The sequence below is a fragment of the Novosphingobium huizhouense genome, from assembly GCF_020179475.1.
GTDB lineage: Bacteria > Pseudomonadota > Alphaproteobacteria > Sphingomonadales > Sphingomonadaceae > Novosphingobium > Novosphingobium huizhouense.
In genome coordinates this window covers 1-55,479 of record NZ_JAILXZ010000005.1, presented here as the reverse complement: position 1 = coordinate 55,479, position 55,479 = coordinate 1, and the positions used below count along the sequence as shown (strand labels likewise).

61 protein-coding genes and 1 pseudogene (1 of these 62 only partly in view) are annotated in these 55,479 nt (G+C 62.7%); 37 read left to right on the top strand and 25 right to left on the bottom strand.

The window, feature by feature from the left end; genetic code table 11:
* From K3A85_RS16490 to K3A85_RS16480, 3 genes are all read left to right on the top strand, one after another.
* A protein-coding gene (locus K3A85_RS16490) for a copper-binding protein (RefSeq protein ID WP_017502290.1) crosses the window boundary here: on the top strand, window positions 1-362 show its 3' portion. It extends 31 nt beyond the left edge of the window; only the last 362 of its 393 coding nucleotides appear in the window; the start codon falls outside the window, past its left edge; the stop codon is at window positions 360-362.
* Between the two features lie 113 nt (window positions 363-475).
* Window positions 476-1,048 carry a YgjV family protein gene (locus K3A85_RS16485; RefSeq protein WP_225207620.1) on the top strand — a complete coding sequence of 191 codons (573 nt, stop codon included), beginning with the start codon at window positions 476-478 and terminating at the stop codon, window positions 1,046-1,048.
* 103 nt (window positions 1,049-1,151) lie between these two features.
* Window positions 1,152-2,225 (top strand): DMT family transporter, encoded by a 1,074-nt coding sequence (locus tag K3A85_RS16480; RefSeq protein WP_225207619.1) that lies wholly within the window; start codon window positions 1,152-1,154, stop codon window positions 2,223-2,225.
* A gap of 8 nt (window positions 2,226-2,233) precedes the next feature.
* Here K3A85_RS16480 and K3A85_RS16475 read toward each other — a convergent pair whose 3' ends face one another.
* Together K3A85_RS16475 and K3A85_RS16470 are read right to left on the bottom strand one after the other, a co-directional pair.
* Entirely contained in the window at window positions 2,234-2,566 is a 333-nt protein-coding gene (locus tag K3A85_RS16475) for a YnfA family protein (RefSeq protein WP_225207618.1), read from the bottom strand.
* Window positions 2,563-2,964, bottom strand: a complete 402-nt coding sequence (locus K3A85_RS16470; protein WP_225207617.1) for a MerR family transcriptional regulator — start codon at window positions 2,962-2,964, stop codon at window positions 2,563-2,565. The genes K3A85_RS16475 and K3A85_RS16470 overlap by 4 nt, the downstream gene beginning before the upstream one ends.
* Before the next feature lie 63 nt (window positions 2,965-3,027).
* Here K3A85_RS16470 and K3A85_RS16465 point away from each other — a divergent pair, with 63 nt between their 5' ends.
* The 6 genes from K3A85_RS16465 to K3A85_RS16440 all read left to right on the top strand — a co-directional run bounded on the left by K3A85_RS16465 (window position 3,028) and on the right by K3A85_RS16440 (window position 10,822).
* Window positions 3,028-3,690 carry a cation transporter gene (locus K3A85_RS16465; RefSeq protein ID WP_225207616.1) on the top strand — a complete coding sequence of 221 codons (663 nt, stop codon included), beginning with the start codon at window positions 3,028-3,030 and terminating at the stop codon, window positions 3,688-3,690.
* A 17-nt stretch (window positions 3,691-3,707) separates the two neighbouring features.
* The gene (locus K3A85_RS16460) at window positions 3,708-4,043 is read left to right on the top strand and encodes a hypothetical protein (RefSeq protein WP_225207615.1); all 336 of its coding nucleotides are present in this window, start codon (window positions 3,708-3,710) and stop codon (window positions 4,041-4,043) included.
* Window positions 4,044-4,109: 66 nt separating this feature from the next.
* Complete coding sequence (locus K3A85_RS16455) at window positions 4,110-5,372, top strand: TolC family protein (RefSeq protein WP_225207614.1); 1,263 nt, start codon at window positions 4,110-4,112, stop codon at window positions 5,370-5,372.
* A gap of 4 nt (window positions 5,373-5,376) precedes the next feature.
* Window positions 5,377-6,522 carry an efflux RND transporter periplasmic adaptor subunit gene (locus K3A85_RS16450; protein ID WP_225207613.1) on the top strand — a complete coding sequence of 382 codons (1,146 nt, stop codon included), beginning with the start codon at window positions 5,377-5,379 and terminating at the stop codon, window positions 6,520-6,522.
* 2 nt (window positions 6,523-6,524) lie between these two features.
* Window positions 6,525-9,758 (top strand): efflux RND transporter permease subunit, encoded by a 3,234-nt coding sequence (locus K3A85_RS16445; protein WP_225207612.1) that lies wholly within the window; start codon window positions 6,525-6,527, stop codon window positions 9,756-9,758.
* Between the two features lie 14 nt (window positions 9,759-9,772).
* Complete coding sequence (locus K3A85_RS16440; RefSeq protein ID WP_225207611.1) at window positions 9,773-10,822, top strand: cation diffusion facilitator family transporter; 1,050 nt, start codon at window positions 9,773-9,775, stop codon at window positions 10,820-10,822.
* 158 nt (window positions 10,823-10,980) lie between these two features.
* Here the strand turns inward: K3A85_RS16440 and K3A85_RS16435 are convergent, their stop codons facing one another.
* Window positions 10,981-11,364, bottom strand: a complete 384-nt coding sequence (locus K3A85_RS16435) for a VOC family protein (protein ID WP_225207610.1) — start codon at window positions 11,362-11,364, stop codon at window positions 10,981-10,983.
* A 149-nt stretch (window positions 11,365-11,513) separates the two neighbouring features.
* Window positions 11,514-12,080, bottom strand: coding sequence for a hypothetical protein (locus K3A85_RS16430; RefSeq protein WP_225207609.1), 567 nt, complete (start codon window positions 12,078-12,080; stop codon window positions 11,514-11,516).
* A 262-nt stretch (window positions 12,081-12,342) separates the two neighbouring features.
* Between K3A85_RS16430 and K3A85_RS16425 the strand changes: the two genes are divergently transcribed.
* The 23 genes from K3A85_RS16425 (at window position 12,343) to K3A85_RS16315 (ending at window position 33,592) form a co-directional block, all read left to right on the top strand.
* Window positions 12,343-13,101, top strand: coding sequence for a helix-turn-helix transcriptional regulator (locus tag K3A85_RS16425; protein ID WP_225207655.1), 759 nt, complete (start codon window positions 12,343-12,345; stop codon window positions 13,099-13,101).
* A gap of 20 nt (window positions 13,102-13,121) precedes the next feature.
* Complete coding sequence (locus K3A85_RS16420; protein WP_225207608.1) at window positions 13,122-13,871, top strand: LuxR family transcriptional regulator; 750 nt, start codon at window positions 13,122-13,124, stop codon at window positions 13,869-13,871.
* Window positions 13,872-13,944: 73 nt separating this feature from the next.
* A complete protein-coding gene (locus K3A85_RS16415) occupies window positions 13,945-14,559 on the top strand; it encodes an acyl-homoserine-lactone synthase (RefSeq protein ID WP_225207607.1) in 615 nt (204 codons plus the stop codon).
* A 105-nt stretch (window positions 14,560-14,664) separates the two neighbouring features.
* Window positions 14,665-15,489: a phytanoyl-CoA dioxygenase family protein gene (locus tag K3A85_RS16410; RefSeq protein WP_404822970.1), complete on the top strand. Its 825-nt coding sequence runs from the start codon at window positions 14,665-14,667 to the stop codon at window positions 15,487-15,489.
* Window positions 15,490-15,619: 130 nt separating this feature from the next.
* On the top strand, window positions 15,620-15,982 hold the full coding sequence (locus tag K3A85_RS16405) for a hypothetical protein (protein WP_225207605.1): 363 nt from the start codon (window positions 15,620-15,622) through the stop codon (window positions 15,980-15,982).
* Window positions 15,979-16,662, top strand: coding sequence for a lytic transglycosylase domain-containing protein (locus tag K3A85_RS16400; protein WP_225207604.1), 684 nt, complete (start codon window positions 15,979-15,981; stop codon window positions 16,660-16,662). The genes K3A85_RS16405 and K3A85_RS16400 overlap by 4 nt, the downstream gene beginning before the upstream one ends.
* On the top strand, window positions 16,659-17,000 hold the full coding sequence (locus tag K3A85_RS16395; protein ID WP_225207603.1) for a TrbC/VirB2 family protein: 342 nt from the start codon (window positions 16,659-16,661) through the stop codon (window positions 16,998-17,000). Before K3A85_RS16400 ends, K3A85_RS16395 begins: the two co-directional genes overlap by 4 nt.
* Before the next feature lie 10 nt (window positions 17,001-17,010).
* Window positions 17,011-17,346 (top strand): type IV secretion system protein VirB3, encoded by a 336-nt coding sequence (locus K3A85_RS16390; protein ID WP_149524010.1) that lies wholly within the window; start codon window positions 17,011-17,013, stop codon window positions 17,344-17,346.
* Window positions 17,339-19,756 (top strand): VirB4 family type IV secretion/conjugal transfer ATPase, encoded by a 2,418-nt coding sequence (locus K3A85_RS16385; protein ID WP_225207602.1) that lies wholly within the window; start codon window positions 17,339-17,341, stop codon window positions 19,754-19,756. Before K3A85_RS16390 ends, K3A85_RS16385 begins: the two co-directional genes overlap by 8 nt.
* Before the next feature lie 4 nt (window positions 19,757-19,760).
* Window positions 19,761-20,477, top strand: a complete 717-nt coding sequence (locus K3A85_RS16380; protein WP_225207601.1) for a type IV secretion system protein — start codon at window positions 19,761-19,763, stop codon at window positions 20,475-20,477.
* Window positions 20,474-20,692: an EexN family lipoprotein gene (locus tag K3A85_RS16375; protein WP_225207600.1), complete on the top strand. Its 219-nt coding sequence runs from the start codon at window positions 20,474-20,476 to the stop codon at window positions 20,690-20,692. Before K3A85_RS16380 ends, K3A85_RS16375 begins: the two co-directional genes overlap by 4 nt.
* 14 nt (window positions 20,693-20,706) lie before the next feature.
* Window positions 20,707-21,651, top strand: a complete 945-nt coding sequence (locus K3A85_RS16370) for a type IV secretion system protein (RefSeq protein WP_225207599.1) — start codon at window positions 20,707-20,709, stop codon at window positions 21,649-21,651.
* A gap of 328 nt (window positions 21,652-21,979) precedes the next feature.
* A complete protein-coding gene (locus K3A85_RS16365) occupies window positions 21,980-22,669 on the top strand; it encodes a virB8 family protein (protein ID WP_225207598.1) in 690 nt (229 codons plus the stop codon).
* On the top strand, window positions 22,666-23,523 hold the full coding sequence (gene virB9 / locus K3A85_RS16360) for a P-type conjugative transfer protein VirB9 (protein ID WP_225207597.1): 858 nt from the start codon (window positions 22,666-22,668) through the stop codon (window positions 23,521-23,523). The genes K3A85_RS16365 and virB9 overlap by 4 nt, the downstream gene beginning before the upstream one ends.
* A 5-nt stretch (window positions 23,524-23,528) precedes the next feature.
* Entirely contained in the window at window positions 23,529-24,746 is a 1,218-nt protein-coding gene (virB10, locus tag K3A85_RS16355; protein ID WP_225207596.1) for a type IV secretion system protein VirB10, read from the top strand.
* A 3-nt stretch (window positions 24,747-24,749) separates the two neighbouring features.
* Window positions 24,750-25,754: a P-type DNA transfer ATPase VirB11 gene (gene virB11 / locus K3A85_RS16350; protein ID WP_225207595.1), complete on the top strand. Its 1,005-nt coding sequence runs from the start codon at window positions 24,750-24,752 to the stop codon at window positions 25,752-25,754.
* A gap of 19 nt (window positions 25,755-25,773) precedes the next feature.
* Window positions 25,774-27,732: a type IV secretory system conjugative DNA transfer family protein gene (locus K3A85_RS16345; RefSeq protein ID WP_225207654.1), complete on the top strand. Its 1,959-nt coding sequence runs from the start codon at window positions 25,774-25,776 to the stop codon at window positions 27,730-27,732.
* Window positions 27,719-28,666 (top strand): LPD7 domain-containing protein, encoded by a 948-nt coding sequence (locus K3A85_RS16340; RefSeq protein WP_225207594.1) that lies wholly within the window; start codon window positions 27,719-27,721, stop codon window positions 28,664-28,666. Before K3A85_RS16345 ends, K3A85_RS16340 begins: the two co-directional genes overlap by 14 nt.
* A 150-nt stretch (window positions 28,667-28,816) precedes the next feature.
* Window positions 28,817-29,752 (top strand): type IV toxin-antitoxin system AbiEi family antitoxin domain-containing protein, encoded by a 936-nt coding sequence (locus K3A85_RS16335; protein ID WP_225207593.1) that lies wholly within the window; start codon window positions 28,817-28,819, stop codon window positions 29,750-29,752.
* The gene (locus tag K3A85_RS16330) at window positions 29,752-30,585 is read left to right on the top strand and encodes a nucleotidyl transferase AbiEii/AbiGii toxin family protein (protein WP_225207592.1); all 834 of its coding nucleotides are present in this window, start codon (window positions 29,752-29,754) and stop codon (window positions 30,583-30,585) included. Before K3A85_RS16335 ends, K3A85_RS16330 begins: the two co-directional genes overlap by 1 nt.
* A 93-nt stretch (window positions 30,586-30,678) precedes the next feature.
* Window positions 30,679-31,587: an ABC-three component system protein gene (locus K3A85_RS16325; protein ID WP_225207591.1), complete on the top strand. Its 909-nt coding sequence runs from the start codon at window positions 30,679-30,681 to the stop codon at window positions 31,585-31,587.
* The gene (locus K3A85_RS16320; RefSeq protein WP_225207590.1) at window positions 31,584-31,829 is read left to right on the top strand and encodes an ABC-three component system middle component 6; all 246 of its coding nucleotides are present in this window, start codon (window positions 31,584-31,586) and stop codon (window positions 31,827-31,829) included. The genes K3A85_RS16325 and K3A85_RS16320 overlap by 4 nt, the downstream gene beginning before the upstream one ends.
* Window positions 31,826-33,592 carry an ABC-three component system protein gene (locus tag K3A85_RS16315; RefSeq protein WP_225207589.1) on the top strand — a complete coding sequence of 589 codons (1,767 nt, stop codon included), beginning with the start codon at window positions 31,826-31,828 and terminating at the stop codon, window positions 33,590-33,592. Before K3A85_RS16320 ends, K3A85_RS16315 begins: the two co-directional genes overlap by 4 nt.
* 31 nt (window positions 33,593-33,623) lie before the next feature.
* On the opposite strand, the gene K3A85_RS16310 is transcribed toward K3A85_RS16315, so the two are convergent.
* The 6 genes from K3A85_RS16310 to K3A85_RS16285 form a co-directional block, all read right to left on the bottom strand.
* On the bottom strand, window positions 33,624-34,757 hold the full coding sequence (locus K3A85_RS16310) for a relaxase/mobilization nuclease domain-containing protein (protein ID WP_225207588.1): 1,134 nt from the start codon (window positions 34,755-34,757) through the stop codon (window positions 33,624-33,626).
* Complete coding sequence (locus K3A85_RS16305) at window positions 34,750-35,286, bottom strand: mobilization protein (protein ID WP_225207587.1); 537 nt, start codon at window positions 35,284-35,286, stop codon at window positions 34,750-34,752. Before K3A85_RS16305 ends, K3A85_RS16310 begins: the two co-directional genes overlap by 8 nt.
* Window positions 35,287-35,583: 297 nt before the next feature.
* Entirely contained in the window at window positions 35,584-36,519 is a 936-nt protein-coding gene (locus K3A85_RS16300) for a ParB/RepB/Spo0J family partition protein (RefSeq protein WP_225207586.1), read from the bottom strand.
* Entirely contained in the window at window positions 36,519-37,283 is a 765-nt protein-coding gene (locus K3A85_RS16295; protein ID WP_225207653.1) for a ParA family protein, read from the bottom strand. The genes K3A85_RS16300 and K3A85_RS16295 overlap by 1 nt, the downstream gene beginning before the upstream one ends.
* Window positions 37,284-37,763: 480 nt before the next feature.
* Window positions 37,764-38,057: a DUF7673 family protein gene (locus K3A85_RS16290; RefSeq protein ID WP_021243496.1), complete on the bottom strand. Its 294-nt coding sequence runs from the start codon at window positions 38,055-38,057 to the stop codon at window positions 37,764-37,766.
* 53 nt (window positions 38,058-38,110) lie between these two features.
* Window positions 38,111-38,506: a DUF3768 domain-containing protein gene (locus K3A85_RS16285; protein ID WP_225207585.1), complete on the bottom strand. Its 396-nt coding sequence runs from the start codon at window positions 38,504-38,506 to the stop codon at window positions 38,111-38,113.
* 109 nt (window positions 38,507-38,615) lie between these two features.
* On the opposite strand from K3A85_RS16285, the gene K3A85_RS16280 reads away from it, so the two are divergent.
* Complete coding sequence (locus K3A85_RS16280) at window positions 38,616-39,158, top strand: hypothetical protein (protein WP_225207584.1); 543 nt, start codon at window positions 38,616-38,618, stop codon at window positions 39,156-39,158.
* Window positions 39,159-39,803: 645 nt separating this feature from the next.
* Window positions 39,804-41,669: a reverse transcriptase/maturase family protein gene (locus tag K3A85_RS16275; protein ID WP_225207583.1), complete on the top strand. Its 1,866-nt coding sequence runs from the start codon at window positions 39,804-39,806 to the stop codon at window positions 41,667-41,669.
* Between the two features lie 141 nt (window positions 41,670-41,810).
* On the opposite strand, the gene K3A85_RS16270 is transcribed toward K3A85_RS16275, so the two are convergent.
* The 3 genes from K3A85_RS16270 to K3A85_RS16260 all read right to left on the bottom strand — a co-directional run bounded on the left by K3A85_RS16270 (window position 41,811) and on the right by K3A85_RS16260 (window position 44,552).
* Window positions 41,811-42,344, bottom strand: coding sequence for a hypothetical protein (locus tag K3A85_RS16270; RefSeq protein WP_225207582.1), 534 nt, complete (start codon window positions 42,342-42,344; stop codon window positions 41,811-41,813).
* 49 nt (window positions 42,345-42,393) lie between these two features.
* Window positions 42,394-42,558, bottom strand: a complete 165-nt coding sequence (locus K3A85_RS16265; protein ID WP_021243491.1) for a hypothetical protein — start codon at window positions 42,556-42,558, stop codon at window positions 42,394-42,396.
* A 227-nt stretch (window positions 42,559-42,785) separates the two neighbouring features.
* Complete coding sequence (locus K3A85_RS16260; RefSeq protein WP_225207581.1) at window positions 42,786-44,552, bottom strand: GAF domain-containing hybrid sensor histidine kinase/response regulator; 1,767 nt, start codon at window positions 44,550-44,552, stop codon at window positions 42,786-42,788.
* 226 nt (window positions 44,553-44,778) lie between these two features.
* Between K3A85_RS16260 and K3A85_RS16255 the strand changes: the two genes are divergently transcribed.
* Both K3A85_RS16255 and K3A85_RS16250 read left to right on the top strand, forming a co-directional pair.
* Window positions 44,779-45,039 carry a hypothetical protein gene (locus K3A85_RS16255; RefSeq protein WP_225207580.1) on the top strand — a complete coding sequence of 87 codons (261 nt, stop codon included), beginning with the start codon at window positions 44,779-44,781 and terminating at the stop codon, window positions 45,037-45,039.
* 28 nt (window positions 45,040-45,067) lie between these two features.
* The gene (locus K3A85_RS16250; protein ID WP_225207579.1) at window positions 45,068-45,496 is read left to right on the top strand and encodes a thermonuclease family protein; all 429 of its coding nucleotides are present in this window, start codon (window positions 45,068-45,070) and stop codon (window positions 45,494-45,496) included.
* Window positions 45,497-45,528: 32 nt separating this feature from the next.
* Here K3A85_RS16250 and arsH read toward each other — a convergent pair whose 3' ends face one another.
* From arsH to K3A85_RS16190, 12 genes are all read right to left on the bottom strand, one after another.
* On the bottom strand, window positions 45,529-46,308 hold the full coding sequence (gene arsH, locus K3A85_RS16245; RefSeq protein WP_318248096.1) for an arsenical resistance protein ArsH: 780 nt from the start codon (window positions 46,306-46,308) through the stop codon (window positions 45,529-45,531).
* Window positions 46,305-47,372, bottom strand: a complete 1,068-nt coding sequence (gene arsB / locus K3A85_RS16240; protein WP_225207578.1) for an ACR3 family arsenite efflux transporter — start codon at window positions 47,370-47,372, stop codon at window positions 46,305-46,307. The genes arsH and arsB overlap by 4 nt, the downstream gene beginning before the upstream one ends.
* Window positions 47,369-47,905, bottom strand: coding sequence for a GNAT family N-acetyltransferase (locus K3A85_RS16235; protein WP_225207577.1), 537 nt, complete (start codon window positions 47,903-47,905; stop codon window positions 47,369-47,371). Before K3A85_RS16235 ends, arsB begins: the two co-directional genes overlap by 4 nt.
* A 3-nt stretch (window positions 47,906-47,908) precedes the next feature.
* Window positions 47,909-48,343, bottom strand: a complete 435-nt coding sequence (gene arsC / locus K3A85_RS16230; protein ID WP_149523984.1) for an arsenate reductase (glutaredoxin) — start codon at window positions 48,341-48,343, stop codon at window positions 47,909-47,911.
* A complete protein-coding gene (locus tag K3A85_RS16225; RefSeq protein WP_150426743.1) occupies window positions 48,340-48,861 on the bottom strand; it encodes an arsenate reductase ArsC in 522 nt (173 codons plus the stop codon). Before K3A85_RS16225 ends, arsC begins: the two co-directional genes overlap by 4 nt.
* 11 nt (window positions 48,862-48,872) lie before the next feature.
* Window positions 48,873-49,205: an ArsR/SmtB family transcription factor gene (locus tag K3A85_RS16220; protein WP_021243482.1), complete on the bottom strand. Its 333-nt coding sequence runs from the start codon at window positions 49,203-49,205 to the stop codon at window positions 48,873-48,875.
* Window positions 49,206-49,306: 101 nt separating this feature from the next.
* Window positions 49,307-49,720: a single-stranded DNA-binding protein gene (locus K3A85_RS16215; protein WP_150426742.1), complete on the bottom strand. Its 414-nt coding sequence runs from the start codon at window positions 49,718-49,720 to the stop codon at window positions 49,307-49,309.
* 489 nt (window positions 49,721-50,209) lie between these two features.
* Window positions 50,210-50,839: a hypothetical protein gene (locus K3A85_RS16210; RefSeq protein WP_225207576.1), complete on the bottom strand. Its 630-nt coding sequence runs from the start codon at window positions 50,837-50,839 to the stop codon at window positions 50,210-50,212.
* A 227-nt stretch (window positions 50,840-51,066) separates the two neighbouring features.
* Complete coding sequence (locus tag K3A85_RS16205) at window positions 51,067-52,014, bottom strand: DUF2493 domain-containing protein (RefSeq protein WP_150426741.1); 948 nt, start codon at window positions 52,012-52,014, stop codon at window positions 51,067-51,069.
* Window positions 52,015-52,724: 710 nt separating this feature from the next.
* The gene (locus K3A85_RS16200; protein WP_225207575.1) at window positions 52,725-54,152 is read right to left on the bottom strand and encodes a YncE family protein; all 1,428 of its coding nucleotides are present in this window, start codon (window positions 54,150-54,152) and stop codon (window positions 52,725-52,727) included.
* Between the two features lie 2 nt (window positions 54,153-54,154).
* Entirely contained in the window at window positions 54,155-54,523 is a 369-nt protein-coding gene (gene copM, locus K3A85_RS16195) for a CopM family metallochaperone (protein WP_120694178.1), read from the bottom strand.
* Between the two features lie 8 nt (window positions 54,524-54,531).
* Entirely contained in the window at window positions 54,532-55,011 is a 480-nt protein-coding gene (locus K3A85_RS16190) for a hypothetical protein (RefSeq protein ID WP_150426740.1), read from the bottom strand.
* Between the two features lie 123 nt (window positions 55,012-55,134).
* Here K3A85_RS16190 and K3A85_RS16185 point away from each other — a divergent pair.
* Window positions 55,135-55,479: pseudogene (locus K3A85_RS16185) on the top strand (uracil-DNA glycosylase); the annotation flags it as partial.

Sequence of the window (55,479 nt, the reverse complement as noted above, 5' to 3'; positions counted from 1 at the left end):
GCCTCGCGGCACTGACCGTCGCTTGCGGGAAAAAAGCCGAACCGCCCGTTGCGGTCGAGACCAACAAGGCAGAACCCGCCGCCGCTATGAGCGGCAACATGGCAAATATGGCGATGGAGCCGTCGGCTGCCACTGCAATCAAGGTGAAGGGACACGGCACGGTCACCGCGATCGACAAGTCTGCGGGCACGATCACACTCGATCATGGCGCCATCCCCGAAGCCAAATGGCCGGCAATGACAATGGCGTTCAAGGCTGCCCCGGCGATCACAGATGCAGTGAAGGTTGGCGATAAGGTCGATTTTGACCTTATGTTGACGGGCAACGCCGGCGAGGTAACGGCGATCCAAAAGCAGCCGTAAATCCGCGCTACTACGGGCGTTCTTAAATCGTAATTAACCTTGTTCGTTCACGCTTGCACTATGAAGAAAGATAGAGCTGGGCGCGAAACGCAGGTCTTGAGCGAAACAACCGGGTGGCGGCAATCATGATTGCCACCGCGTTCGGCTGCGTCGCGCTTTTGTGCGTCATTAGCTGGCCGTTTTTCGACGACTATCGAACCGCGGTGAAAATCCAGAGCGCGGGTGCTGCCGCCTTCGCGCTCTATTTTTTGATGCTCGGCTCACCCACTGCGGCGATAGCGTGCCTCATTTCATGTTCGCAGCTCGTCATTTCCGCGTCAGTGCGTGATCGCTATGTGGTGACGAGACTCTACGGAGCGACCCTCATTTTGTTGGCCTTCCTCTCGATCGTGACGTGGCACGGCATCCCGTCGGCTTTGGCGTTTACCGGCAGTTCGTTGGGCACTCTCGCGCGCCTTCAGACCTCAACGACGCGGATGAAAGGCCTTTTTCTCGTAGGCGCACCGTTTTGGCTCGCACATAATTTGATGGTCGGGGCTTTGTTCGCATTGGGCACGGATCTGGTCTCGTTGGCCTCGAACTTGGCGAACTTGGTAAAATTCTTCGTGCGGCGGGGCGTTTCAGCGCGTGCCTCAACCTCATCGTCAACCGTGTCGATTACCGAACCAATCGCGATTCTAGTTTGAGTTAGATATTGAAAGGCAATCGCTGTCTGGCACAGCGATGTACCGTGTTCTCGGACGACGTATCCTGTAGGATGGGCCTCCTTGAAATAGATCGTTACTCAACATGAATTCATATCCGGTGAAACTAAGCTCCGGCGCGATGCTGGCGATCCTTTCGGCGATCTTGTTCGGCGCGAGCACGCCATTTGCCAAACTGGTGCTTGGCAACGGGGGTAGCCCTTGGCTGGTTGCTAGCCTGCTTTATCTTGGCTCAGGGATCGGCCTCGCGTTTGTTAACGCCTTTCGAAAAATGATCGGGCGTGGCCAAACAGAAGCCCCGCTCGTCCGTGCGGACGTGCCCTGGCTGGCGTTCGTTATCCTGTGCGGGGGCGTGATCGCGCCGGTCCTGCTGATGGCCGGACTAGCGACGACGCCCGCGTCCACGGCTTCGCTGCTGCTCAACCTGGAAGGTCTTGCGACACTTGCCATCGCCTGGCTGGTGTTCTGCGAGAATGTCGATCGCCGCCTCCTGATCGGTGCGGCGGCGATCCTGGGCGGTGCCGTGCTGTTGTCTTGGCGTGGTGGTCCCGTCGGCGGTGGCCTTGGTATGCTTGCGATTGCAGGCGCGTGCCTCGCCTGGGGCATCGACAATAACCTCACGCGCAAGCTGAGCGGCGCCGACCCGGTTCAGATCGCGATGCTGAAGGGACTTGCCGCTGGCGTCGTCAATCTCATCCTCGCTATGATGCTCGGCGCTTCGCTGCCGTCCCTTCCAACCATCGCCGGCGCGGCGCTGATCGGCTTTCTCGGCTATGGTGTCAGTCTGGTCATGTTCGTCCTCGCGCTGCGGCATCTCGGAACGGCGCGGTCGGGCGCCTATTTCTCGACGGCACCGTTCATCGGCGCGGCGCTGGCGGTCGCGATGTTCGGCGAACCCGTCACGCTGCCGCTTGTCATCGCGGCCGTCCTAATGGCGATCGGACTATGGCTGCATCTGACCGAATCGCACGGCCATGAGCATGTCCATGAGGCGCTGGAGCACGATCATCGCCATATTCACGACAGCCACCATCAGCATGAGCATCCGCCGGGTATCGCGCCCGGCGAACCACATAGCCATCCGCATCGGCACACGCCAATGGTCCACCGGCACGCTCATTATCCCGACCTGCACCACCGACACGGCCATTCGCATTGAGCGGGCGCTCACACAGCGACGCTGCGCGGCCCAAGCAATATGATCCCGGCGCCGACCAGGCAGACGGCTGCTCCCAAGGTGTCCCAACGGTCGGGGCGCGTGCCTTCGACCGCCCACAGCCAGCTCAGCGACGCGCAGATATAGACCGCACCATAAGCGGCATAGGCGCGGCCCGCGGCCTCGCTGTCGACCCGCGTCAGGAGCCACGCGAAGGCGGCCAGTGAGACCATGCCAGGTGCAATCCAGACTGGTGACTTTTCTAGCCGCAGCCACGCCCAGAAGCTGAAGCAACCGGCAATCTCGGCAATAGCGGCGAGGATATAGACGATCGCGGTCGTCACTGCGTCAGCCTTGCCGGCCCCAGCGTCTCGATGATCAGGCAGTCGGCAACCGTTCCCTGGCGACAATCGCCGATCATGCGGCTGAGTTCGCCCCGCATCGCCTGAAGGTCGGCGATCTTGCGGTCGATCTCAGCGAGATGCGTATTGGCAATCGCGTCGACCGCCGCGCAGGATCGGTCGCGGTGGTCCGACAGACCGAGCAGTTCGCGGACCTGATCGAGCGTGAAGCCGAGATCCCGCGCGCGGCGAATGAAGGACAGGCGCGCCAAATGATCGCTGCCATAGCTGCGATAATTGGCGCCCGTGCGCGCAGGCGCCGGCAACAGCCCGATCTTCTCATAATAGCGGACCGTTTCGATATTGGTTGCGGTCGCCGCTGCCATCTCGCTGATTTTCATCGCTTGACCCTGTAGTTGCTACAGGGTGCATATAGGCGGCCGGCTCAGGAAAGGCGAGACGACTTGGCAGGTTGCGGATCATGCTGCGCAGAGACGAAGCGCATCGAGGACCGCCGGTGGCGGCGCGTCCTTTGGATCGCGCTTGCGATCAACGCGGTCATGTTCGCGGGCGAGATCGTGGCCGGTCTGGCGGCGGGATCGCGCGCGCTCCAGGCCGATGCGCTCGATTTCCTCGGCGACGCGGCCAATTATGCGATCAGTCTGGGGGTGGCCGGCCTGGCGCTGCACTGGCGCTCGCGGGCGGCGTTGCTCAAGGGTGCGACGATCCTCGCCTTTGGCCTCTATGTCCTGGCAACCACAGTCGCCGCCGCGTTCGCGGGGCAAATACCGCACGCGGAGACCATGGGGTTCGTCGGGATCGTCGCGCTGGTCGCGAACGGCGCCGTCGCCCTGATGCTCTATCGGTTTCGAACAGGCGACGCGAACATGCGGTCGGTCTGGATCTGCTCGCGCAACGACGCGCTCGGCAACCTCGCCGTTCTCCTTGCTGCGCTTGGCGTCATAGGGACAGGCACTGCCTGGCCGGATCTCCTGGTCGCCCTGATCATGGCAGGCCTCGCCATCTGGGGCGGTCTCCAAATCATCGTACAGGCGCGGCGGGAACTTGTCCCAAGTCAGCCACAAGACGATCGGCCGCAACATTCACTGGCCCGAACGGGCCTGTAGTTGCTACAGGGGGCCAGATGCGTCGTTTGATCGTCCTTTTTGCCAGCCTGGCCGTGTTCCTGTCCCTGGGGACGGGTTCGATCGCGCATGCCATGGAGCCGATCGCCTGCATCGATGCGGTGACCGCCGCCGAAAGCGGCCATGCCGATGGTGACGGCGATCAGGTGCCGTCGGACAGCGACAAGGGCTATCCGCATCATCATGGCGGCTGCCATGGGCATCACGTCGCGACCGCGACGGCAAAGCCCGACCCTTTCCAACGCGATGATCGAGGCTCGCCGGCCCATCCGAGTGATGCGCTTGCCTTGGCCGCGAGTACTGCTGACCCTGCGCTGAGACCCCCCCAAGCCTGAAGGTCCGCTGGTTCGGGCGCGTGCGCGCGTCCCGCCGCTGTCTTGGTTTGACGGGAGTCTTATTTCATGCACCGTATCCTCGCGGCCTTGCTGGCCGTGTCTAGCTGCGCGTCGATCGCGCAGGCACAATCGACCGATCCGGCGCTCGCTGGTCCACCTTTTACTCTGAGTCAGGCCCTGGAGCTTGCTGGGGCGTCGTCCCCAACGCTCGAGGCAGCCTCGGCAGGCCGGCGCTCGGCCGCGGCGGCGCGCACGGTCGCCGGCCTGCGGCCCAATCCATCGATCGTCACCCAGACCGAGAATATCGCGGGGAGCGGCCAGTATCGCGGCGCCCGCAGCGCCGAGACGACCGCCGGGCTCGAACTGCCCATCGAACTTGGCGGCAAGCGCTCTGCCCGAATCGCGGTCGCGGATGCCCGCGGCCAGCGGGCCGCCATCATGGCGGCCATGGCGGCGGCCGATCTGCGGCTTGTCGTCACCCAAGCCTATGTCGAGGCGGTTGCGGCCGAGCGCCGGTTGCTGACCGCCCGCGAGCAGGCTGCCCTTGCCGGCGAGGCGCTCCGAGCGGCCCGCGTTCGCGTGCGGGCCGGACGGGTTTCCCCGATGGAGGAACAGCGCGCTGATGTCGTCAGGATCAACGCCGAGGCGGCGGTGGAGCGTGCAACGCGCACCCTCGAGGTCGCGCGCGGTAACCTTGCCCGGCGCATCGGGCAGCCGATAGCTGGAAGCCTTGATCTGGCTTGGTTCGATCAAGTGTCGCCGGCTTATGGACCGACCCAGTCCATCGATCCCGGAAGTACGCTCGCCATGGCGGCAGCGCAGGCGGACGTCATCACTGCCGACGCCCAGGTCCGCCTCGCGCGCTCGCAACGCGTGCCGGACATCAGGGTGAGCGCGAGCGCGCGGCGGCTCGCCGCCACCAATGACACCGCGGCCGTGTTCGGCGTGTCGATCCCGTTTCCGGTATTCAACAATGGAAGCGCGGCCATCGCCCAGGCCCGGGCCGATCGTGATCAAAGCGACGCCCAGAGCCGGATCGTCGCGCTCGAGACCGCCCAGGCGATCGCCGCGGCCGAGGCCGAGGTCGCCAACGCCGCCACGACCGCGCGGACCGCCAGTGGTCCGGCGCTGGCCGCAGCCCAGGAATCGGCGCGCATCGCCCGGATCGGCTATCGCGAGGGCAAGTTCGGCCAGCTCGACCTGCTCGATGCCGAACGCACGCTCTCGGAAACCCGCGCGGCCGCGATCGATGCGCTCGCCGCCTACCACGACGCCCTGGCGCGGCGGGACCGTCTGACGACGGCCGCTCCCGATTTGACGAAGGATTGAACCCATGACCTCGATGACTTTCAGGGCAATCCTGCCTCTCTCGCTTGTCGCAGCGCTCGCCGCCTGCGGAAGCGCGCCCGATCCCACCAATGAAGCAGCTGCCCCCAAAGCGTCGGCCGAGCCCGTTGCCGATGGGTCTGTCAAACTCACGCCCCAGCAGATCCAGGCCGCCGGAATCCTGCTCGTGCGTCCCACAGTCGGCGGCGGCGCTGGCACGATCGAATTGCCCGCAACGATCGAAGGCGATCCGCAGGGGATTCAGGTCGTCTCGGCCGCGATCGGTGGCCGGATCGTGTCGCTTACCCGCAATCTGGGCGAGACGGTGCGGCGCGGCGATACGCTTGCCATCATCGAGAGCCGCGAGGCCGCACAGCTCAAGGGCGAGGTCGAAGCATCGCGTGCGCGCTCAGCTTTGGCGCAGAGCCAGCTCCGCCGCGAGCAAAGGCTGTTCGCCGAACGAGTCTCACCCGAGCAGGATCTGATCGCCGCCCGAACGGCCGCGATCGAGGCCAATATCGCGCTCCGGCAAGCCCAGCAGCAGCTTTCCGCTGCCGGCGATGGCGGCGGGTCGCTTAATCGTCTTGCCCTGCCATCGCCGATTGCCGGCCAGATCATCGCCCGATCCGCTACGCTCGGCCAGACGGTCGTCGCAGATGCGGAACTTTACCGCGTCGCCAATCTCTCGACTGTATCGCTATCGATTTCTCTCTCGCCCGCGGAGGCCGGACGCGTCCGACCCGGAGCGACGGTAACGGTCACCACGCCGGGCCGTCAGGGCACCGCACGGGTGACCTTCGTGTCCCCGGTGCTCGATGGACAAACCCGGCTCGTGCCCGTCATCGCGACCATGGATAACCGCAACGGCCAATGGCGGGTCGGCGAGAGCATCTCTGCGGCTATCGCGCTGCCCGGCAAGAGCGGTGCCCAAGGGATCGCCGTCCCGCAAATCGCGGTCCAGTCGATCGAGGGCAAGACGGTCGTGTTCGTCCGCACGCCGACCGGTTTCAAGATGACGCCGGTCAAAGTCGGAGCCCCCAGTGGCGATCAGGTCATCATCCTGTCGGGCCTTAGCGGCAGCGAACAGGTCGCCGCCACCAACAGCTTCACGCTCAAAGCCGAACTCGGCAAGGGCGCGAGCGAGGAGGAATGATCATGATCGACCGGATCGTCACCTTCTCGGTCGAGCGGCGTTGGTTCGTCCTGCTGCTCGCCTTCATCGCCACGATTATCGGCGGCATGGCGCTCTATCGCCTGCCGATCGACGCGGTGCCCGACATCACCAACAATCAGGTTCAGATCAACATCACCGCGCCGGCGCTGTCGCCGTTCGAGGCCGAGAAGCAGGTCACTTGGCCGATCGAGACGGCGCTTGCCGGTATCCCTGGCCTGGAACGCACTTGGTCGCTCAGCCGGAACGGCTTTGCGCAGGTGACCGCCGTGTTCTCCGACAGCACGGACATCTATTTCGCACGCGCGCAGGTTGCCGAACGGATGCGCGGCGCGGAAAGCGCGCTACCGCCCTCCGTTAAGCCGCAAATGGGACCGATCGCCACAGGGCTGGGCGATATCTTCCAGTGGACGATCGAGATGCGCGAACTCGATCAGGTCCGGCACAAGGATGGCGAACCCGGGGTTCAGCGCGACGGGAGCTATATCACACCCGAGGGCGACCGGCTCACCACCGAGGTCGCCAAGGCAACGTATCTGCGCACCGTGCAGGACTGGATCGTCGGTCCACAACTTCGCTCGGCGCCGGGCCTTGCTGCTGTCGATTCGCTTGGCGGCTATGTGAAGCAATATCTGGTGACGCCCGACCCGCAGCGCCTCGCCGCGCTCAATCTGTCTCTGGGCGATCTCGCCAGCGCGATCGAGCGCAACAATGTCAGCACCGGGGCAGGCGTGATCAGCCGCAACGGCGAAGCGCTTGCCGTGCGCTCCGATGCGCGGGTCCGTACCGCGGCGGAACTGGGAACCATGGTTATTGCGACCCGTGAAGGTGTGCCGATCACGCTTGCCCAGGTGGCGTCGGTCGGAACAGGACAGGCGCTGCGCATGGGATCGGCGTCAGAACGCGGCCGCGAGGTCGTCATCGGCACCGCGATCATGCGGATCGGCGAGAACAGCCGGACGGTCGCGTCCGGCGTGGCGAGCCGTCTGGTGACCCTCAACAAGTCGCTTCCTGTCGACATCATCGCAACACCGATCCTCGACCGGACCAAGCTGGTCAATTCAACGATTCAGACGGTCGCCAAGAACCTGGCCGAAGGCGCGCTGCTCGTCATCGTCATCCTGTTCCTGCTGCTCGGCAATTTCCGCGCCGCGCTGATCGCAGCGCTTGTCATTCCTATCACGATGCTGCTCACCAGCATGGGCATGCTCAAGGCAGGCGTGTCCGCTAATCTGATGAGCCTGGGGGCGCTCGATTTCGGGCTGATTGTCGATGGTGCTGTCATCATCGTTGAGAATGCGCTGCGCAGGCTGGCGGAACGACAGCACCACAAGGGCCGGCTGCTGGCGCTCGACGAACGCCTGTCGATCGTCGCCTCGTCCGCCCGCGAGATGATCCGCCCGTCGGTCTATGGCCAGGCGATCATCATCCTCGTCTATGCACCGCTGCTGACCTTCTCGGGGACCGAAGGCAAGATGTTCGAGCCGATGGCGCTGACCGTCATCATCGCGCTCGCCTTCGCATTCATTCTCTCGCTGACCTTCGTGCCGGCGGCGATCGCCTGCCTGCTTAGCAAGAGGGTCGATGAAAAGGAGGGCCGGCTGATCGCCGCCACCCGCGAACGCTATCGGCCCGGCCTCGCGCGCGCGATGGAGCGGCCCAAAACGACGATCGGCATCGCGATCGCAACGCTGGCCGTGGCAGCCGGTCTGTTCCTGACGCTCGGTCAGGAATTCCTGCCGCAGCTCGACGAAGGTGATATCCTGGTCGAGACGCGGCGCATTCCCGGCACGGCGGTCGACCAGAGCCAGGCGATGCAGTTTCCGATCGAGAAGCTGCTATCGCGCGAACCCGAGGTGAAGACGGTTTTCTCGCGCACCGGCACGGCCGATCTCGGCACCGATCCGATGCCGACCAACGCCACCGACACCTTCGTGATGCTCAAGCCCCGCGCCGAATGGCCGGATCCATCCCTGCCCAAGGAGGATCTGGTCGCGCGTCTCGACAAGCGCCTCGCCCAATTGCCGGGCAATAGCTACGACTTCACCCAGCCCATCCAGATGCGGTTCAACGAGCTGATCGCCGGCGTCCGTAGCGACATCGCGATCAAGGTGTTCGGCGACGATTTCGCGTCGATGGACGCGACAGCGGCAAAGATCGCGACGGTTCTGCGCAGAATCGATGGGGCGACGGACGTCAAGATCGAGCAGACGACGGGACTGCCGATGCTCGACATTCGCATGAAGCTGGACGCAATGGCGCGTCTTGGTCTCACCGCGCAAGACGTGCAGGACACGATCTCGGCCGCGATCGGCGGCCGAGAGGCCGGGATGATCTTCGAAGGCGACAAGCGCTTCAATGTCGTCATCCGGCTCGATGATCGTCTGCGCACCGACATCAACGCGCTGCGGCAGGTGCCGGTCGCCACGCCTTCAGGGGCATTCGTGCCGCTGGAATCTGTGGCCTCACTGGAGATCGTCGAGGGGCCAAACCAGATCAGCCGGGAAAACGGCAAGCGTCGGGTCGTGGTGCAGGCCAATGTTCGCGGTCGCGACATTGCCGGTGTGGTCGGCGACGCGCAGGCCGCGATCGATGCGCAGGTCCAGTTGCCCGCTGGCACCTATCTTGAATGGGGCGGGCAGTTCGAGAATCTGGCGACCGCGCGCAGTCGGCTCGCGCTCGTCGTCCCCGCCTGCTTCGCGCTCATCATGCTGCTGCTCTATGGGGCATTGGGGAGTATTCGGGACGCAGCGATCGTCTTCACGGGCGTTCCGCTCGCGCTAGTGGGCGGCGTTCTGGCGCTGGTGCTGAGAGGGATGCCGTTTTCGATCTCGGCCGCGGTCGGCTTCATCGCGCTATCGGGGATCGCGGTCCTCAACGGCCTGGTGATGGTAACATCGATCCAGGATTTGATGCGGGGCCGCATGGATCGGGCAACCGCCAGCGTCGAAGGGGCGATGGCGCGATTGCGACCGGTTGCCATGACCGCGCTGGTGGCTTCGCTCGGGTTCGTGCCGATGGCGTTTGCGTCCGGCGCGGGCGCTGAGGTTCAGAAGCCTCTCGCAACCGTCGTCATTGGTGGGCTCATCTCGGCGACGCTGCTCACCTTATTCGTGCTCCCGACGCTCTATGCGCGTTGGGGACGACGGGAACTGCCGGCATCGCGCACCGAGCATGTCGAGACGCTGTTGCCGCATGACGCGGCACCCGCCCTGTGAAGAAGGACCACCCAATGCACCATCATGAAGAGGGCGGGCATGCCCATGACCACACGGCAGGCGCCAATGCGAAGATGCTGGGCTGGGCGCTGGCGCTCACCGCCAGCTATCTGGTGGCGGAGGTGGTGGGGGCATTTGTCTTCAACAGCCTGGCGCTGCTGTCCGACGCTGGCCATATGCTAACCGATGTCGCCGGGCTGGTGATTGCTCTGATGGCCATCAAGATCGGCACCCGCGCGCCCGATGACAAGCGCACCTTCGGCTACCGGCGCTTTGAGATTTTGGCGGCCGCTTTCAACGCGCTGATGCTCTTCGCTGTGGCGATTTATGTCCTGATCGAGGCGATCGGGCGTTTCCGGTCACCCGAGCCGGTGCAATCGACAGGGATGATGGTCATTGCGATCATCGGCTTGGTCGTGAACTTGGTCTCAATGCGGCTGCTCATCGCGGGCAAGGATGCCAGCCTCAACGTCAAGGGTGCCTATCTCGAAGTCTGGGCCGACATGATCGGGTCGGTCGGCGTCATTGCGGGCGCGCTGGTCATCCGATTCACCGGATGGACGTTGGTCGATCCTGTCGTCGCCATCGGCATCGGTCTGTGGGTGTTGCCCCGAACGTGGATCCTCCTGCGCGATACGATCAACGTCTTGCTGGAAGGAGTGCCTGGCGGCCTGCGGTTGCCAGAAATCCGAAAGGCGATCGAAGCGGTTCCGGGTGTCGCCAGCGTTCACGATCTTCATGTCTGGTCGATGTCGACAGATGACGTCAGTTGCACGGTCCATGTCGAGATTGATGATGTCGGTCAGAGCGATATCGTGAGGGCTGCTGTCCAGGCTATGCTCGAGCAGCGATTTGCGATTGAGCACAGCACCATCCAGACGGAAGCCGAGCCGTGCGAAGAGGCGGATCATCTTCATCATAACCACCGGATAAATCCGTGCGGGCAAATGAATTATGGTGCCGATCAAGTCCGGACTTTAGCCGCACGAGAACTGGAGGAGAAACATCTTCCGACGCTTGGACTTCTCCGTAGCCGGCACGAAACAGATGGCCGGTCAGAATAGCGCCTGCAAGCCCATAGTTAGCCTTGGCATCCGGACCTACGCCGGCGATGAGCGGCGTGATGCATCGATCACGCCGCTAAAGGTCATGCGCAGCCGGAGTAAATGCGGATAGCGGAGGCAGCGGCAGCACAGATGTGGCGACCATGCAATCACAACGCTTATGCAGGGAAGTGAATTCCACAAAGCTTGTTGCCGTCGGGGTCACGAAAGTAAGCCAATTCAATCGTTCCCATGCTCGCGGTGTTACGAGGCCCAGGCGCTGCCTCGATCGATGTGCCGCCAGCAGTTACTGCCACGTCGTGAAGCCGTTTTACCTGCTCAGGTGAATCGCACGAAAAGGCAACCGTGCCACCATTGGCAACGGTCGCTGGTTCATCGTTAATCGGCTGCGTGACAATGAAATTCGTTCCATTGCCATTACCGTAAATGAGGCGCGTATGGCCGCTGTCAGCTATATTTGGCGTGGCCTCACTTATACCGAGGACGCCAAGCACTTCATTGTAGAAGCGCTTAGACCGCTCAATGTCGTTCGATCCGACCATTGTGTGAAAAAGCAAATATTTTCTCCTGAAGGGCAGCTGCGCTTATGGCTGCTAGCACGCACAGGCGATAGCGAAAACTGACGCCTAAGGCTCGGGAGTTTGCGATCTGATAATAAAGGTTATGTTAAATTTGGCCAATTCGGGGGCGATTAGAACGCCAGTTCTGTCTGCCTCGGAACCGCTCTCTGCTGCTCTTGGCGACCGCCGATCAGACCGCGCGCGCACCCTGATAGAATATAGACGGCTTGGCGCTGCGCACCGCGATTATGATGATTGACACAATAGCCTTGATAGTGCCGCTTGAGCAAGCCAGCCCGCACGAGTTCGGACACCGCCCGGCTTACATTCGTTTTTCCCGACGCCCGCACTTGCTCACGGATGGCGTCGTCGATGATTGCCGTGGCCTGATCGACGTTGTCCGGCAATGCGCCTGACATTGCCAGATCGCTGCGGATCCGCTCTTCCAGGGCAACGCGCCGGGGGTCACGCTGCCCCATCGGGGTGAGCGCATCACAAAGCCAGTCACGCAAGGGAATGAGGCCGCCGCCCTTGGCCACCAACGGCCCCGCGCTGCCGTCGGATCGGGAAACCTGTGCAATCAAGTTGAGCACCATGAAAGCGTAGCGCGGTCGAGACGAGGACCGCGCAATCATCTCCAGCAAGCAGGGCATATCCAGTTGCGGGCGGCCGTCGCCAATGATCGGAGCATGCAACATAACAGGATTGAATCAATCACATATAGGGGGCGAAGTGAATCCCCCTTTGCTGCAGATTTCATCATTTTGTCGGCTGTGACACTTTGCCCGGAGGTAAAGTGTCACGGTCGCTCTCATCATAGCACTAGGCGAAGCCCGCTGAAGACGACCTGTGCATTTCTTGCGGGGAGTCGGGCGCCGGAGGCAGCCGGTCTTGTTTTTCAATGGCTTTGCCGAATGCTGGCTGGACGAGGCCACAATCGAAATGCGAATCGTTCGCATTATGGGAAGTCTAAAAGATACTGGTCGCCTGGGTGACATCTCTGCTTTCGAAGCAGAATGCCGGCAGGCGACGACCCTCGATCAACTCAAATCCATGCTCGATGCAATCGTGCGCCAGTTCGGGTTCCGCTGGTTCGCATTGGTGCATAATGTTGATCTGAAACGGACCACCCGCAAAGCTCTCCTGATAACCACCTATCCGGTGCGCTGGATCGAGGAGGTCATGGATGCGCGCCTCTATATGGAGGATCCGGTCCACGCCGCCTGTGCCAAGACTGTCTCCGGGCTCACCTGGGATCAGATCGGGGACTACATCGCGCCCAATGCGCGCCAGCTATCCATCTTGGAGCGGGGCCGCGCGCACGGACTGGCAGCTGGGTTCACCATGCCGATCAGGATGCGCGACGAGCCCGACGCGATATTCACGGTGGCGCGTCAAGGCGACGAAATGATTTCAAGCCCTGACCTTCTTTCGGCCCGTTTGGTTGGCACGGTTGCCTTCGACCGGGCTCGTACCCTCCTGGGTCCCGACGAGCTGGCCGCCGTACCGATAGCGCTCAGTCCTCGCCAGATCGACTGCCTCGATCTCGTGGCACAAGGGAAAAGCGACTGGGAAATTGGGCAGATTCTGGGGCTGAGCCGCGACACGGTCCACGAATATGTCGAAGGCGCGCGCCGACGTTATGGCGTCCGCCGTCGAACGCAGCTCGTGCTTCGCGCTGTTCGCGATGGCCATCTCAATATTGAGGCTCTCGTGTAGCACAAGCAGATCGGCGGTTCATGATCACCCTTGCCGAAGTGCAGGCATTCTGCACCGTGGCTCGTGCCGCTACCACCCCTCATGCTCTCATGCAGGCTGTTGAAGAAATCACGGCAGCGATGGGCTTTCGATATTTTGCGCTGGTGCATCACGTCGATTTACTGACCCCTGGCAGCACAATCGTTCGCCTCGTCAGCTATCCTCGAGATTGGGTCGACGCGTTCGAAGAGGGTCGGCTGTATGCGGCCGACCCGATACATCGCGCCAGCCACACCACGACCGTCGGCTTCGCCTGGTCGAAGGTAGCAACGCTGATTACCATGAACCCGCGCGATCACGCCGTACTCGCTGCCGCTCGCACAGCCGGCCTCGGCGACGGATTTACAATTCCCGCCCATATTCCCGGCGAGGCGAACGGATCCTGCTCTTTTGCCATGCGCGACGGGGAGGAACTGGAGGAAGCGCAATTGCCGCTCGTCCAGCTCGTGGGCAGTTTTGCATTCGAGGCCGCCCGCAAGATAGCTCGATCGGGTATCGCGCCCATTCCGCCCGCCCCGCAACTCACCGATCGGCAGACAGAATGCGTGGCGCTTGTCGCGCGGGGAAAGACCGATTGGGAGATCGCCAGGATCCTTGGTGTCGGGGTTGAAACGGTAACCCAGCATTTGAAAGACGCCCGCGACCGTTACGGGGTGACAAAGCGAACGATGCTCGCCATTCGGGCGCTGTTCGACGGAGCCATCAGCTTCACCGACATTCTCCGGCGCTGATCTCCCCAGTTCTGGGGATAACGCCGCTCATTACAAACTGCTCGATTGACGGCCTCTCACGAGGAGGTGCGTTATGGTTGTTGTTCGTTATGGTATTGAGCAGGCATTGAGCGACCGCGTGTTTCGCTCGATGTTTGAGGAACGCAAGCGGGTCTTTGTTGATCTGCTTGGCTGGGACATTCCGGTTCTCGCCGGTCGATATGAGATCGACCAGTTCGATGACGACGAAGCGACCTATATTGTCGTGACCGACGGGACAGGCGAGCATTGCGGATCTGCCCGCCTGCTTCGGACGGACCGACCGCACATCCTCGACACAATTTTCCCCTACCTGTGCGACGATATTCCGCCAGCGGGACCGCGGGTCCGCGAGATTACGCGCTTTTGTTTGGCGCGAAGGCTCAAGGCTCGCGAGCGACTTGCGACCCGCAATCGTCTCGTGTCCGCTCTGGTCGAACATGCCCTTTGCAACGGCATCACGACATATACCGGCGTTGCTGAGTGGGCATGGTTTCAGCAGATCCTCGCATTTGGTTGGCAATGCCTTCCGCTCGGGATGCCGAGCAGCGCCGACCGCGGCCTGTCTGCGATGCGGATAGATATTTCGCCGGCGACACCGGGCCTGCTGCGCCAATCCGGCATCTTCGCGCCGATCCACCTGATGGATCTCGACCGCACGGCTGCCTAAGAACTGGGAGATCATGATATGGCGACAAAAATAGCATCCGCGACGCTCCGGTCTGAGCCGCATCGTTCGCTCTGCGAGACATTGTTGGCGGAGGGTTTTTGCGTCGTGCCGAACCTGATGCCAGTGGGCGACGTCGCCCTGCTGGCGACAGATCTTGCTCCTCACTTTGACGCAACGCCGTTCTGTGAAGGCGGATTTTATGGTGCTCGCACCAAGCGGTTCGGAAGTCTGCTCAAGAGATCCCGACATGCGCCGGCATTCATCCAGCACCCGCAGATCTTAGAGATGGCGCAGGCTGTACTCGGCCCATGGTGCGACACGATCCAGCTCAATCTCGCCCAGGCCCTTGAACTGCACCCGGGTGCCCTGCCGCAATTTCCACACAGGGATCAGGATATGTGGGGCGGCCAGACCGGAGAAATCGAATATCTGATCAACGTGATGTGGCCGTTCACTGACTATCGGGCTGACAATGGGACGACCCTGATCTGGCCCAACAGTCACGCCGCAAATGCGCTAACTCCGGAGCCTCCCGAGAAGCCGGTTGCCGTGGAATGCAGCCCGGGATCTGCGATTGTCTTTCTCGGTTCGACGCTTCACGGCGCCGGCGGCAACCAGTCGTCCGATGTGCGTCGTGGCATGATCGTGAGCTACTGCCTGGGGTGGCTGAAGCCGTACGAAAATCAGTGGCTGGTGTATCCGCCTGAAGTGGCGCGCACGTTCGCACCCAGCCTGGCCGCACTGGTCGGCTATCAGCAGCACAGACCCAATCTTGGAAACTACGAAGGGCAATGCCCCTCTATTCTGCTCGGGGAGCAGCGCCTCGACCATCTCGGTGCGATCGATGCCCTCCGTCCAGATCAAGCGGCAGCGCTTGAGGAATTCCTGGAAGATCAGCGCCGGTTGCGTGTCGCATCGAGCGACGGCTGATTCCAGCGCGCTCCCCCCTTGTGGGGGGATTGCCCGAAAATGCCGCGCAGGGTTCAAAAGAGAAGTGATTTTCAACGGAGAGTGGTCGGCGCATTTTTAATGCAGCGGCGCTGAAAAGCGGAGAAATCAGATGCAGCGCCTGCGCTTTGCCCTTGCCGTGCCGTTCCTGGTGATGTCCGCCCAGATGGTTCCGGCGCGAGCCAATGATCTTGGCTGCCAGGTTCTGCTCTGCCTCTCAAATCCGGGCGGTGCGACGCAATATGGCGCGTGCATCCCCCCGATGACCAAGCTTTGGCAAAAGCTGGCGACCGGCGGCTCCTTTCCCGGCTGTAGCGGCGGCGGTGTGGCGAAAACCAGGATTTACGACCGCGACTCCGCCACCCGCCGCCGTGTCGTGATGACGTTTGCCGATGGTCGGCAACAAACCTTTTCGCTTGCCAATATCGAGCGTCTGACGCCGGTACCGGACACTGCCGAAATGGGATCACGATGATCCTGCAACTAGCCAGTGTCGTCGCCCTCGCGCAACAATGCGCGCCCTCGGTCGCGCCGGAAACACTGCTTTCCGTCGTGCATGCCGAAAGCAAGTTCGACACATTGGCCATCGGCGTTAACGCCCGCGGCGTCCGACCCGAAATACCCGCTACGCCTGCGGCGGCCGCCCGGATCGCCCGGTCGTTGATCGCCAAGGGCTATAATATTGACCTCGGCCTCGGGCAGATCAACAGCGCCAATCTTCGATGGCTGGGCCTTTCGATCGAGGACACATTCGATCCCTGTCGCAATCTCGCCGCCGCAGCGCGGGTCTTGTCGAGCAACTTTCTTGACGCGGCGCGCACCCAAGGTTCGTCCGATCGCGCGATCTCCGTTGCTCTTTCGATGTACAATACCGGAAGCCAGGCCCGTGGCTTTGGCAACGGCTATGTGGCGAGAGTCTATGCGAGCTCTGCGATCATCATTCCCGCGATCAGGGGATTAGCGCCAACTGGCGCAGGGTTGGTTCCTCCACCTCCTCCAAGACCCGCATCCGAAACGCCAATCCAGGAGCCTCGCATTGTGCAGGCGGCGGCGAAAACACCGCGGTCCTGGGACATCACCGCACGCGCCCAAACCGCCTCGATGATGGTGTTTGGCGACGGGACGCCGGTATCGAGAGAAGGACCGACCGAATGACAATTTCCGCTTCAACCTTATCCACCTGGCTCCCGCCGCGTCGCCGCGCTTTCGTCCAGACGCTAGCGCTCATCGCCGCAGCCATGCTGGTTTCGATGCTGCTGAGCGACCCCGCGCATGCCCAGGCCGCCGATGGCGTCACCTCGATGGCCGAGAATATCAAGACCTGGCTGACCGGGACATTTGCCAAGACGATCGCGGTGATCGCGGTCGTCATCGTCGGCTTCATGTTCTTTACGGGCCGTGCAAGCCTCGGTCTCCTCGTGACGGTCATCGTCGGCATCTTCATCGTGTTCAGCGCGCAGTGGATCGTCGATACCATCACCGGCGGCGCGTGAGTGCGCCGCGATGGACGACGAAAAGCTTAGGGAAGAAACGCTCTTCCTGGCCGTGACCCGACCAACGATGTGGTTGGGCGTTCCGATCGAGGCGTCACTGCCGATCGCGCTGGCAGCGTGCCTGACCCTCATCATCACCGGCAACCCGCTCTACGCTTTCGCATTGGCCGGTGCGTTTCTGGCGATTGCCCGACTGATTGTCCGGCACGACGCCAACGCGTTTCGCCTGTTGTGGCTGTGGACGACGACCAAGGCGCGCTGCCGCAACCGCGGCTGGTGGGGCGGCAGCTCTTACTCCCCCCTGCCGATCGACGGCGCAAAGCGCCCGGGCTTCGCACGTGGCTAGCCGGGCCAGCTCATTGAGCGGGGCGACAGCCCGCACGCCTTGGCGGATACTCAAACAAGAGGCCGATCCGGCGCGTTACCTGCCCTATGCGCGCCATATCGACGAGAACGTCATCGCGCTCGACGGGCGGGACCTCATGATGATGTTCAAGCTCGAAGGCATGGCGTTCGAAACCGCCGACCCTGTCCATCTCAACGACTGGCACGAGAAGCTCAACGGTACGCTGCGCAATATTGCCGACGACCGCCTCGCAATCTGGACCCACATCGTTCGCCGGCCGATCACAGACTATCCCGAAGGCGAGTTCCGCTCGGCCTTTGCGGCCGATCTCGATGCAAAATATCGTGCGCGGGTCACCGCCAAGCGGATGTTCGTCAACGAACTGTACCTCACCCTGATCATGCGCCCGTCCGTGGGATCGGCCGACCGCACCGGCCTGCTGCTTCGCCGCCTGGCGTCGGCGCGCAAGGAAGGGACCGAAGTCGACGAGGATGAGCTCGCACGCTTCGAGGACAAGGCGCGCGATATCGAGAAGCTCCTCGCACGCTGCCGACCCCAACGTCTGCACCTGTACGAGCATAACGGCCTGATGTTTTCCCAACCGCTCGAGGTGCTCGAGCTGGTGATGATGGGCCGCGCCGGCAGGGTGCCGCTGGTCCGCGGCCATATCGGTTCCGCCATTTATGGGGAACGCGTTATCTTCGGCCGCGAGACGGTCGAGGTGCGCGCGCATGATACGAGCCGCTTCGTCGGCCTGTTCGGTATCCGCGAATATCCGGCCATGACGCGACCCGGCCAGATGAACGCGCTCCTCAGCCAGGATTTCGCGTTCGTCGTCACGCAGTCCTTTGCGTTCATGGGCAAGGCGCGGGCCTCCGAGCGCTTGCGGCGGCGCCAGAACCAGATGGCATCGACCGAGGATGCCGCCGCAAGCCAGGCGCTTGAGCTGGCCGACGCGGCCGACGATCTGCAGAGCAATCGCTTCGTCCTGGGCGAGCATCATTTCTCGCTGGCGGTTTTCGGTGAAAACCAGAAGCGATTGGCCGAAAATCTCTCGACCGCTCGGGCCGCGCTCGCCGACGCGGGTCTGGTGGCCGCTCGGGAGGGTCCGGCGCTGGAGGCTGCCTTCTGGTCGCAGCTTCCGGGCAACTTCGCGTGGCGAGCGCGGCCAGCGGCGATCACGTCACGCAATTTCGCCGCCCTCTCCCCCTTCCACACCTTTCCTGCCGGCAAGGCGGAGGGCAACCATTGGGGCGCTGCGATCGCATTGATGAAGACCGCGGCCCAGTCTCCCTTCTACTTCAATTTTCATGTGAACGATCTCGGCCATACGCTGATCATCGGTCCGTCGGGTGGCGGCAAGACTGTCGTCCAGAATTTCCTTATGGCGCAGCTCGAGAAAACCGGCGCGCAGCAGATCTTCATCGACAAGGACCGAGGCGCCGAAATCTATGTACGGTCATCCGGAGGCACGTATCTGGCGCTGCGCAACGGCGTGCCGACCGGCTTCGCGCCGCTCCGAGCGCTTGAGCAGACCCCCGGCAACATCGTCTTCCTCGGCAGGCTGATCCGGTATCTGGTGACCCCCTCGGGCACCCAGCTCGGCGTCACGCAGGAGCGGATGATCGACGAGGGCATCCTTTCGATCGGACGTCTTCCCCCGGAAGAACGGTCTATTTTAGCGCTACGTCAATTGCTCGGACAGCGCGATCCGGAAGGGATAGGCGCGCGGCTTGAGAAATGGTCACGCGGCGGAGCGCTTGGCTGGGTGTTCGACAATGACCGGGACGAGTTGACCCTCGAGGCCCGGTTCATCGGTTTCGACATGACGGATTTCCTCGACAATCCCGAGATCCGCACGCCGCTCATGATGTACATGTTCCACCGGATCGATGCCCTGCTCGATGGCCGTCGCCTCGTGATCGACATCGATGAGTTCTGGAAGGCGCTGGGCGATGATGCCTTCCGCGCCTTCGCGCAGGATGGCCTGAAAACCTACCGGAAGCAGAATGCCTTTCTGGTCTTCGGCACGCAAAGCCCGGCCGACGCGCTGCGCTCGGACATCTCGCATAGCATCATGGAGCAGGTCGCAACCAAGATCCTCTTGCCCAACCCGCATGGCCGGGAGGTCGATTATATCGATGGTCTTGGCCTCACCCGCGCCGAGTTCAAACTCATCAGAAACGATCTGATCCCCGAAAGCCGGCGGTTTCTGGTGAAGCAGGGACACGATTCCATCGTCGTGGAACTCGATCTCGGCGGGCTGTCCGACGAACTGGCGGTCCTCTCGGGCACCACCGAAACCGTCGGAATCCTCGATCAGGTTCGCCGCGAACATGGCGACGATCCCAGCGACTGGCTGCCCGTCTTTCACGAGCGCCGTCGGGTCACCACCAGAAGGAAAGGATAAGGTCATGAAAGCAATTCGAGCGCTCGCGATTGTCGGCGGACTGGCAATGTCCACGCCGGCGTTCGCGCAAGGCATTCCGGTCTATGATTCCAGCACCTTCCTGCAGACGCTCTCGACGGTGAAGAACACCCTGTCGATGATCGAGCAGGGCAAACAGCAGATTTCGCAGGCAACCGAGCTCTACAACAGCGTCAACAAGCTGACGAACGTCAACCAGATTGCTTCGTCCCTGAACACCGATGCCGTTCGCCACCTGCTCCCAAGCGAAGCGCGCGACATCCAGCGGCTGATGTCGTCCGACATCTCCGGCTTGGGGAGCCTGGGTTCATCTGCTGCTCGCATTCGTAGCAGCAACCGCGTTGAACTGCCGGACCTTCGGGTGGGTGCTACCGCGTTCGAACGGTCGAACCGGGATTCCATCTCTAAAAATGGCGAAATGGCGGCCCGAGACGCTGCGATCGCCGAAGCGGCGTACGGAGTCACCGCTCAGCGGACTACCGGTCTCGAGGAGCTTCGCTCCTCCCTCGACAGCGCATCGGACGCGAAAGAGGTCATGGATATTCAGGCCCGGATTGGAGTCGAGAATGCGCATATCCAGAACGACGCTGTCCAGCTTCAGGCGCTTCAGATGCGGCAGGCCGCCGAGGCGAGGCTGCGTTCGCAGCGAGACGACGAAACCGGCCTTGCCAAGCTTCAGCAGAGCCTGAGTAGTCGGCCGTGAAGGGGATCGTGGCGATCCTCGCCGTTTTGGCGGCCATGCCCCTCAGTGGTTGCGGGCAGCCGGTCGGCAAGGCGGACCTGAAGTCCGATCCCAAGCTCCGCGCTGGAATCCTCGCCGCGTGCGCCGACGGCACCCACACCAATGCTCAGGAGTGCAGCAACGCGAAAGACGTTGAAAATGCTGACAAGCTCGAGCGTTCGCTGGGTCACAAATAGGCGGGGAATTGGCCATGGCGTCCACACTCTTCGCGGATATCTACACCAACATTGACGGTAAGCTCGATCTCTTCCTGAACGAGCGTCTCACCAACGTCATTGATGTCGTGCGGGGACCGCTGGCGCTTGGCCTAGTCATCTACATCGCCCTGTTCGGCTACATGGTGATGCGCGGAATCGTCAGCGAGCCCTGGGGCGAGCTCGTCTACCGGATGGTGAAGCTGTGCCTGCTCTATGTGGCGGCTACCACGGTCGCTTATTCCGAGTGGATCACGGACCCGCTTTTCCACGGGATGCCGGATGCCATCTCTCAGGCGCTTGCGGGCAAGACCATCACCAGCGTTGGTGCGGTTTTCGACGATTATTTCGGCCAGGTCGATTCCATCGTTCTCATCATCAGGACCGAGGCCGCGACCTATCTGGACATCAACCCTTGGAAGCTCGTCCTGCTTACGCTGGCAGTCGCTATTTACGGATTGGCAGGCCTCTCCGCGGCAATCGGATTTGCGATAACTGTGTTCGCGAAAGTGGCGCTTGCTGTCGTGATCGCGCTCGGGCCGATTTTCATCGCACTGTCGCTGTTCGAACCCACGCGGCGTTTCTTCTACGGGTGGCTCGGACAGGTGTTCAACTACATCGTCCTGATGGCGGTGATTATTGCCATCACAGCGCTCATCACCGATCTCGGTGCCACCGCGCTTACAGCAGCCCAAGGAACTCCGGACGTTACGATCGGCGCCGTCTTGTTCGCAGTCTACATCTTCCTCGGCACGATCTTCTTTTTCCAGGCGCCGTCGATCGCAACCGGCATCGCCGGGGGCGCGTCTGCCGGCATCGGCGCCTTCGCCGGCTCTGCGTGGGGGTCCGTGGCGGCACCGTTCCAGCAACGCCGTATCGCTCGCAACAGTCGCAATCTTGAACGGGCCGCTCAGCGCGGCGGTTCGGTGAGCCGCGCATGAGGAAGGAACACCTAATGACGAGCCCGTCCACGATAGTCCGTGCGCTCCGACGAACGGCGCTCGTCATCGCCCTGCTCCCAACGCTCGCCCAAGGGGCTTCCGGCCCGAAGAAACTGCCCGTCTGCAATGGCAAACACCTGCGCGACGTCAACATCTATGGGAGCGTTCTACCGGGCTCGCCGATCCTCGCCGTGGTGGCGCCCCCTGCCCCACCACCCGTGCCGCAGATCAAGCAACCAGCTGATCGCGGCACACCGCCCCCGCCCGTTCCCCTGTCCGAGAAGACATCGGCGCGAGCAGCTCCCAGCACCTATGGAAGTTGCTGATCATGCGGAACCAGACCGAAGGCGTGCCGGCCAAGGACGCCGAACTCTATTTCGGCCATGCCCGATCCTGGGATCAGGATCGTCAGCGCAAATCGTTACGGTCCGAACGCATCGCCTGGGTCGTGGCCGGCCTGGGCCTGCTTGCCGCGACCGCGGAAGGTTTCGCACTCGCGGGCCTTGCCCCGCTGAAAACGGTCATGCCGTACATCATTCGCGTCAACCAGACGACGGGCGCCGTCGACGTGCAGACCACCATCACCCAGAAGCCGATGCGCTATGACGAGGCGGTCACGAAATTTTTCCTCGCACAATATGTTCGGACCCGGGAAAGCTGGTTGCCGGCGGCGGCCGAAGAGAATTTCCGGGCCGTCACTATCCTGTCCGAACCAGGCGAGCAGCAACGCTGGGGCCGGTTTTTCAGCTCGAACAACGCCGCAAGCCCACAGGTCGTGTGGGGCAAGAGCGCGGTCGTCCAGGCCCGCGTGCGCAATATTGCCTTCATCAACGATCGTGTTGCCAACGTCCGCTTCACGCGGGCAGTGCAGACCGACACCGATACGCAGAGTAGCGACTGGATCGCGACGGTCACGTTCAGGTACACGAACGCGCCGATGGCGGAGGGCGACCGCTATCGCAACCCATTGGGGTTCCAAGTCGAGAATTACCGCGCGGACCCCGAGGTGGTGCGGTGAACCGCCTTCTTCCCATAGCGGGCCTTCTCGCCATTTTAGCGACATCCGCGCTGGCGGAGGACACGCCGCGCGGCGGGCCGGCGGATTCACGCGTCAAGTTCGTCGAGTATCAGGAAACACAGGTCTATCGGATCGTTGGCACATTCCGGACGGCGACCCAGGTCGTGCTCGGCGACGACGAGACGATCGAACATGTCGCGCTCGGCGACACCGTCTCCTGGGAAGTGGCGGTTGCCGGTCACATTCTGTTCCTGAAGCCCCGTGAGCGGGCGGGACCGACGAACCTTATCGTCACGACCAATCGCGGGGGTGAGCTGCGCAACTACGCCTTCGAACTGACAGCACGCCGGGGACCGATCGGCAGCGGAAGCCGCGATACATTCTTCCAGGTTCGGTTTCGCTACCCACGCGATGAAGCTGATCGTGCCGCTCGCATGCGCGCGACGCAAGAAGCACAGCGTGTCGCTGCATTGCAGGCGAGCGCCGTTCGGGGAGCCCTTGACCACGGCGTCATCGATGGACCGCGCAATCTGAACTACAAAGTCCAGGGCGCGAGCGATCTTCAGCCGTCGGAGATCTCCGACAACGGCCAGTTCACGGTGCTGCGTTTTCCCGGCAACCATGAAATCCCGGCGATTTATCTCGTGCGCCCGGACGGTTCGGAGACTTTGGTCCCATTCGATGTCCGGGACGAGTTCGTGGTCGTCCACGCCGTGGCGGCTCAACTGCGCCTGCGCCGGAACCGGGAGGTGCTGTGCATCTATAATCTCGCGCCGACACCCTACGGCGTCGATCACGGCACCAACACAGCGTCGCCGCATGTCGAACGCACCATACAAGACCCGAAGGAGTGAACGCGATGGACGAGTCTGCGGCCGAGGCCCCTCGTCGCCCGCACGGCGATCCAACACCTGAACGCGACGAAATCATCCGCGAGCGCGGCATCGATCCGATCGGCGGGATGACACCGGCGAAGCGGAATACCGCGCTGATTTTCGCGGGGACAGCGATGGTTCTCGGCATCTTGTGGGTCAACTCGGGGCCAAGCGCCAACAATGCCGGCAGCCTGATGGGCAAACCGGAGTCGATGGCCAAACGCCCCGATCTGGCCGCGCGCGAGACCGTCGCGTATGATGCCGTCGCGGCGAAACCCCAGCCGCTTGGCGCGCTCGCCGCAGATCCCAACGCGCCCGTCATCAATCCCCCGCCTGGTGCGCAGGGCGTCGGCCCTGACGGACAGATTGTGCCTGCCATGCAACCGGGTGCAGCGCCGGCGGGCGCAACGCAGAATACGCGCCAAAACCTGGCCGATCAGGCACGGCGATCAACATTGATCGCCTATGGAGGCCGCGATGCGCTACAGCCGTCGCCGGGTGGAAGTGCTACCGCCAGTCCGGACGGTGGTGCCGACGGCTCGGCCGATCCGGCCCCCCGCGGCACACCTAACGCGCTCGACGCGCTTCGACAGAGTTCGGCGGTCGGCGAGGCACGGGCTTCGATGCTGCCCAACCGCAATTATCTCGTCACCGCCGGTACGCTGATTCCTTGCATCCTCCAGACAGCGATGAATTCGGCGCAGCCAGGCTACACGTCGTGCCTGATCCCGCGCGACGTCTATTCGGAGAATGGCCGTGTCGTGCTCATGGAGAAGGGCACCAAAGTCCTCGGCGAATATCATGGCGGCATCCAGCAAGGGCAGAACCGCCTGTTCGTCTTGTGGACGCGCGCCGTCACGCCGCTGGGCGTGCGCATCGACCTGGCTTCGCCGGGGTCGGACGCCCTTGGCCGCGCCGGCATCGCCGGGTCCGTGGACACCTTCTTCTGGGCGCGCTTCGGCAGCGCGTTGCTGCTCTCGCTGGTCGACGACGCCGCCTATATCGCCGGTCAGTCCGTTTCGGGTGGCAGCAACAACTTCAATAACACGACCCGGACCCCAAGCGAGGGGGCGAGCATCGCGCTCCAGAACAGCATCAATATCCGACCGGTGCTGAAGAAGAATCAGGGCGAGGAGGTCGGGATTTTCGTCGCCAAGGACTTCAACTTCGCCGACGTCTACAATCTCGAGCTGCGGCGCTGACCCATGAGCGATACCGCCGTCCTGCGCCATTATCTCGCGCCGATCCTGCCGCTGCTGGAGCCGGTCGAGGTCACCGAGCTGGTGATCAACAAGCCCGGCGAAGTCGGTATCGAGGATCATCGCGGTTGGCACTGGCATAGCGTCGCCGAGCTTGACAGCGACTGGCTGGCGACGCTGGCTGTCGCCGCCGCAAGCTTCACCCAGCAGGACGTCAATGCCGAGACCCCGATTTGCTCGACCATTCTGCCAGGCGGGGAGCGCTGCCAGATCGTCATTCCGTCGGTGACGCCGACTGGTGCTCCATCCTTCACGGTGCGTAAGCCCTCGCGCGTCAATCTCGCGATCGATCAACTCGCCCAGACAGGTTTGTTCACCGCCACACGCTCGGCCGCCCGCGGTCTCGGCGAAGTCGATGCGCAATTGGTCGCGCAGCGCGACGCCGGTGACTGGCCAGCTTTCTTCAAGACCGCAGTTGCCGCCCGCAAGAACATCCTGGTGAGCGGCGCGACCGGCTCCGGCAAAACCACCTTCGCCAAGGCGCTGATCCAGTTGATTCCGCCCGACGAGCGGCTGCTCACGATCGAGGATACGCGCGAGCTCGTCGTCGAGCATCGCAATGTCGTGCATATGGTCTATTCGAGCGAGCGACAGGGCCTGGCGAAGGTCGGCCCCAAGCAGCTGCTCGAAAGTGCGCTGCGCATGCGGCCCGATCGCATCCTCCTGCAGGAGCTGCGCGACGGGACTGCCTTTTTCTACCTGCGTAACGTTAACTCGGGCCACCCTGGTTCGATCACGACCGTCCACGCCGGCTCGGCCATGGGCGCGTTCGAGCAGCTTACCCTGCTGGTGAAGGAGTCCGAGGGCGGACGCGATCTGGCCCGCGACGATATCCGTGGGCTGTTGCACATGCTCGTCGACGTCGTTGTCCAGACCCGCAAGCGCGCCGGAAAATTCGAAGTCGAGGAGGTGTATTTTGACCCGCCTGTCGGACGCGCGACCGCTCACTAAGGTCGCGATCGTCGCGGGGATGCTCGCGGCAACCTTTTTGGCATGTGCCTTGTGCGCGGTGCTGGTCGCGCTCGTCGGGCTCAACCAGATCGGCCCGCACATGCAGATCTCGGCGATACCCGCATGGCTCTGGTATTACCGCGGCGATCCACTTCTGCGTCTGTGGCTGGAGCGCGGTGCGTTGGTTGCCGGCGCCATCGCTTTCGTCATCCTGCTCATCATGCTGAAGCGGGGGCGCACGCTTCATGGCGAAGCACGGTTCGCGCGCGAAAGCGAGATCCGACGCGAACATCTGCGCAGCAACAGTGGGATCATCGTCGGGCAGAAAGGCGGGCGCTATCTGGTTTTCGGCGGCACCGAACATGTCTTGCTCGAGGCGCCGACGCGCGCCGGCAAGGGCGTCGGCGTAGTGATCCCCAATCTTCTGAGTTGGGCGGACTCGGTGGTGGTGCTCGATGTGAAGCGCGAGAACTGGGACATCACCGCAGGTTTTCGCGCACGGCATGGCCAAGCCGTCTATCTGTTCGATCCGCTAGATCCTGAAGGGCGAAGCGCCCGCTACAATCCCTTGAGCTTCATCGACCGGCTCGACGACACCGATGTGATCAATGAACTCCAGAAGATCGGCGGCATGCTCTTTCCGGCCCCTGAGAAGGCTGATCCGTTCTGGGCGGAAGCGGCGCGCGCCGCCTTTGTCGGCGTCGGCGCGCTTGTCGCGGCCAATCCCGCCCTCCCCTTCACGATCGGCGAAATCTATCGGCGACTGACGACGGGCGATCCAAAGGTCGAACTGCCGAAGGTCGTCGAAGAGGCCCAGCGCCGTGGCCAGCGGCTGAGCCAGGCGTGTGTGTCGGCGCTAAGTGACTTCACCTCCGCGTCCGACAACACATTTTCGGGCATCAAGCAGACGATCACCTCGAAACTCAATCTCTGGCTCAATCCCTATGTTGATGCCGCGACGTCAGAGACCGATTTCGATCTGCGCCAGATCCGCCGCGAGCGGATATCGATCTATCTTGGCGTATCGCCCGATAACATCGACCGGATAGCGCCCGTCTATAACCTCTTCCTCCAGCAGCTGATCGATCTCAATACGCGGGAACTGCCTGAAAATGGTGGCCGCGTGCCGGTACTCATTTTGCTCGACGAGTTCGCCCGCCTCGGCAAGGCGCCGGTCATCGCGTCGGCTTTTTCCTATGTTGCAGGCTACGGGCTTCGCCTGTTGCCCGTCATCCAGAGCCGGTCTCAGCCCCGCGGTATCTATGGCGTGGACGTTACCGACGAGATCATCGCCAACTGCGGTCTGGAGATCGTATTCACACCCAAGGAGCTGAAGGTCGCCAACGAACTGTCCGAGCGGCTCGGCTTTTTCACGATGAACGTCAAATCGAAAAGCCGCACGATCCATGGCCTGCTCGCCAACCGCAGCGTATCGGAATCGGACCAGCGGCGCGCGCTGATGATGCCCCAGGAACTGATGCAGATGCCCAAGGGCGACCTTCTGTTGATGCGCGGCGGCATTCCGCCCGTCAGGGGCCGCAAGATTGAGTATTTCCGGTCGAAGCGCTTCACGAGCCGGATCAGTGACCCGCCCAAGGTCGCGCCCCGTCCGATCGCGATCAATGCCGTATCGTCCGCCGCCAAATTGGCCGGCGAGGCGAGCAGCAGTGATCGGTTAGCGCAGGCCCTGAGCGCGAAGCGGGCTGCTCTGTTGAACGACCGTCCAGCGACTGCTGCGGCGGAGCAGGCACGATCCAGCTCGCGCGCGTTGACCGATGACGAACTGTCGGGCTTTGCCGAAATTACCGATGACATGTTGGTGCTCGGCGACATGGTGGATCTACCACCGCCCGGCGACGAAAAGGCCGCTATCGCCTTTGTCACGGCGATGACGGCCCGGGCCGTTCTCGAGCCCGTCGGCGCCGACGCCCAATCTCCAGCATTTGTGACCGAGAGGCATGACCATGGCAGAGAATGATCGCAAGCAATCGGGCGCGGCGCGGACGATTACCAACAGCGTTGGCATCGATGACGCCGAACAGCGCAAGGCGCAGGCGCCTGAAAAGTCCTCGCCTAGGGGACCGAAAGACGGTCCCACTGAAGCGCCTGATCATGCTAGCGCTGTTGGTGCGCCGCGAAACGCGCCCAAGGTGCATTCCCTCGAGGCGGGCGATGTGCCGGACAGCGTGCGGAAGCGCTATTATGCTGACAAGGCAAAATGGTCGGGCGAACCTGCCTTTTTCACGACGGCGCAAGCAAAGGATCCCGCGTTTCGCGATCAAGGCCGGCGTCTGGTCACGGCGACGGAGAGCCAGGAGGTCGTCAAGGATCTGGTGGCGATCGCCCAACACCGCAATTGGGATCGGATTCACGTCACGGGATCGGAAGAATTTCGGCGATCGGTCTGGATCGAGGCCAGTCAAAAGGGGCTGGAGGTACGTGGCTACAAGCCCAATGATCGCGATCTCCAGGAGCTCGACCGACTCCGCGGGGAGACGAGCCGTAATACGATTGCGCCCATGGCAGCAGCACGTGATCTCGATGCTGTCCGCGGGTCATCCGGAATGAGTCGGCAGAGCGAGGGCAATGGTTTGGAAAGGTCGGATGCCCGGCGCGGCGATCGTGGCACCTCGCCGAATGATCGTGCGGCCGATAGTCAGATGCGCGTGATGGAAGCGGTGATCCGACGGACGTTGTTCGACAACCCCGAGGCGGTTGCGCGGGTGATGACCGTCGCCCGTACACAGCTCGATTCGCATATTGCCGCGGGACGAACCATCCGCCCGGCAATGGTCAAGGATGTCTCCCCCAGCGTCAGGCAGGACGTGGTCCGCGGCCGTGATCCGGCCAAGCCGCCTATCCCTCGTCCAGGTCGCGAGCCCAAGCCCCAGGAACGCAGCCGGTCCCGGTGACCGGGAATCGGTCTTTTGTGCCGCAGCCCTTGTACGAGATATGGCTCAGGCGATCGGTTCCTGGTTCAAGAAATGCTACTTTTGTTCGTCTGTGCCGAACATTTGTCATGATTGATAAACCTCGAGCGGCCCAACCCCAGCGCCTGTCGGATGTATACTGCGCGTGCGGACCGTCCCGCAAAACACGACAATCTTGCCAGACAATATAATTACCGTTATATCGAACGCGCCGGACATCGCTCGCAGAGGCTCAAATTGCGCGAAGGATATAATCTCAAGACGCTTGGACCTCGGGCCGCCCAGCTGATCGTCGAACTCAACGAACGCCGTCAGCCGATTTTTTCGCTCGCGGACGTCACCGAGATCACAGGGCTGAGCCCATCATCGGCACGCAGCCTCGTCGCGAACACCGAAGCGCGCGGGATTGTCACGCGCCTAAAGCCTGGTCTCTACAATCTGGTGCCGTTCGAGCGGGGCCGCGACACCGAGCATGTGAGCGATCCTTACCTCATCGCAAGAACGCTGGTCGGCGAGGCGGACTACTTCATCTCCCACGGCAGCGCCCTCGAGCTGCACCGCATGGTCACCCAGCCGCAGTTGGCCATCATCGTCTCCTGCACCAAACGGCTGCGCCCGCAGCACATCCATGGGTATGAGTTCCGCTTCGTCGACGTCAAATCGCAGGACTTCTTCGGTCTGACCGAGATCTGGATCACATCCGAAGAGCAAATCAGGGTCAGCGATCCTGAGCGGACCATCATCGATGGTCTCGACCATCCGCAATATGTCGGTGGCATTACGGAGGTTGCCAAGGGACTCTGGATGAAGCGCGACACGCTGCGGGTCGAACTGATGATCGAATACGCGCTTCGCCTCGGCGTTGGCGCGGTGATCCGCCGCCTGGGCTATCTGCTGGAATTTTACGGGCTGGCCGACACAGTCGCATTGGAGCCGTTGCGCGCGCGGCTGACGCCGACCTATCAGCGCCTCGATCCCCTGTTTCCCAATGAGGGCCGGATGCTGGCCCGATGGCGCATCCGACTCAACGTCGAACCCGACGAACTCGACATAATCCGGAGCAGTTGATGATTCCGCAGCGCGATCTCTCCCGTATCGCCAACGGCCTTCTCAAGCCGCGCGGCCGCCGCGTGCCCGAGGCGGTGATCGAACGCGACTATTGCCTGGCCTGGTTCCTGACCGGTCTGGCTCAGCATCCTTTGCGCGAATTTCTCGCCTTCAAGGGCGGGACGGCCTTGCGCCGCTGCTGGTTCGAGAATTACCGCTTCTCAGAGGATCTCGATTTTTCGCTGATCAAGCCGATCGAACTGGACGCGATCCTCTCCGGCCTGAATGAGATCTTTGCGATCGTCGAGGCGGCGTCGGGGATCAACATGGCCTATGACCGGCCGGACAGGCATGGCCATCAAAACACCCACACCTTCTATCTGAGTTACAAGGGCCCCCTACCCGCGCGCAGCGACGTGAAAGTCGATGTCACGATCAACGAGGTGTTCTGCTTTCCGCTGGCCGAGCGTCCGATCCTGCGGACCTTCGAGGAATTTGCCGATTTGCCGGAAGGCCCGACGGTGCTCGCCTATAGCCTGGCGGAGATATTCGTCGAAAAGCTGGCGGCTCTGTCGGACAGGGCGCGCACCGAGCCGCGCGATCTCTACGACCTTTGGAATCTGCTTGAGGAGCGTGACATCCGACCGGCGGAACACCTCGCCGAGTTCACCAAGAAGCTCGCTCTTCGGGAACGCACGCCCGCTGGCGTGACCGCTGCGATCGCCGCCAAGGAAAAGCGTTTAGGCACGCTCTGGACAGGGCGGCTGCAGCAACAAATGAGTGATCTTCCGCCATTCGAAGGCGTGTTTCGCGAGGTTATGCGCGCTCTGCGCGAAGCCGACCTGCCGGAGTAGAGTGCGTCGCTCATCGCCCGACGATGGGCCTAAATTAATAGATTTGCTTGCTGATTCTGCCAAAGGTTATGGTGGTCAAGTTCGGGGGATGAATTGGACGACACGCAACGCTTTGCCTATGGGCTCAAGTTCGAGAACGCCTTTCTGCGCGAGCGCGGCAAGGCGTTCGAGACCCTATTCGCCCGTATCATGGCGCATGCCTTTCCGGGCGATTTCCAACCCGTCCGTCCTTACGGCCCGAAAGGCGACCTGAAATGCGATGGCTTCCGGGCCAGCGATGGCACCGTGTTCCAATGCTATGCGCCCGATGCAATGAAACTCGAACCCCTCCTTGCCAAGGTCGATGAAGATTTCGCAGGCGCGCTCGTCCATTGGACGACAAAAATGCTGCGGTGGGAGTTTGTCCATAACGACATTCGCGGCCTCCCGGCCGAGGCCGTCAAGAAACTCGCCGCGCTCAACGCCGCGAATCCGAACGTCGCCTTGGCCGTCTGCGGCGAAGCGGAATTGCGGCTGATCGCCATGTCGCTCGCGCTCCACCAGCTCGAAGATCTCTTTGGCGCCGTTCCATCGGGCCGTGTGCTGGAGAAGCTCGATTTCGAGGCGTTGCGGTCGGTGCTGCTGGCAATTCAACGGCAGGAACCGGACGCGGAACCATCGCTGGTGGCGCCCTCGGCGGCAAAGCTCGAACGCAATGCCCTCTCCCAGGACGCAGCCGGGCTGCTGCGGCAAGGCCGCCGCCGGGAGCAGTTGGTCGAAGCCTTTTTTGCCGGCTGGCCTGATCCCGACCTCGGGGAAGAGATCGCACAAGCGTTCCGGGTGCGCTATCAGGCCCTGAAGGCGGTAGGGCTATCACCGGACGATATCTTCGGCGAGCTTCAAGCTTTCGCGGGGGGTATGACCGGAGAACCAGCGCGCCAAGGCGCGGTGCTCGCTGTGCTTTCCTACTTTTTTGAACGTTGTGACATCTTTGAGGACGCGATTCGAATCGACGCGATATGATTCTACCGACCAAACATATCCGGCCCGATCGGGCGCTCCTGGCGGTTGGTGCCGACGTGCTCAGCTGCCTGCGCGAGCCGATGACCGTCTCGCGTCTCTGGGATGAGATACGCATTTCTCGCAGCGATCGGGCGGTATCTGCACCGATCAATTATGACTGGTTCGTGCTGGCGCTCGACCTGCTGTTTATCGTGAAGGCCGTGCAGTTCGATCGTGGTCTGGTCCAGAAGGCCGTTTCATGATTCACGGCATTTCCAGCGACCTTCCGAGCTTCAAGAGCTTGGCCTTCCGGCCCGGGTTGAACATCTTGCTCGCCGACAAGAGCGATGGGGCGACCGATCGGCAGTCCCGCAACGGCGCCGGCAAAACCAGCTTTGTCGAGCTGATCCACTTCCTGTTCGGCGCCAATGCCGACAAGGACAGCATTTTCCGCTCCGATGAACTGGCAGGCTTCAGCTTCGAGGCCCGCGTCGATATCGGACCGACGCTCGTCGATGTCGCGCGATCCGGCACCAAGCCGTCCCGCATCCGATTGCAGGGTGACACATCCGATTGGCCGATCGCCCCGTCTCTCGAAGCCAAGACCGGCGATCTGGTCATCAGCAACGAAAATTGGCGCGCCGCATTGGGCGCGCTGCTTTTCCGCCTGAACCCGGATGTGGACGACGAAGCAAACGGCCGCTTTCGGCCGAGCTTTCGATCTCTATTCTCCTATTTCGTGCGACGGCAGAATAGCGGCGGGTTCGTGTCGCCCACACAGCAATCCTCGATGCAGCAGGCTTGGGATCAGCAGGTAGCGATCAGTTATCTCTTGGGCCTCGACGCGAGCGTGCCGCAACAGTTTCAGGAGGTCCGCACGCGAGAGCGCGCGATGGCGGAGTTGCGCAAGGCGGCGAAGGACGGCAGTCTCGGCCGTTATTTCGGCACGGCGGCTGATCTCCGGACCCGCATGACGATCGCCGAAGCCCGTGCCAGAAGGATGCGCGAGCAACTCAACACCTTCAATGTCGTTCCCGAATATTCGGGGATGGAGCAGGAGGCTTCGCAGATCACGCGAGAGATTTCGACACTCAGCGACGACAATACCGCTGATCGGGAACTGGTCATACAGCTGCGCGCGGCGATCGACAGCGAGCTTCCGCCCGCGACGACCAGCCTAGACCGCCTCTATCGCGAAGCCGGTGTCGTACTGCCGGGATCGGTCGGTCGCCGCTTCGAGGAAGTGGAAGAGTTTCACCAGGCGATCGTGCAAAATCGGCGATCGCATCTGACGTCCGAGGTCCAGGCTGCGGAATATCGTATCCGCACGCGCGATCGTGCGCGCGAAACGCTTGATGGGCGTCGTCGGCAGCTGATGGGCATCCTCCAATCCGGCGGCGCGTTGGAACATTACGCAGCGCTCCAGCAGGAAGCCGGTCGCGCGGAGGCGGACGCCGAGGGACTGAGACAACGCCTCACGACGGCGGAACAGATCGAAAGCACGAAAGCCGAACTCGACATTGAGCGCGCCCGGCTCCTGAAGACGCTTCAGGACGATCATCACGAGCGTCAGAGCATCATCGAGGAAGCGATCCTCGTGTTCGAGGATCTGTCCAACGCGCTTTACGAAAAAGCCGGGAGCCTGACGGTCAGCGCCACGCCCAACGGTCCCCAGGTCGATATTCGTATCGATGCCCAGCGCAGCAAGGGCATCACCAACATGCAGATATTCTGCTTCGATCTCATGCTGGCCGAACTGACCGCCCGCCGGGGCATGGGGCCGGGTTTCTTGGTTCACGACAGTCATCTGTTTGACGGGGTCGACGAACGGCAGGTGGCCAAAGCGTTGCAGCTCGGCGCCGATCATGCTGCCGCAGTCGGATTCCAATACATCGTCACGATGAATTCGGATGCTTTGCCGAAGGACGGCTTTCGTGACGGCTTTGATGTTAGTGCCTACGTCCTCGACACCAAGCTGACCGACGCGACCGAAACCGGCGGGCTATTCGGACTGCGCTTTAACTGAAGTCCGCCCCTACCCCAACTTATCCACGTCTTTAGCGCTCGCGATCAGGGGGCTTGCGTTGATCTTTGTCCGACTCAGCCGAGGGCAAAGCATCTGACTTGCGGCTGCGGCTGTCCGCTGCCACCGAACTCCGATCGGCGATCATAATCTCCCTCGCCCGCTCCAACCGCCGCGACACCGCCGCCGGCATATCGGCCACGAACCCCGCGATATCTTCGGCCAGCACGCGATCTTCGTCCTTTCCGGTCGCCGCCAGCGCTGCCGCGGCCTCTGCGTAAGCCCCCCGGATCTGCTTCTGACGGCCGAGCGCCAACACGTCCTCCACACGCCGCTCCGGGTTCTGTGATCGTGCGAACGCCTGCGCGCGCTCTTCGATCAGCCGGTTGAGATCCAAATCCCTCCCCTGCCCCGCTGTCCGTGCCTCCAGATGGTGCGCCGGCGAGCGCACCCGCTTCTGGACATGGCCGCGCGCGCGGCGCGGCGTCGCTTCGGCGGCGATACCGCGCTGGCGCAATTCATGGGCGAAGCTTTCGCGCCAATGATGAAGGTCGGCCTTGCGCGGATTGAACCGCGCCCCATCCGCACCCTGGGTCGCGACGGTCAGATGGACATGGGGGTTAGCGGTGTCGGTGTGGAGCGCCACCATATAGCTGAACTGCCCTTCGAACTCGGCGCGCGCGAACGCCTGGACGGCATCATGGATGGTCGCGGCATCGGTCGTACCGCCGGGCATCGACAACACCATCGACATCGAGGTCGGTCGCGCCTTGCCATGAAGGTTCATCGCCTGATCGAGCATGTCCCAATCGGCCGCGATCGCCTTCAGGCGCTTTTCGTCGGTGATGATCTCGCCTTCGCTGCTGCGAACCTCGAGTTTCCCATGCCGCGATATATAGCCAAAATGTTCGGCGAGGTGCCTGGCTCCACGCTGCTTGCCCGAGATCTTGACCATGACCTCGGGCGCCTTGCGCACGATCCGCTCAAGCTTGGCGCGCGCATCGGCCGGCGACAACATCGGCGCAGCGGCAATTCCGCCCCTGCCCTTGCCACCGCCAGAACGGATCCGCAGCGTCCCCCCGCGCAGGCTACGCTTGCCCCCGGTCGGCGGTCGCCAGGCTTCCATCAGACTGGGGAGCGGCAGGACGCCGTCATCATCGTCAGTCATCGGGCGTATCCCAATAGCTCAGGTCACCTTTTAGCGCGCGGCCAAGCGCGCGCAGCTGGTCGCCTACCTCGTCGCGAAAGGATGCCACCCGCGCGGCCTCACGCGCCAGGTCGAGACGGGAATCTACCATGGTCGAGGCATGAAGGGCATGGACCGCCTGGTTGAGATTGATGCCGATCCGGTTGAGCTCGCGCCAGGACTGCGCGATCTGTACCCGGTCGGCGCGCGGCGGAAGCGGATGCGTATGAAGCCGCCGACGCAAAAGCATTACGAGCCATTCGGTCCGTTTGAGCCCGCGCGCATCGGCGGCCGCATCGAGCCTCTCAATATCCTCGCGCATGAGCCGAAGCTGCAGCCGGTCAGTCGTGCGGGTCCGAGGCGAAGCCGTCTCGCACGGCGCACCCGTGCCCTCCTCAAGCGCATCGTCAATCAGCTTGCGCAGGAGCGCTGAGCGACCGCCGGCGGCAGTCGCCCTAGCATCGAAGCGCGCCGCGAGATCATCGGGCAGACGGAGGCCAAAAAACGCCACACCCCAGTGCTATTGTTTAACAATGACGGCGCCAAGCCTATCCGGCCCTCACCTAAAACCACTCATCTTATAGTCTGCTCAAGCAGACTCCGCCCGTCCTCTAGCCAGACCTCTCACCCGACCTGACATATACAGAAAAGCAGAATATTTCTGAGCCATCCAACCCGTACGATCCGAGAAAATGAAGACAGCCGCGCCCCTGAAGAAGGGGCGCGGCTGTCAAAATTGTCTGAAAAACTCGATCGTTTCTACGCGGAGTGAGGGGTGAATGTGTGAGCGCCCCGCCCGGACGACGGTTTACCCCATAACGATATCGGCAACGGGCGCTTCGATCTCCTCGCCGTCGTCGAACACCACCCGAACCCGCTCGGGCAGGATCAAACGTCCTGTCCGCCCGTCCAGGGTCACCCGAACCGCATCAAGGGGCTGGGGCTCCAAAGACACCTCCGCGCCGAACATCGACCGCAGGCCTGCACCGGCACGAACCGGCCTGCTTGGCGCAGCGCGCTCGGTGTCCTGCCCATTCGACAAGGCAGGCACGTCACGCAACCCTGTATCAGGCAGAGCCTCGGATGCCTTGAGCCCCGCGATAAACCGGCCGCCCTCGGCCAGGGTCACGCTCTCATCGCCAAGCCGCTCGACATAGGCGCGCACCGCGTCGCCGTGGGTTCGGGCGGTGCGGTGGAGGTCGTAGAGCAACCGGATCGGCATCTGATCGATCGCCGCCCGCAACCATGGCGCCATGTCGGCACAGGCGGCATAGAGCGATACGAACTGCTTAGACCGGCCTAGCGCGCGGGCGATCTCCGCCTGGGTGACGCCGGCGGCGAGCATCCGTTCGATCCCGGTCGCCAGATCATGCGGGGTGAGGCCCGCGCGCTGATCATTCTCGACGATCTGATCGGCGAGCGTATCGGCCCGGTTCACCACCGCCATCACGATCGCTGGAATTGTCTCGCGCCCGGCAAGGCGCGATGCCCGAAAGCGCCGCTCGCCGACGCGGATGACATGAAGCCCGTCACCATTTTTCGGGGCGACGATGATCGGCTGCAGCACGCCGCGCGCCGCGATCGAAGCGGCAAGATCCTTGAGCTCCGTCTCGTCGAACACGCGCCGCGGATTTTCGGGGTCGGCGATGATCCAGTCGAGCGGCAGATCCTCGACGCGCCGCGCGCTGTCGTGGAGACCGACAAGCAGTCCAAACTCTTCGGCGCGCTGATCGAACTTGCCCATCACGCCGCACTCAGGCGACGGTGATCCATCCGGCGAACGATTTCGGCCAGGATCGGTCGGATTTCGTCAGCGGCCGCTTTCGCGCCGCTGCCGGTTTCGCGCCAGACCGGATGATGCTGTTCGGCCGAATGCTTGTAGGTCGGTCGCGCCTTGATGAAGGCGGGAAACATCAGTTTCTCGCCGACGGCGCGGGCGAGCTTGACCGCATTGTCCATTTCGCGCCGGTCGAACGGATTGACCATCGAGGGCAACAGCCCGAGAAAATCGACCTTGCGCCCGCCTCTTGCCCCTTCCGCTTTTTTGAGCGCGGTAAGCAGCATCTTGGCGCACTCGATCGAATCCTCGGCGACCTGAACCGGCGCGATCACCGCGTCGGCCACCGCCATCGCGCTCAAGGTCAGCTCATCCCATTTGGGACCGGTGTCGATGACGATATGATCGAAATGCGCACCAAGCGCGGGAAACCGGCCGAGGAAATCGCGGACATCCGCGGCGGCCTTGACCATCTGCAGGCGCGGATCGGCGGCGAAAACCGTGATGCCGGGCGCATCGGTCAGGTCGAGCCGCGCCTCGGGATCGAACAGGTCCGCTGCGAACCACCCGGTCCGCTCGCTCGCAAGCCGACGGGTGGAACTGCCCTGCGGATCGAGATCGAGAAACGCGACCCGGTTGCCATCTCGCTCGGCAAGATACCAGGCGAGATGCGTTGCGAGAAAGGTCTTGCCGACCCCGCCCTTGAGCAGACTGACGACGATCGTTCGCATCGGCGCCGCGCCGTCAGGATTCATAGTCGTGCGGACCATCGCGCAGGTTGCGCTCATAATGCTCGCGCGACGACCAGTCGCCACCGCCGCCGATGCCGGGTCCGACATAACGGAACAGGTAAACGGTGATGACGAAGCAGACGAATGCGAACAGCAACGCATGGTCTGGATGACGCGAAAAATAGTCGGCCACGGCGGGTCTCCTTGGCATGTTCCAGGGAAACCGGTCGGTCCCCTCACCGCGCAGCGAAACGCGGCCGCTCTCGCCGCGCAGCCTCCCCTCTCGTGCCGGGGAGCAAGACCCGGTGGGCGTCAGACGGCACCGGCGATAGTCTGCTCAAGCAGACTTTTCGGCCATCCCCCCGGTCAGGGGGATGGCCGGCGTCACCATCGCTCTGTGAGACATTGTGCGCAGCCCGGCGGCAACGTCAGCGGGCTCGGTTGGCGCGACGCGATCAGCGCTCGTGGCTGACGCCTTAGTCAGTCGGCAGGCTCACGCAACCGCCACTGGTGGACCAGTGCGACGATCTTGTCCTCATAGCCGAGCTGGTCGGGATAGATCGCGCCGTGATGACCGCCCAGATAGACGAACACGACGGCCATGTCGGCCGCAACGGCGTGGTCGACGCCGAACAGGTCGGCGAGATCGAACCCGCCATTGTCTTGCGCATTCCACCAGGCGAGCAGGAAGTTCGCGGCGCGGCGCGCCTGGCCGGTATCGGACGCGGCGAGATCGAAAAGCCGGTCGAGGGCTTGGATGACAGGCTCGCTCATCTGCGAATCCTTTCGGTAAAAAGTGGCCCCGACAGGGTCGGGGCCATGATAGCTCAATATTCGTGGGTGAGAAGCAGCGTCAGCACGCGAGTGGTGACTTCGGGATCGGTCGGATCGGGCGATCCATAGGTCAGCGCGCGATCATAATAGTCGATCTTCCAGTACAGGGCTTCGCCGGCAAATTCGAAGCGCCCGAAATCACGCTCGCCATGGGGATCGACGTCGGGACCAAAGGCGTCATAGTCGCGCACGGTGCGCAGCAGTTCGGCGCGGCGCTGGAACCCGCGGAACAGGCTGGTATCGCCGATGAGCTCGGCGACCCCGGCGGTCATGACCACCTGGTTGACGCCCGGGCTATGGATGGACTGGCGCAGGGCATCATTGAGCCGCGCGATGGTAGCGACGCGCTGGTCTGCGGATAGGACTTTGTCATTCTGGGTGTCGGCCATGACGTTCGACTTCCTGATCTGTGTCAGACCCCGCCGATCGGGGCCTTTCGACAGGCGACCGGACCGCCGAGGCATAGCGCGCCCGCGCACCCGTAGGGTCGCAACGGATGTGGAGAAGCCCGGCATCGGGCTTGCGCTGGCAAGTGCCGCGGCGAGGACGCCAAGCCAGAAAGGAACCATCGGTGCAGCGGTGATAGGGAAAATGGAACGGCATGGCCGACTTTTCGGACGTGCTGCTGGACGCGCAACCCAGCGCTTCGCTATCCACTTGATCATGACAGACACCGCCCGGATCATTGCCCTCTGGCCACGCTGGACATTGAGCGTGGGCGTGATGCAGCGGCTGCAGATCCAGGTTCGCACCCAGTGCCGCCGCTGCGGCGCCCTGATGCGCGCCGATCTGGACGATCTGGTCGCTCGCTATGGCGCAAGCACGTCGCTGATCGATCGCCAGGAACGATGCCGCATGGTCGCGTGCGATGGCGCGACCTTCTACCTTGCCGCCCGGCGGCATGGCGAGCCGTGGCGGATCCTGCTCGACGCCGCGGCGCTGCGCGATGGCCTGAGCCTGTGCCCGCCAGCGCATCTCGCCCATGGGCGACCAGCCCCTTTCGCGAATGCCGCAGACCTGCTCATTCCAGGGCGCCGTTGACGGCCTGCACCACGGCAGGGATCGTGACCCGCATGGGCGTGCGCCGTTGTGGCGCGACGAAGAAAGGAGTGTTCGAATGAACTGAGCTTATTGGCATAGCTCATGCCTGACCGACTTACCGGTGCCGGTGATGAATCGGCTGAGACCCCGAAAGGGGAACGGGACCATAGCATGTCGGGGGATGGATCGAAGTTGGGCGCCGCAGCCTGACGGCTGACCAGCAGGCAAGATGCGTATGGTGAAGACTGGATTGTCTGAATCCCAGTTTCCAACGACCATCAGGTAGGTGACGGTGAATGCGGCTGACACACCGTATCGAGCGGAGCGAGGAGCACGGCCCTGCAAATCGCTGCCATTCCGCCCGACGTGGCCCCGGTCAGGGGATCAAGGAAACGAACGGGGCACCTAACCGCATCGCGACTCCTCACTCGCGCAACTGCGGGATCGCCTAAACAGGACCGCTCGCCGGACCTGCATGGCGACGGAGCCGTCATAGTAGTCAACGCCCGGTGTAATGGCCGGGACAGCCGCCGTAAGGCGGACGGGACAGCGGTATAAGCAGGAGCGATCCTTGTCGAAATCCGCTGCGTCCGGGCGAAGGACGGCAGTTCTGAAACTCGATGGATCAATGGAAAGGGACTGCTGATGCAGACCGCTACTATCCTGAGACGGATCGAGAAGCTTCCGGCCCTGTCGCGGGCGGGCAAGCGGATCAACGGTCTTCACCGCCTCATGCGGTCCCGCTGCTTATATGAGCGGGCCTATGACCGAGTATCCCGAAATCGGGGTGCGATGACGCCGGGAGTAGACGGACAGACCTTCGACGGCATGACGCTGGCGAGGCTCGACCGTCTGGTTCAAAGTGTGGCGGAAGGCCGTTACCGCCCTCGTCCAGTGCGACGGGTCTATATCCCCAAGGGCAATGGTAAGATGCGCCCATTGGGTATCCCAACGGCGGATGATCGCATCGTTCAGGAGGCGGCGAGAGTGGTCCTCGCGGCGATCTATGAACCTGTGTTCTCGAAACACAGTCATGGGTTCCGCGCGGGTCACTCCTGCCACACGGCTCTCGAAGAGATCCGTAAAACCTGGACGGGCGTGAAATGGCTGATCGAGGTGGATGTCCGCGGGTTCTTCGACAACATCGACCATGACATCCTGCTCGGCCTCTTGGCTCGGCGGATCGATGATCCAGTGTTCATCGATCTGATCGGGACGATGCTCAAGGCCGGGTGCATGGACGACTGGAAGTTCGAGCGGACCTATAGCGGCACCCCACAGGGCGGGGTTATCTCGCCTCTGCTCGCCAACATTTATCTCCATGAACTTGACGATTTCATGGAGTCGATGCGGCGGGGCTTCGACAAAGGCGACAGACGGCGGGCGAACCCCGCGTATGTTGCCTGCTCTCAGCAAATCGCCGCTCTCCGTAAGGAGATCGATGCAGCCCGTGCCGATGGTGCGGGCGATGGCGAGGTTCGCGTCCGACTGGCGCGGATCGAAGCTGTCAAACAGGATCGGCGGAAACTCTCTTCCGTCGATGACATGGACCCCAACTTCCGCCGCCTGCGCTATTGTCGCTACGCTGACGACTTCCTCGTCGGCGTGATCGGCAGCAAGGCGGACGCTGTCCAGATCATGGCCGATATACAGCGCTTCCTCGCTGATCGGCTTAATCTGGCGGTGTCACCTGAGAAAACCGGGGTTCGCGATGCATCGAAGGGATCACCGTTCCTAGGCTTCCATGTATGCGCCTTCACGTTGCGCTCCGCCGGAACAATGGCGGGGCGGCAAAAGACCGGCGGCGGAACGCGTAGCGTTCTTCGTCGGCCGACGCGGGGGAATATCAAGCTGTGGGTGCCACGGGATCGGGTCTATGCGTTTTGCAGGCGCAAAAAGCTTGGCAACCTCGACACGAGGAATGGTCTGGTGCGCCCGCAGCTCATGGAATCCAGTGTGGCGGAGATCATCGTGGCCTACAACTCGGAGTTCCGAGGCTTCGCGAACTACTATGCGATCGCCGATGGCGTGAAAGCGTCACTCGACAAGTTGGAACTGGTCATGCTCAGGAGCCTCTTCGCGACTGTGGCATGCCGGCGACGCTCGACGAGGCGGCAGGCCGAGGAATATCTGAAGATGGGGTCGGACCACGGTATTACGACCGTGGTTCGGGGCGAGCCGCGCGTCCATAAGGTGTGGAAACTGAAGCATCTGATCGTGAAGACGTGGGATAACCCCATCGTCGACACCATCACGGTAGGCTCTCGCCTTGCGCAGAGTCCGAACGATCTGGTCACGCGTCTTAATGCCGAGCAATGCGAGGCATGTGGCGATTCCGATGGTCCGTTCGAGATGCATCATCCCAATCGCCTGAAGGACAAGCGGCTCGACCAACTGACGCCTTGGGTACAATCGGCACGACGGCGCAGGACTATCGTCCTGTGCCGCAAATGCCATGTTGCTCATCATGGCGGTCGGATGCCGGTCGGAATGGAGAGCCGTGTGCATTGAAAGGTGCAAGCACGGTTCGGGGGGAGGCGCTGGGACGTCCTTGAAAGAGGCGTTTCGCGTCTACCCTACCGAGACCCGGCACGGGGCTCGGGGCGTTTCGCCTAGAGCCCGGTCCGGCGCAGCCGGAGCCGCCCTCCCCGCTCAAGCCCCATTTGCATCATCCAGACCACCGAACAAACGGAGCAATATCTCGTCCAGGCTGGCGACCTTCTGGAACCTCGATATCCGCACCTTGCGGTGGTTTGGCCGCTCGTTCTTCTCGCCCTCCGACGTCCCCTTGCTATGTTTGGCGACGGCAAACGGACTGATGTCCGGCAAAGGCTCGCCTGGCCCCGCGCCGAACCACAGATAATGGTCGAAAAAGAGGTCTGGCGTCACCACGATCCAGATGACGCACCCGCTCGGCTTCTCCATCAGCTTGAGGCTGATCTTGACCTCATCGGTCTTGCCGCCGACGATTTTGGTCTTGAACTGGATATGGCGGGTCACGCGGCCGCGGGCCATGACCAGATCATAGCCGCCTGCGTCGAATTCGGAGCGCAGCACCTCGACATCGGTCACGCCCCGTTGCCAAAGGCGGCGCAGCGCGTCCCCGACAAAGACATGCTCCACGATGCGCTCACGCAGGGTCGAGTGGATGAGATGCGGGCTCGCTTCCTCGGTAAGATCGTCCAATCAGCGCTCGCACAATAAGGGCGGGGGCGAACGCCCCCGCCTGAAGGTTTCAGCTGAACGGATCATATTCATTGATGACCGCGACGTCGCCATCGAACTCATCGGCGGTTATGACCGCGAACTGCGTGCCGATGCCGATAACCATGGTAGCGATCATCAGGGTTCTGGAGAGGCCGAGCGCGTGGAGGCGGGCGATCTTGATGTCGGTGAACATATCGAGGCTCCTTGCCAAGCCGGCGGGTTCATCCCCGCTCGACTGGCGCCCGATGTGTTCGGCCGGTGGCCGCGATCACTTTTTGCCGCAGGCCAAAAAGCCGTAGCGCAAGCGACCGGACCCTTTACGGGTTGATCGCATGAGGCTGCCGGCCGGACCAAGGATTGCGCCTCAAAGAGCGGGGTGGACCCGCCTGACGCCAGGATTTGGGCTTCGCGCCGACCCTTCTAGTATGTCTCTACGGTTGGCCCTTGCGCAGATCGCGCGGTCTTGCGCAGGATGCTGGAGAGTTCATCCATCGAATAGGGTTTGTTGAGCAGAGCGAACCCGCTGGCTCCTTCGTCGGCCAAGACATGGCTATAGCCGCTTGCCAGGATGATCGGCAGGCCGGGATAGAGGCGGGTAATCTCCCGGCCCAGTTCGATACCGGACATGCCGGGCATAACGACATCGGAAAAGACGATGTCGAAACGAGCAGCACCCTGCGCCAGTTCGGCGAGCGCCGCCGGCCCGTCCGAGGCCGCCGTCACCTGATAGCCCAGCTCCTCGAGCATATGGGTCGCAAAGGTCCGCACTTCGGCATTGTCCTCGACCACAAGAACCCGCGTGCCGGCACCATGATCGGTGACCTTTGCAAATGGTCCGGCTGTCAAATCTTGGTCTGGCGCCGGTACGTGCGGCAGAAACAGGGTGAAAGTCGTGCCGGAGCCGGGATTGCTTTCAACATGGATTTCGCCGCCTGACTGCTTGGCGAAGCCGAAGACCTGGCTGAGGCCAAGCCCTGTTCCATGCCCTACCGGCTTGGTCGTGTAGAAAGGCTCGAACACCCGTTCGAGTTGATCGGGCGCGATGCCAACACCATTGTCAGAAAGCGAGACGGCGACAAATTTCCCCACCCTTTCGGGATGCGCGCGGATTGGCGGGATGACGTCGACGGGATTCACGGCGATGCGGAGCACGCCCTCCCCGTCCATCGCATCGCGCGCATTTACCGCCATGTTGATGAGCGCGGTATCGAACTGGCTGGGATCGGCATCCGCATAGCAGGCGATACAATGGAGGTCGGTCTCCACGACGATCCGTGAGCCCGTCAGGCTGCGGATGATATCGCTGACTGCGAGCACGTTGCGGCCGACGTCGAAGGTCTCGGGTTTGAGCGTCTGCCGCCGCGCGAAAGCCAGCAGCTGGGCGGTCAGCTTCGAGGCGCGCGCGACGGTATCGATGATCGCGTCGATATAGCGCTCGCGTTTCTCGTCGGTGAGGTTCTTGCGGCGAAGCAGGTCGGCCGATCCCCCGATCACGGTCAGCAGATTGTTGAAATCATGCGCGACCCCGCCGGTCAGCTGGCCGATCGCTTCGATCTTCTGCGACTGGCGCAGCGCCTCGTGCGCCAGCTCCAGTTCGCGTGTGCGCTCGGCGACACGCGCTTCGAGCGAGGCGTTGAGTTCGCGCAGGTCGACCTCGGCGCGACGCCGCTCGACCGCGACGCGCGTGCGCTGCGCCATCTCGCGCATGAACACGAGATCCGCTTCGGACCAGTCACGCACTTCGTCATGGTTCACGAACAGGAGCGCCACGAACCGGCCCATTTCGGTCACCGGCATGTTGATGAAGGATCGTACGTTGATCGCGATCAGGACGTGGGCTGTGTCCGCTGTGCGCGGATCGAGCATGGCGTCCGACACGACCACCGTGTCGCCACGTTTGAGATCCTCGATATAGCTGCCATGCTCGCGAAAATGCAGCCGGCCTGCGATGCTGGACACGCCGGGGGCATTCCAGTCCCGGTCGATATCGATCGTTTCCTCGACCGTGTCGATCGTCCCGTAACCGGCGCGGCTCACCCCAAAGGTGCGGCCCAGAACCTCGGCGGCGATGAAGGCCAGATCGCCCGCATTCTCGGTCATGCGGAAACGATCGTTCAGTTCGACAAGCGCATCCTGATGGCCCTGCGATCCCTGTGCATATGGGTCAAAAGCCTCTTCATCACGCACACGCGGCAGTCCGCAGCCGATCGGACATCATCCTGGCACGGTCTGCTCCACGACCGGGGTCGCCCTGTTTTGAGAATTTCACCTTTGTATGTCCCTGTTGAACTGAGCTCGTTCAGGCTCCCTTAACGCGCATTCTTCCGTTCAGTGCCGCATCGGACTTAAACTGCATCAATAAATGTCCTTTGGCCGCTCTGGTAGCGAAGAAGACGGCACAGAGGGTCGCCTCTTGCTGTATGTTCTTTTTTTGTTCTATGTTTCTCTCATGCTCCGAGTCGATGAAGATAGCCTGACCCTCCATCTCGAGGTGTCGCTCGCAACCGCCGAACCGGCACTGGTGACGGATATTCGCTGCGGTGACGCGGCCGCACGACGGCGTGCGGTGGCGCAGCTGGCCCGGCATCTGGCGGTCCGTTTGCGCTGCTATGATATTCTCGCTGACGAGCCCGCCGCGATGGCGGGGACATTGCCGCTTTTCCCCGACGCATGACGAACGCCTCGTCCCGGTCCCATCGCTGATGCTCATAGCCTTGCTTCTCGCTGTCGCGACCGTACCCGCCGGGCAGATGTTCACTTGCACGCCCATCAGGGTGTGGGACGGTGATGGACCGGTCTGGTGCCGGGAAGGACCACGGATTCGGCTTGGCGGAATAGCGGCGCGTGAAATCGACGGCTCATGCCGGCGGGGGCAACCCTGCCCGCGCGCCAGCGGCATTGCCGCGCGGGACGCGCTGGTCCGATTGCTTGGCGGCGCCAGGGGCCGAAGCGGCACCGGCCATATCCTTGTCACTGGCCCGAGGCTCCAATGCCGGTCAACCGGCACCGCAAAAGGGGATCGCACCGGGGCCTGGTGTTCTGCGCCGGGGATCGGCGACCTGAGTTGCGCCATGATCGCGACGGGCACAGTGCTGCGATGGCAGCGCTATGCGGGAGGCCATTGCCGCTGACAGGGCCTGATGGTCTGCCGCATGCCAACGGCTCATCCCTGTACGGTTTGGGGCGCGATTGCGATCGACGAGAGGTCGTTCGTTGGATCGACTTGAATGCCCGCTTCGCTCCGTTCGGAATAGCGATCGACGAGTTGGTCCGCATGCGGCCGCAGCAGGACGGTAAAGCGCACAAGCTCCTCGACCACATCGACGATGCGATCATAATAGCTCGACGGCTTCATGCGGCCGTCATCGTCAAATTCGGCGAACGCCTTGGCCACGCTCGACTGGTTGGGGATCGTGAACATGCGCATCCACCGGCCAAGGATGCGCAGTGTGTTGACGCTGTTGAAGGATTGCGAACCCGCGCTGACCTGCATCACAGCCAGGGTCCGCCCCTGTGTCGGGCGCATGCCCTGATACGCCAGAGGCAGATGGTCGATCTGGGCCTTCATGATACCGGTGATCTGCCCGTGCCGTTCCGGGCTGCACCAGATCTGCCCTTCCGACCACAAGGAATGCGCTCGTAGTTCGGCAACGGCCGGGTGGTCGTCCCCTTCGACCTGGTCGGGAAGCGGCAGATCAGAAGGATCGAATATCCGCGTTTCACATCCGAAAAACTGGAGAAGCCGCGCAGATTCCTCCACCACAAGCCGAGAGTAGGATCGCTTCCGCAAGCTGCCATAGAGGAGAAGAATGCGTGGCGGCGGATCGTTCGGGCCGAGACCAAGCGCGGGCCTCCGGCGGGCAAAGGCCATCTTCAGAGCCGGCAGATAATCCGGCTCGGATAGCTGGCGCAGGCGCTCAAAGGCCATGATGTCCTCGCTCATCGGCCTTGCTCGGGCACGGTATCGGGAAACCAGCGGCGACCGAACCAGAAGGCGACATTCACCAGCAGGATCAGCACTGGCACCTCCACCAGTGGGCCGATGACGGCTGCGAAAGCGACCGGGGACACCAGCCCGAAAGCGGCGATCGCGACGGCAATGGCCAGTTCGAAATTATTGCCGGCAGCCGTGAAAGCCACCGCCGTCGTGCGTGGATAATCGCTGGCGATCAGCTTGCCCATGAAGAAGCTGATCGAGAACTGGACAACGAAATAGATCGTCAGCGGGATGGCGATGCGGACGGCATCCCCCGGGAGCGTGACGATCTCGCTGCCCTTCAGGCTGAACATGGCAACGATCGTGAACAGGAGGGCGATGAGCGTGACCGGACCGATCTTCGGGAGGAATACGCCCTCGTACCAGTCGCGCCCTTTGGCCGCGACGAGACCCTTCCGGGTCAGATATCCCGCGAGGAAAGGGATACCGAGGTAGACCGCGACCGCTTGCGCGATGATCAAGAAACTGACGTTGATGACGCTGCCCTGCAGCCCGAACAAGGGCGGCAGGAAGGCGAGGAAGAACCAGGCATAGAGACTGAAGAACAGGATCTGGAAGATCGAATTGAACGCCACCAGCGCCGCGACATATTGATTGTCGCCCTTGGCAAGCTGGTTCCAGACGATGACCATCGCGATGCATCGGGCCAGCCCGATCAAGATGAGACCCGTCATATAAGCTGGCTCGGCGCGCAGGAAGATGACGGCCAGAAGGAACATCAGCACCGGGCCGATGATCCAGTTCTGGACAAGCGATATTGCCAGCACCCGCTTGTCCTCGAAGACGCGCGGCAGCTCCTCGTAGCGAACCTTGGCCAGCGGTGGATACATCATCAGGATGAGGCCGATCGCGATCGGTATATTCGTGGTGCCCCAGGACAGGCCGTTGATCGCGGCAGGTAGACCCTCGATGCTCGTGCCAAGGCCTACGCCCAGGGCCATCGCCAGAAAAATCCACAAGGTGAGATAGCGATCGAGAAAGGATAGCCGTGGTTGACGGGTCTGGGTCATTGCGGTTCCTTGAGCGGTGGAGCGGCGTCACCGACGCCCAGCGCGATTTGCATGTAGACAGTGTCGAGCCAGCGTCCGAACTTGCGTCCCACCGACCGCATCGTGCCGGCATGTTCGAAGCCGAGCTTGGCATGGAGGGCGACCGATGCCGCTTCACCTCCGCCGATGACGGCAATCATCTGGCGAAATCCTGCCACCTCGGCCTGTGCCAGCAGAGCAGCAAGCAGCGCCTTTCCGACACCTCGGCACTGATGCCCAGGATCGATATAAATCGAGTTCTCACAGCTCGATGCATAGGCAGGCCGATCGCGAAACTGCGTGGCATAGGCATAGCCGACAACATGGCCGCCCTGCTGGGCGGCGAGGAACGGCCAGCCTTTCGCCAAGCATGCATCAATCTTTGCTTCGGTCTCCATCACCGAGCGCGGGCTGGTATCGAAGCTGGCGGTGCCCTCCCGGACATGATGGGCGTAGATGGCGGCGATCGCCGGCGCGTCGGCGAGGACCGCCGGCCGGACCGTGAACGCTGCCATCGTTCAGCCTGCCGTGACGCGGTTGCCGGCAGCGTCGACGACCTGCTCGCCGTCTTCCTTGGCGAAAGCACCGCGTTGGGCCGCGGGGATGAGTTCCAGCACCGCTTCGGAAGGGCGGCAGAGCTTGACGCCGAGCGGCGAGACCACGAGCGGACGGTTGATGAGGATGGGATGGGCCATCATTGCGTCGATCAGCGCCGCATCGGAAAGACCTTCATCGCCCAGGCCGAGGTCCGCAAAGGGCGTGCCCTTCTCGCGCAACAAGGCGCGCGCGCCGATCCCGGCGCGTGCGATCAGGCTTTCCAACTGACTGCGTGAAGGCGGCGTCTTAAGATATTCGACCACATGCGGTTCGATCCCGGCGTTGCGGATCATCGCGAGCGCATTGCGCGACGTCCCGCATTCGGGATTGTGGTAGATGATGATGTCCACGGTCATTCACTCGCCTCCGCCTTGGCGCTCGCGCCTTCGCCCTGTCCGATGTCCTTGAGCTTGCGCCGCATCGCCATGTCATCGAGGCTCGAGATCGGGAGCGCCAGAAACAGCGCAATGCGATTCTGCAAATAGCGCAGGGCCTGCAGGAAGGCCTCGCGTTGCCCCTCGCCCTCGATCGCGGCAGGGTCTTCAATGCCCCAATGCGCTGTCATGGGATGGCCGATCCATACCGGACAGGTCTCTCCGGCTGCATTGTCGCAGACCGTGAAGATGAAATCGAACTGCGGCGCACCGGAACCGGCAAATTCATCCCAGCTCTTGGACCGCATATCGGTGGTATCGAAGCCGAGCCCCTGAAGCACCGACAATGCCATTGGGTGGACCTGCCCCTTTGGCTGGCTGCCGGCGCTATAGGCTCTGAAACGCCCCTCGCCGAGCTTGTTCATGACCGCTTCGCCAAGGATGGAACGCGCCGAGTTTCCGGTACACAGGAACAGGACATTATAAATACGGTCGGGCATACAGGGCTCCATCAGCAGCAGGGAACAAGCTCGGCGATCAGCGGCTCGCACAGTTCCGCCCTGCCCCCGCAGCAATCCTTGACCAGGAACAGGGTCAGCGCCTTGAGCTGATCGAGGTCGGCGCGGTAGATGATCTGGCGACTGTGGCGCTCGGCACGGATCAGGCCCGCACGCGCAAGCCCGGCCAGATGCGACGACATCGTATTCTGGGGGATATTGAGCTGGCGGGCGACTTCGCCCGCGGCCAGGCCATCGGGCTCGTGACGGACCAGCAAGCGAAACGCATCTAGGCGAGTGCCTTGGGCAAGCGCCGCCAGTGCGCTGATAGCAGAATCATTGTCCATATATCGATAATATTGGATATATGGATTTCTGACAAGCCCCGCAGAAGAATGCCGACACAGCAAAAGGCCCGGTGGTTGCTGCCACCGGGCCTTCGCGGGTTTCAGAAGGGAATTTCGTCGTCATCGACCGAGCTGTCATTGCCGCCCTGGTCGCCACTGCCGGGCTTGGCGCGGGTGAGGAAGGTCACCTCGTCGGCGATGATCTCGACGCCGTACCGCTCGATATTCTCGTTGTCGGTCCAGCGGGTGTAGTGGATGCGGCCGCGCACCATCACCTTCATCCCCTTGTCGACATATTGTTCGACGGTCTTGCCGACGCCGTTGAAGCAGGTGATCCGGTGCCATTCGGTATCTTCGATCCGCCGGCCATTGTCGTCCTTGACGATCTTGCCGTTGCTGTCGCGCTTGGGCCGCGAGGTCGCGAGGCTGAAGTGGGTGATCTTGGTGCCGCCCTGGGTGGTGCGGGCTTCCGGCGTGGCGCCGACATTGCCGGCGAGGATGACGAGGTTCTGCATGTCGAGGTTCCTTTTTTGGGTGCCGAAGGGACCGTCCCTTCGACTGACCCCCGAAAAAGGCGGGCATGGGCGGTGCTTCCACCGGAGCGCGTAAGCCGCGCAGGGGAACCCCGACACAAGGGGTGGTGCGGGCAGCCGTGGCACACGGCAACTCGGCCCGAAGGGGAGCGGGTTGGAAGGACCGAACGACCGACTTAGGGATCAGGTCAAAAAGAAGGGATGGTGGCTTTGGTTCTATGAACCCAGGAACCGATGCAGAAACCTTGCCCTATCGCCGCGGCATGTCCCCGCCAGGCAGAGACCCCACAACCGGCCGTCAGCGCTTTTCTCACCTTGGACTGTCGTCCGCAGCGAAGCGTCGGCAACTCTCACGGCAACAGACATAATGGCCGTCTGACGCACGGTAAACCGCAGGCCCACCCATCCCGGCTTCATAGGATTGGCGAGCGCCCTTTCGATCCCCGCACAGGATGAGGCAGTGGTGCGCCGTCACGCGATCTGCACCCTGATCACGGCAAGGAGACGGTCGACGCAGTTAGAGGCGTCGGCCACATCGAAGGGTGACGCTCCGGCCCGGAACAAGGCGTCGATCTGGTGGCGGCGATAGGCCGGCGAAAGGATCGCTGCGAGTTCCGGCAATTCCGGAGGCAGGCCCGACAGGCCCGCCTCCATCGCAAGCGCCAGGGCCTTTTCGAGGTCATGCCGAATATGGACACGGTTCCAGTCGTCGGCATAGCCGGCCTTCATCAGAAAGGCTTTGAGGCCGAGTTCGATCGCGATCGCCAGCGAATGTGCGGCACTCGCGGGGGCGATCTTCACGCTACCTTCCGCACCGTGGGCAAATCCCACAGCATTCGCCATAAAAGTGGCGACCAGCGCCGGATCGGCGATCCCGGCGAAACGGCGCGCGGCATCGTCGAGCGTTGCGGCAGGAAGCCCGATCAACCAGCGCGGTCCTGCGATATTGCGCAGATGGCGCAGATGCGCCGAACCCGGTTCATCGGTGTCGGTGCCGGCCGACCAGCGTAGCAGCAGCGCGGCCTTCCAGCAGCGCCCATGACGCTGCCGGAACGCCAGCAGAGCGCGCAGTTCCTCATCATGCAAATCGCGCATCATCATCTCTCTCTAGTTCGTGGTAAGGCGACAGCCGGCGCAGCGTCGGCAACGCGGATGGCTGATGGGCTCTGAACCGCGTCCCGGCCGCCAACACGGCCGACCGGTTCCAGTGCTGCTCAGCGACACCAAAAGCGGCCTCGGCGCCCTCCCCTCTCGCCTGCGGAAATTTCCAGGGGACGACGGTAAGCGCAGCGAAAAAAAGGCCGCCGGAAAACCGGCGGCCCGCGGCTTCAGCCCGCAGCGCGACGGGCAGCTGAAGGAGGGCTTCCTAATGGGCCGCGGCGATCAACGACACGCAGTCCCCGAGCCTTGGCTTCGATGACAAGCCGCTCCGTCACGCCGTTGCCCTGGAAGGCGACCACGAACCGCGGCTTGAGCGAGAGCATCTGCTCGTTGCGACGGAAGCCCGCGCGATCCCCGAGTTTCCGGTCGAGACCGAACCGCACCTGCTGGATGCCATTCTGCTCGGCCCAGGACGCTGCAAGACGCTCGATACCTTTCATATCGCCGCCGTGTACGAGATACATGTCGCCGACATGGGCGCGAACCTTGTTGAGGGTGGCCAGCAGGTTATCGGCGAACGTCTTCATATCTTCGTCGTTGGCGAAGGTGAGGCGGCCACCGGCGAACACAACGGGCGTACCCTGCGCGGTGTTGGCGTTCAGAGCCCGCTCGCGGCGCGCTCGCAGGAAGGCATGGCCATCGACGATCCCGGCGGTGACCCCGAGCGAGATGCGGTTGCCGGACGATGGCACCCACGATCTCCCGGTCTCCCGGATATAGTGCGCGGCCGCGACATCGCGCATGATCTCGAAGGCACCAGCGGATTCCTCGACCTTCTTGGCGAGATCGATCTTCTCCTCAAGATTGGCCGTGCCGATTTCGGAGCCGTCCTGTTCGGCGAGGAGAAGGCGGATGTCGTCGGTCAATCGATCGACCAGTCCGTGTTTCTTGGCGGCGGCGCGGTGGAAGAGGTTCACCAGGCCCCAGCCCAGGTCTTCGATGTCACGCTCCAGCGCGGTGTTTCCCATCGTCGTGAAGAGATCGCTCCAGATTGCGGTGACGGTCTGCTCCAGCGCCTCGGTTGGTGGCGGCGCCATACCACTGAGGTCTTCAGCGCGGGGTTCGAGGTGCCCTAGCTCCAGTGCCGCGAGTGCGGCTGCAAGCGATGTGGACATGATAGCGAGCCTTTCTGTCTGTGCCGGCGGCCTCTCCGCCGGATGCGCATCCTCCGGGCGCTCGCAAAAGAGGGGCTGGCACCGAGGCACAGCCGAGGGAAACTCGCGAACAAGGGGTGGTGCGGGCAGCCGTGGCACACGGCAACTCGGCCCGCCGTTCGCGGGTTGCCAGCGCCTCGCGGGCGCCCATATGCGGCATCCTCTGGCGGGGAGGTGTCGACACCGACCGGTTTCGCTTTGCCCTCAGCTTCTGCCGTCGATTCGGAACGGGGTACCTCCAATTCCGCCGCTGCGAGATGCGACAGCACCGCCGCGTAGCTGCCGAGACCGCGCACCGTTTCCGCCGAGATCAGGATTTCGTCATCGTCCGAGGCGCTGAAACGCCGAACGGTCGTGCCGTCAAAAACCACCCGCTCCGGGCCGAACGCCCCGGGAGCGCCGCCAGCCCAGCGCGCGAATACAAGGGCATGATCGACACAGAAAGTCTCGATCGCCTCGAACCGGCCCAAGGCAACATCATGGACGGCCAGGGTAAGCGTCCGGATCCCCTGGACAGGCAAAATCTGGGACAAAGCCGTCGTTAGCAGGTCAGACGGCGTCCGTCGGCTTTCGGTAAACGCGGACGTTCGATGAGCTTCCCTTCAGAGACGTGGGAGCCAAAGAGCAAGAAACGCCGCTGCGTTCAATTCGTAGCCAGCAGCGCGCGGGCTTCAATGGGCTTGTTTCTGCACTACCGCGCCCTGCGAATCCGGATAACCTGTACGAATGACCAAATAACGACGCTCGGCCGGGGCAGCATCCGCGACAATCTGGCGGATCGGCCCGACGGCGTTGACGATGGCGGCGCCGGCCGGATTGGTCATGAATTTGGCAAGAGGTTGAATCGCACCCGTCCCGTCTGCTTTGGTCGCCAGTCCAAGCGTGAACGGTTGCTTTGACGGCAGGCCCGCGACGGCGGCCTGCAGGATCTGGACCTGCCCCTGATCGAACAAAGTGACCTGGCTCTGGCCCTGGCCTGACAGGGTCAACTGGACCTTGCCGCTGGCCATATCGAGCGGGACCAGATTGGCCATGCCGTCGCCCGAAGGCACCGCGCCCGGCACATAGGCGACGCCCTGCGGCCCCTGACCGATAGGGATGGTCGTGAGCAGGCGGTTGGTCGCAGTATCGATGACCGCAACGCCGTCGCCATTCTCCAGCCCAACATAGATGCGGGTGCCGTCGCCCGAAGGCCATAACCCGTGCGGCAGCGCGCCGACCGGGACGGCGGCGACCTGCTCGAAAGTATCGGTCCGGAACACCTTGACGATATTCTGCGTGCCGACCGTCACATAGGCGAACTGTCCGCGCGACGTGCGGGCGATGTTGACGTGATTGGTGATGGCGCCGGTGTCGATCGTCTTAAGGACAGCGAACGGCGGCTTGGCATCGAACACCATCACCTTGCCGACATCTTTGAGCGTCAGCCAGACCTGCCTGCCATCGGGGGTCGCGGCGATGTCGGGGCAGAAGGGGCTAGCTTGGGCGACACGTCCGACAATCTTCTTGGCTTTGGTGTCGATTACGACCGTCTCGGGCGAGAAGCTCGAGCAAACGTACCCGTATTTGCCGTCGGGCGAGAAGATCGTCATGCCCGGGCCGTTCGGGACGGTGATGCGCGTGGCAGGTTCGAACGTCTTGCCATCGAGCACCTGGATATAGTCCTCGCCGCGAACGCTGACCCAGACCTCGCGCCCGTCGGGACGGAAGAACGCCTCGTGCGGCGAGCGGCCGACATAGGCGGTGTGCTTGACCGCGTTGGTGGCCGTATCGATGAAGGTCACCGAGTTCGACCCGATCGAGATCACCGCCAGCGTCCTGCCATCGGGTGAGAAGCCCATGCCGTGGACCAGAAGCTGACCCTTGTAGAGTGGGCTCAGATTGGCGGGCGTCAGATCGCCGAGCTTGATGACGCCGAGCAGCCGGTTGGTTGCCGGGTCGATGACCGATACCGTGTTGGAAAACTGGTCCGAAGTATAGAAGCGGTCCTGCGAACTGATCGGCCGGTCGGGCGTCGCATTGGGCACCTGCTGCGCGGATGCGGTGTTTGCAAGCAGGCCGAGGGCGGACATGGCGAACGCCGTATTGAGGTGATTCATAATCATTTTCCGTCTCCCTGATGCTGGTGAGGCACACTCGGCGGTGCGCCCTTCTCGGCAAGGATCGCCTGCATGACCTCGATCTCCTGACGCTGTTCAACGATGATGCCCTGCGCGAGACGGCGCAGGCGTTCGTCCTTGCCGTAGCGCAGCTGCGCCTGTGCCATCTCGATCGCGCCCTGGTGATGCGGGATCATCATCGCCGCGAAGTCGCGGTCCGGATCGCCGGACGGCGCGACCATCATCTCATGGTGCATCTGCTCCATCGCGGCGGCCATGTCGGTGGCGAAGTCCTGCGGCGCCGCTGCGAGCGCGCCTGCAGATGCCGCGAGGCCGAGGCCGGCAAGACCCAGTATCAGTTTCAAGCGCATGCCCCTTCTCATGATAGTCTCGCGATAACGCCTATGATGGCAGCCAGTGTCATCATCGCCGCCGGCAGCAGGAATATTTGCATCGTCGCCTCGCGGCCGCTGATCGTCCCGGCGAGGATTTCGACCGTACCGTTCAAGAATTCGCCGAAGCTACGCTGCCGCTCGCCCGGCACCGGACTGTCGGCAAGCAGGATGCCGCCCACGATCAGCGAGAAGTAGATGACCATGAACAGGGTCACCATCACCAGTACGCTGGCGGCATAGGCATCGCGTGCAAAGAAGGTCCAGAAGGACGCCACCATCATCGCGTAGAAGCCGACCAACGCGACCAGCACATGCGGATGCACGCCGCGATTGGCGACGCCGGGCGCCGGACGCTCCAGCTCCGCATAGGGATCGTCGGGCCGGACCAGCCGTAATGCTGGCTTGGCCGCCGGCTCGACCTGTGCCTCGGCCTGAAACTCGGTCTGCTTGATGCGCGTTGCCATGTCGGATCTCCGGATCGACAGCGCTGCGAAATGAAGCGTCGCTGTTCCTGTGATCAAGATGACGGCTCACCAGTCATCGATCCAACCGATGATATTTGTCGTTCCGATCACGAATGGAGATGAATGGCCTGGCTCGACGAACCCGACCTGATCAAGCGACGGCGGCAGTCCTTGGCGGATACACATGTCGCACAGCTCGAATGCTGGCGCGAAGGGCTGTTGGCCGACGGCAGACCTGTGCCGCATTTCGACCCGGCGGACGGCGGGATCGACGCCCGGCTGCTGTTGCTTCTCGAAACCCCGGGTCCCGGGCCTGAGCGCACGCGCTTCGTGTCGCGCGACAATCCGTCCGGGACCGCCCGCAATCTGCGGCGCTATCTCGACGAGGCCGGCATCGACCGGTCCGATTGTGTGCTCTGGAACACCGTGCCTTGGATCATGCATCCACCCGGCGCCCGCAATCGCACC

What these genes read in the sequence shown, in the direction of transcription:
- K3A85_RS16480 (WP_225207619.1), top strand. Translation starts at nt 1,152, where the DNA reads ATGAATTCATATCCGGTGAAACTAAGCTCCGGCGCGATGCTGGCGATC.
- K3A85_RS16470 (WP_225207617.1), bottom strand. Translation starts at nt 2,964, where the DNA reads ATGAAAATCAGCGAGATGGCAGCGGCGACCGCAACCAATATCGAAACG.
- K3A85_RS16460 (WP_225207615.1), top strand. Translation starts at nt 3,708, where the DNA reads ATGCGTCGTTTGATCGTCCTTTTTGCCAGCCTGGCCGTGTTCCTGTCC.
- K3A85_RS16455 (WP_225207614.1), top strand. Translation starts at nt 4,110, where the DNA reads ATGCACCGTATCCTCGCGGCCTTGCTGGCCGTGTCTAGCTGCGCGTCG.
- K3A85_RS16450 (WP_225207613.1), top strand. Translation starts at nt 5,377, where the DNA reads ATGACCTCGATGACTTTCAGGGCAATCCTGCCTCTCTCGCTTGTCGCA.
- K3A85_RS16445 (WP_225207612.1), top strand. Translation starts at nt 6,525, where the DNA reads ATGATCGACCGGATCGTCACCTTCTCGGTCGAGCGGCGTTGGTTCGTC.
- K3A85_RS16440 (WP_225207611.1), top strand. Translation starts at nt 9,773, where the DNA reads ATGCACCATCATGAAGAGGGCGGGCATGCCCATGACCACACGGCAGGC.
- K3A85_RS16435 (WP_225207610.1), bottom strand. Translation starts at nt 11,364, where the DNA reads ATGGTCGGATCGAACGACATTGAGCGGTCTAAGCGCTTCTACAATGAA.
- K3A85_RS16430 (WP_225207609.1), bottom strand. Translation starts at nt 12,080, where the DNA reads ATGTTGCATGCTCCGATCATTGGCGACGGCCGCCCGCAACTGGATATG.
- K3A85_RS16425 (WP_225207655.1), top strand. Translation starts at nt 12,343, where the DNA reads ATGGGAAGTCTAAAAGATACTGGTCGCCTGGGTGACATCTCTGCTTTC.
- K3A85_RS16420 (WP_225207608.1), top strand. Translation starts at nt 13,122, where the DNA reads ATGATCACCCTTGCCGAAGTGCAGGCATTCTGCACCGTGGCTCGTGCC.
- K3A85_RS16415 (WP_225207607.1), top strand. Translation starts at nt 13,945, where the DNA reads ATGGTTGTTGTTCGTTATGGTATTGAGCAGGCATTGAGCGACCGCGTG.
- K3A85_RS16405 (WP_225207605.1), top strand. Translation starts at nt 15,620, where the DNA reads ATGCAGCGCCTGCGCTTTGCCCTTGCCGTGCCGTTCCTGGTGATGTCC.
- K3A85_RS16400 (WP_225207604.1), top strand. Translation starts at nt 15,979, where the DNA reads ATGATCCTGCAACTAGCCAGTGTCGTCGCCCTCGCGCAACAATGCGCG.
- K3A85_RS16395 (WP_225207603.1), top strand. Translation starts at nt 16,659, where the DNA reads ATGACAATTTCCGCTTCAACCTTATCCACCTGGCTCCCGCCGCGTCGC.
- K3A85_RS16390 (WP_149524010.1), top strand. Translation starts at nt 17,011, where the DNA reads ATGGACGACGAAAAGCTTAGGGAAGAAACGCTCTTCCTGGCCGTGACC.
- K3A85_RS16380 (WP_225207601.1), top strand. Translation starts at nt 19,761, where the DNA reads ATGAAAGCAATTCGAGCGCTCGCGATTGTCGGCGGACTGGCAATGTCC.
- K3A85_RS16370 (WP_225207599.1), top strand. Translation starts at nt 20,707, where the DNA reads ATGGCGTCCACACTCTTCGCGGATATCTACACCAACATTGACGGTAAG.
- K3A85_RS16365 (WP_225207598.1), top strand. Translation starts at nt 21,980, where the DNA reads ATGCGGAACCAGACCGAAGGCGTGCCGGCCAAGGACGCCGAACTCTAT.
- virB10 (WP_225207596.1), top strand. Translation starts at nt 23,529, where the DNA reads ATGGACGAGTCTGCGGCCGAGGCCCCTCGTCGCCCGCACGGCGATCCA.
- virB11 (WP_225207595.1), top strand. Translation starts at nt 24,750, where the DNA reads ATGAGCGATACCGCCGTCCTGCGCCATTATCTCGCGCCGATCCTGCCG.
- K3A85_RS16345 (WP_225207654.1), top strand. Translation starts at nt 25,774, where the DNA reads ATGCTCGCGGCAACCTTTTTGGCATGTGCCTTGTGCGCGGTGCTGGTC.
- K3A85_RS16340 (WP_225207594.1), top strand. Translation starts at nt 27,719, where the DNA reads ATGGCAGAGAATGATCGCAAGCAATCGGGCGCGGCGCGGACGATTACC.
- K3A85_RS16335 (WP_225207593.1), top strand. Translation starts at nt 28,817, where the DNA reads ATGTATACTGCGCGTGCGGACCGTCCCGCAAAACACGACAATCTTGCC.
- K3A85_RS16330 (WP_225207592.1), top strand. Translation starts at nt 29,752, where the DNA reads ATGATTCCGCAGCGCGATCTCTCCCGTATCGCCAACGGCCTTCTCAAG.
- K3A85_RS16320 (WP_225207590.1), top strand. Translation starts at nt 31,584, where the DNA reads ATGATTCTACCGACCAAACATATCCGGCCCGATCGGGCGCTCCTGGCG.
- K3A85_RS16315 (WP_225207589.1), top strand. Translation starts at nt 31,826, where the DNA reads ATGATTCACGGCATTTCCAGCGACCTTCCGAGCTTCAAGAGCTTGGCC.
- K3A85_RS16310 (WP_225207588.1), bottom strand. Translation starts at nt 34,757, where the DNA reads ATGACTGACGATGATGACGGCGTCCTGCCGCTCCCCAGTCTGATGGAA.
- K3A85_RS16300 (WP_225207586.1), bottom strand. Translation starts at nt 36,519, where the DNA reads ATGGGCAAGTTCGATCAGCGCGCCGAAGAGTTTGGACTGCTTGTCGGT.
- K3A85_RS16295 (WP_225207653.1), bottom strand. Translation starts at nt 37,283, where the DNA reads ATGCGAACGATCGTCGTCAGTCTGCTCAAGGGCGGGGTCGGCAAGACC.
- K3A85_RS16290 (WP_021243496.1), bottom strand. Translation starts at nt 38,057, where the DNA reads ATGAGCGAGCCTGTCATCCAAGCCCTCGACCGGCTTTTCGATCTCGCC.
- K3A85_RS16285 (WP_225207585.1), bottom strand. Translation starts at nt 38,506, where the DNA reads ATGGCCGACACCCAGAATGACAAAGTCCTATCCGCAGACCAGCGCGTC.
- K3A85_RS16275 (WP_225207583.1), top strand. Translation starts at nt 39,804, where the DNA reads ATGCAGACCGCTACTATCCTGAGACGGATCGAGAAGCTTCCGGCCCTG.
- K3A85_RS16265 (WP_021243491.1), bottom strand. Translation starts at nt 42,558, where the DNA reads ATGTTCACCGACATCAAGATCGCCCGCCTCCACGCGCTCGGCCTCTCC.
- K3A85_RS16250 (WP_225207579.1), top strand. Translation starts at nt 45,068, where the DNA reads ATGCTCATAGCCTTGCTTCTCGCTGTCGCGACCGTACCCGCCGGGCAG.
- arsH (WP_318248096.1), bottom strand. Translation starts at nt 46,308, where the DNA reads ATGAGCGAGGACATCATGGCCTTTGAGCGCCTGCGCCAGCTATCCGAG.
- arsB (WP_225207578.1), bottom strand. Translation starts at nt 47,372, where the DNA reads ATGACCCAGACCCGTCAACCACGGCTATCCTTTCTCGATCGCTATCTC.
- K3A85_RS16235 (WP_225207577.1), bottom strand. Translation starts at nt 47,905, where the DNA reads ATGGCAGCGTTCACGGTCCGGCCGGCGGTCCTCGCCGACGCGCCGGCG.
- arsC (WP_149523984.1), bottom strand. Translation starts at nt 48,343, where the DNA reads ATGACCGTGGACATCATCATCTACCACAATCCCGAATGCGGGACGTCG.
- K3A85_RS16225 (WP_150426743.1), bottom strand. Translation starts at nt 48,861, where the DNA reads ATGCCCGACCGTATTTATAATGTCCTGTTCCTGTGTACCGGAAACTCG.
- K3A85_RS16220 (WP_021243482.1), bottom strand. Translation starts at nt 49,205, where the DNA reads ATGGACAATGATTCTGCTATCAGCGCACTGGCGGCGCTTGCCCAAGGC.
- K3A85_RS16215 (WP_150426742.1), bottom strand. Translation starts at nt 49,720, where the DNA reads ATGCAGAACCTCGTCATCCTCGCCGGCAATGTCGGCGCCACGCCGGAA.
- K3A85_RS16210 (WP_225207576.1), bottom strand. Translation starts at nt 50,839, where the DNA reads ATGATGATGCGCGATTTGCATGATGAGGAACTGCGCGCTCTGCTGGCG.
- K3A85_RS16205 (WP_150426741.1), bottom strand. Translation starts at nt 52,014, where the DNA reads ATGTCCACATCGCTTGCAGCCGCACTCGCGGCACTGGAGCTAGGGCAC.
- K3A85_RS16200 (WP_225207575.1), bottom strand. Translation starts at nt 54,152, where the DNA reads ATGAATCACCTCAATACGGCGTTCGCCATGTCCGCCCTCGGCCTGCTT.
- copM (WP_120694178.1), bottom strand. Translation starts at nt 54,523, where the DNA reads ATGCGCTTGAAACTGATACTGGGTCTTGCCGGCCTCGGCCTCGCGGCA.
- K3A85_RS16190 (WP_150426740.1), bottom strand. Translation starts at nt 55,011, where the DNA reads ATGGCAACGCGCATCAAGCAGACCGAGTTTCAGGCCGAGGCACAGGTC.